The organism is Nonomuraea sp. NPDC049158 (genome assembly GCF_040648335.1).
Lineage (GTDB): Bacteria > Actinomycetota > Actinomycetes > Streptosporangiales > Streptosporangiaceae > Nonomuraea.
On record NZ_JBEZDM010000037.1, the window covers coordinates 1 to 54,689 of the forward strand.

Consider the following 54,689-nt stretch of genomic DNA (forward strand, 5'->3'; position numbering starts at 1 on the left):
ACCGCGTGGCTGAGCGATCGGATTGCCGAGCCCCGGTGCAGCAATGCACCGGGGCTACCCGGCGAGCAGAGGGCCTAGAGGCTGACCCGGCCTCGCCGAGCCGTGCCATCACACCCCGTCCACAGCGCTGCCGCCGCCGCTGAGCACCAGCCGCTTGCCCACATCCAGCCGCACCTCCCCGTACGGCAGCACGTGCTGCCAGAACAACGGGGTCAACCCCCGTCGATCGGCTGGCGCGAGCAGATCCAACCACTCCTGATCAGCGAAAACGTCTTGCAGCATGAGGGTGTTCCCACTTGATCGGCCGGGTCATCGCCGGCGTCAGCCGCGGGTACAGCTCGCTCTCGCCGCTCTCGCCGCTCTCGACGCGGTACAGCTTGACCTTGTTGATCTGCTTGATGCGTGGCAGCAGGTCGAAGCCCAGCAGCCGGGTCACGCCGAACCCGATCTCCGTCTGGCCATGGGAGTCCACATAGTTGCCCTCGACCTTCATCGTGGTGCCATGCCGGACCGCGCCCTCGATCATCGCGTGCACCTCCGAGGCCGAGGCGCGCAAGGTCTGGGAGTGCACCACCATGGACCCGCGCTCGATGTGCCAGTAGATGAGGATGCCGCGGCCGCCGTAGCGCGAGTGCCACTCGGTGAAAATGTTCTGGTCGTAGGCGCGCACGTGCGTGGAGTCGGAGGCGACGGTGGTCGTCCCCTCGCCCCACAGCTCCACCTCCCGGGCGCTGAAGGTGGCGTCAGCGATGGCGATCGCGATATCGGTGGCGATCTGCGGGGTCAGATAGCGGCGCCGCACGTAGCGGATGTCGTCCTCGCTGTGAGCGTGGCCACCGGAGGCGACCGCCCGGATCCCGGTGTTGGTGCCGTACCCGAAGATCGCCAGCATCAGCCGTTCCGCCAGAACCTCAGGCTTGAGGCTGGAACCGCCCGCCACCGAGGTGACGGCCTTCAGGCAGCCGGTGCGCAGCACCGCCTCCTTGAGCATGTCGATCAGCGGAACCGACCCCCACCGCCGGCTCACCTCCTTCTTGATCTTGCGCAGGTTCCGCGGCTCCTCCGCCGGGCCGATCTTCGTCAGCTTGATCGCCCCGGACTTACGCTCGGAAATAGCCACCCAGTCCAGCTTCGGCAGCGCGGTGTCAAGCGCCTCCAGCTCGGCGCGCATCTCGGCCTTCAACTCGGCGATGAACTCCCGGGGGTCCAGCGGTTTGCGCAGCTCGGCGTAGTTCTCCACGCGACGGGCGGCGAAATCCTTGGGCAGGTCCTCCTCCGGGTCGCGGAAGGAGTGGGCGCCGACCACCCAGATCTCTTTGCACCGCAGCGCGTCGCGCAGCGCCTGGAAGGTGACGATCTCATACACCATCCGCACCACCCGCCGACGCCCGCGCCTGTCCTTCCTGAACACCAGGTCCTCCCACTCGCCGGCGGTGCCGCGGTGCTCGGGCGCCACCTCGCCGCGCGGGTAGTAGGTGGTGTTACCGGCCTTGGCGTAGCGGCGGATCAGCTCCAGCGCCTCGATCACCGGCTGGAAGGCGGTGTTGTTGCTCCTGAACTCCAGGGTGTCCAGCAGCGCGATCAGGCCACGCCGGTAGTGGTTGGTGTAGGAGGCGCGCAACGTGGTCTGCACCGTGGTCTGGTAGGCCGGGCCCTTGGTCTTGAACTCATGCACCAGCTCCCGCAGCGTCTGCTCGCCGCCGCTGACGGCCGGGAAGATGACCGCGCGAACCGGATCGTCAGGCTGGCCGAGCGCGGCGTCGGCGACCTTGAACAGGATGTTCTCCTTCCCGGTCACCCGCTTGAACGCGTTGATCAGCTCCTTGGTCACCTTGCTGTCGGCCCGCGCCTTGATCCGATGCACGGTGGCGATCAGCAGTTCCACCAGCGTGTCGGTGATTTCCCGCTCCCGCTCGTGGATCAGCGCCGCCAGCAGCAAGACGGTCAGCTCGCGCCGGTGCGTGCGCATGTGCGAGGACGCCTCCACCGCCGCCCGGGCACGCCAGGACGCCATCACCTTCGGCGCCACATCGGCGAACAACCCGGGCGGCAGCACGATCGCGCGCACCGCCGCCAGTTTGCGGATCTCGGTCATCATCGACTCCAGGCTCACGTTGCCCGGCGCGGACTTGATGAACGCCAGCACATCGAAGTCGTCGTCCTCGGGCGTCTCGCCTGTGGGCTCCTGGTCAGCGCCGGCCGCTTCGGTCACCGCGCGGCTGACATCGTCCAGGCCGACCAGCGCGCCGATGCGCTGCGTGCTCTCGGGACTCAGCCGGGAGGTGATCCGCATCGACCAGGTCACTTCGGCGTTGTGCAGGGCCGAAGCCACGATCCGGGAGATCCGACCCGGCGTCGGCGGTTCGATCCGCTCCTCGCGTAGATGCTTGAGCAGTTCCTCCCGGACCCGCTCGGGCCGCCGCTCGGCGTGCGCAACGTGCTCGGCCAGCCACACCGCCAGCTTCGTCGCATCCGCCGTGGTGCAGGTACGAAAGCCCAGATGCGTACGAATCTGGCTGCGGTGGTACTCAATCGTGGAGCCGGACCACTCATAGAAGCCGAACTCCGACGCAGGCACCTGGACCTGCTTGGCCACGTGCTCGACCACGTCGTCCGGCAGCTCCGAGCGACCACGCGGGAACCGGCCATGCTGCGTATAGAACTTCAGCAAGATCGCGAAGCCAAGTCGAGTAGCGTCGCGCTTTCCGGCGATGAGGCTGCGCTCTTCGTCCAGGATCGTCCAGTACTCGACCAGCTCGTCGATGTGTATCGGGGGGTGTTCCATGGCCGCCAGCATTGACCAGGCACGTCACAACAAGATCAACGCCGTTTGGGGCTCACGACAAGCTTCTTACCGGCACCCCGGGTTGGGTGCCAGGGGCTGGCGGTCGACGGAATCGGCCGCGTGCCGTCGGGGTACGGGAAACCCCTGGTCGGCCAGACTGCGTGCCAGCGACCGGTACACGTCGTCCAGTGTGAGCACGCTCGGCGCGACCGGGTCGCCTCGGGTCAGCAGTTCGATCAGCGCGCCGCTGAAGGCCGTGTATCGCTGTCCCGGCGGGGCCCACGCCCGCTAGCAACGCTCGCGCCCCCGCCGTGCCGAGCATCAGACGGGCCGCTTCACCGGAGGTCATCGAGGCTCCCTGTCCGACCCCGTCAGTCGTGCGCGGTGCGGCGTTCGCCAGGGCTTATGGCGGCGTTCTGGAGCGGGAGGCCGCACGTCATCGGAGCTCCGGCTCGTCGGCGGCCGGCTCAGGGCTGGTTTCCGACCCCTGGCCCATGCCCGTCACGGTCGGCCGCTGGGCATCGGCGTCGTCGAGAAGCTTGGTCAGGTGCGTGGTCAACGCCTGGGTGCCGGACATGTCGAGGGATTTGACGCCCTTAGCGCTGACCTCGACCGCGGTCGAGCCCCGAGTGATCTTCACGGTGACCTCGCTCTTGCGGCTGCTCAGCCAGGCGATCACCACGCTGGTCACGGTGGCGAGCGCTCCGCCCGCTCCGAAAACGACGCTCAGCGCCTCCGGTTCGACACCGAGCGCCCCTTCGGGCGGCGGGCCGTGCACCAACCGCACCCGCCCTCGCAGGGGTGTCTCGGCGGCCAGCCGGCCACGCAGGTCGCGTAACTGATCGGCCGGAGCGTCGACGCTGAGAATCAGTTCATCGTCCATCTAAAAACCCACCCCAAGGAATTCGTGCCGCTGATTCGCCGATCCCGTCTCCCTGCGCGATGCCTGATCAGCCCGCTGTCACCTTGCCATATCAACCTCATATCGGTGGGCTTAAACAGCCGAATATAATGGATTGTCCGATTCTCGACGCTAGAGGAGATGAATATTCCGGCCATCAATCTGCTTGATTTTGGACCTTATATTTTTCCTTTTCGGCCAGTGTCGGCGCCCGTTCATGGCGGCGTCGGGCGCATCCGCCGCGGGGCGCGCCATCAGGCAGACGTGAGACGCGAAACGAGCCGAAGATCGACTGCAATTCGTTGCCCGATTTCCTCCTTCATCCAGAACGGTGACGCCGTCGGAGTTGCGGAGGTTGACATGCCGTGAACATTCGCTGGTTGATTGAGGGAGGCCGAGCCTGGCATGCCGGCTGCGGCAATGGTGAGAGCGTCCAAGGCCGCGTGGTTCGGCAGTTGAACGGGAGCGTGATGGAGTTGGGCAAGTCATCGCGGCGGATGCGAGAAACGGTGTAATCGATCGTCAGGTCGTGGCCCTCATTAGGTGCGTGCGCTGCAGTCGTGCGACAGCATTGTGCTCGGCTGCTGGACCTCCTCGAGCGTGGGGGCGACGGTGCCTGCCGCGGGGATGGTGGAGGTCGTCTGGATGCCCTGCTCGACCATCGCCGCACGCGCACGGTGAGCTTCAGCCATCGACCAAAGTCGGAGCCGGTCACGACTTTGGCTCACTGCGGTCCGCACATCGGTGGCGCAAGTCTGGTGCCATGAACGAGCGAAAGGCGCCGTTGGCGCAAGGCGCGTACGCCGGCTCCACGGCCGACGAACTGGCCGGGCGAAGCCGGGGTGATCGAATCGCGGCGGGAGCGGACCAGCGCGTGCTGTTCCCCCGCCGTGGTCAGGTGGTGCTCCACGCCGACCGCCTGGTGATCAGCGGCTGGGACGGCAAGACCGATCTCATCCTCCGCCCCAGTGAGGTGACCTCGGTGAGGAACGAGTACACCGACCTGTATGGACGTTTCGTGGGTGGGCTGCTGAACTCCGGCAAGCCCTTGATCCTCGGCACCGCCGCACATGGCGAGATCTATCTCATGGTCGGCCACCGGCGCTTCCTGGAGACCACCGACAACCGCACCTGGGCCCGGCTGCTGAAGGGCTGGGTCGCCTCATGAGGCGGCTGTCGGCAGGGCTCCCGGTGCGGGTGATGGCGGCGTCGGCGGCACTTCCGTTGATCATGTCAATGTGCGGGGCCGCGGACGCTAGGGACCCGGTGGCGCAGACCGACCTGGGGCCGGTGCGCGGCGTCGCCGAGCAGGGCGTACAGGTCTATCAGGGCATTCCGTACGCCCAGCCGCCGACGGGGGCACGGCGCTGGACCCTCCCGGTACGCCCCCGTCCCTGGACCGAGGTGCGCGACGCGCGCCGCCCCGGGCCGGCGTGCGCCCAACTCGACGAGCAGGGCGCAGTCGCGGCACGCTCATCGGAGGACTGCCTCTACCTGAACGTCACCACCCCCAGTGGCAAGCTCGCCGGACGGCGGCCGGTTCTGGTCTACCTGCACGGCGGCGCGTTCAGCTCCGGCGCCGGCAGCGACTTCGACGCCCGCCGCCTGTCCACCAACGGCGACGCGGTCGTGGTGACCGTCAACTCCAGGCTCGGCGTGTTCGGCTTCTACGGTCACCCCAAGTTGCCCGGCTCGGGCTCCTACGGCCTGGCCGACCAGCAGGCCGCGCTGCGCTGGGTGCGAGCCAACGCCGCCGCGTTCGGCGGAGACCCGCGCACGGTCACGCTGATGGGCCAATCCTCCGGCGGGGCGAGCGTCTGCGCCCAGCTCACCTCCCCCCAGGCGGCGGGCCTGTTCCACCGCGCCATCATCCAGAGCGGCTCCTGCCTGCAACGCTGGCCCAAGAACGTCATGGCGCCCGGCCTGGAGGCCATCTCCTACTGGGCCTCACGCGCGGACACCGAGGCCCGCGGCACCAAGGCCGCCAGGGAACTGGGCTGCGCGGGAGCGCGAGCGACCACCTGCCTGCGCAGCCTGGACACCGGGAAGCTCCTCGCCCTCAACGGCCGCTTCACCCAGCCCGCCTACGGCACCCCGGTGCTGCCCGCCGACCCGGCCGCCGCACTGCGCCGGGGCGACTTCCGCAGCGTGCCCGTGATGCAGGGCAACACCCGCCACGAGCACCGCCTGTTCACCCGGCTCTTCGAACTGGAACAACCGATCGACGACGCCCGCTACCGGGCGCTGCTCACCACCACCTTCGGCGCCCGCCAGGCCCGGCGTGTGTACGCCGAATACCCGCCCCGCGCCTACACCCGCGACTCCACCGGCCCCGATGGAGCCGGCTCCGCGGCTGCGCTCGCCTGGGCGGCCGTCGGCACGGACGCCGGCTGGGTGTGCCCCACCCTCACCGCGAGCAAGCTGCTGGCCCGGCATGTGCCCGTCTACGGCTTCGAGTTCGCCGACCCTGACGTACCGGACATCCTTGGCCTGTTCCCCAAGGGCTACCCGACCGGCGCCTACCACGGCTCGGAGCTCCCCATGCTCTTCGACATCGAGAGCACGTCCATCACCCTCAGCCCGGCGCAGCGGCACCTGTCGGCGCAGATGATCCGCTACTGGAGCACGTTCGCCGCCACGGGCGACCCCAACCATGCCGGCCTGCCCCGGTGGCAGGCGTACCCGTCCACCCAGGTTCTCGACTCCGCGCCCCGAGGCATCTCGCCCGTGGAGGCGAGCACCACCCATCACTGCCGGTTCTGGGCCTCCGCGCCCAGGCTGGGCGGAGGAGCCGACTAGGTGATGACGCGGGGCCGGTAGCTCGCGCCCGGTGTTCGACGCGCTGGGCCACGGCCGAGAGTGGTCTGTGCGGGCCGGACTGGTGGGTGACGGGGAGGACCTCCATCGCGTAGTGGCGGGCGCGAACAACACCGCCGAGCCGACCGGCGAGTGTCCCAGCACGCTCTGCAGGTACGGGGTCACCGGCAGGCCGGTGCCGGCCCGCGCTCACCCTCACCTGTCTGGACGACCAGCGGGCAGCGGCGATGAGGCGCTCGCCATGGCGGCCCGCACCCACCCGGACGTCGTGCTGATGGACCTTCAACTCGGCGACGGAATGGACGGCGTGACGGCCACGAGGAAGCTGACCGCTGGTGAGGGGCCGCGCGTCCTGGTACTGACCATGTTGGACACGGACGCCGACATCACGCGCGCGATCGGGCGGGCCCTGTTCATCAGCGAAGCGACGGTGAAGACCCATCTCGGGAGGATTTCCAGCAAGTTGGGGCGGAGGCCAGGGCGGGCGCAGTGGCGGTGGCCAAGGAGCGACGGCTGCTGCCCTGACGCGGGCAACATGGGCGGCCGTGGCCCCCGCCGCTCGAGGGCTGACCACCATCGAGGAGACGCTGCTCACCCTGTCTGATGACATTCTGATCTGTTGGTCGTAGGCGGGTACGGAGAGGATTGGGCATGACGATCCAATGCGTCACCATCACCTCCGCCGCGACCGTTTCCGCCAAGCCGTTCAGCTTCGGCGATCTGGCCGCTGCGCGTGACAAGGGTGAACGCGCGCCCCCCATGCGCGCCGGACACGCCAACTCGGCCACCGGATCCACGCATACCAGGCTGATGTACGTCAGTGACGGTTCCGTAGCGGCTCAGTGCTCAGCACGGATGTCCAGATGCGTGCCGCCCGCCAAACTGGCGGTACACCGTTGAGCGAGGAGGCCGCGATGCACAACCGCGACCGCGTTCCCGGATGCGACAGAGAGAGGGCGTTATTTATGGCACAGGTGATCTGCGACATGTCCATGTCGCTGGACGGGTACGTCACCGGCCCGAACGACAGCCGTGAGAACCCGTTCGGCGACGGTGCCTGGATGCTGCACAAGTGGATGTCCGCCCAGGCGACCGACGAGGATCGGGCCATCCTGGAGCGGGTGATCGATGACTCGGGTGCGGTGGTGATGGGCCGCAAGTCGTTTGAGAAGAACGAAGGAGAGGGCGGCTGGGGCGAGGGCGGTCCGGTCGGCGATGTCCCGTGCTTTGTGGTCACTCACCACAAGCCGACCAGGTCGTACCCGCCTGTGTTCACCTTCGTCACCGACGGAGTGGCCAGCGCGATCGAGCAGGCCAGGAAGGCGGCGGGGGACAAGGTCGTCGGGCTGCACGGCGCGACCGTCATGCAGCAGGCGCTCCCGCTCGGCCTGGTCGACGAGATCCGCGTACACGTGATCCCGGTCCTGGTCGGCGGCGGCACGCCGTTGTTCGGCATGCTCGACTCTTCGATCACCCTCGAACGCACCCAGGTGATGGCGACCCCGGCGGCGACCCACCTGTCCTACCGCGTCGTCCGCTGACCGCGAGGGACGAGGGTGTAGCTGAAGGAGACCACCAGGTCGATCGCGAGCACGATGCCCCAGGGGACCATGACAGACCAAACGGGCATCGTGCGGTGCGGAATCACCACGTAGAACTCGCCCAGGCGGCACCTTTCCCAGCTGACCACACCCACGATGAACACGATGAACTGCGGGCACAGCCAAGACGTCGTCTACCACACCCTCGCTTCGCGACCCGTCGCCCACGTGCGGCACACCATCGTGGCGGCTCAGCTCCAGCAAACCTTGAGGGACGACGTGACCGCGCTGCGGTGCCACCTGCGTGAGCACGACGTGCGCCCGGACGGGCCACCGTACGTGCGTTACCACTCCTTCGACGAGGTCGAAACCGCTATCAAGATCCAACCCTCCCACGGTGCAGGCGTGCGAGGCCGCTGGCGGGCGCTTGCCCTGCGCCGGCAAAGGAAGGAAACCGCATGGCGAAGTCCGTGCAGCACATGTCGATGTCCCTCGAGTATCCGCCCGGGCAGGCCGGGCCGCATGATAGGGAGAACTACGCCATGATCACCGTCGATAGCGCCCTCGCCGCCGGCGTCTGGGTCGGCGACCCCGTTCATTCCGACATCTCGTTCAAGGTCCGCCACATGGGCGTCGGCAAGGTCAGAGGGGAGTTCGCGCTCGCCTCGGCGGCGCTGAGCGTCGGCGAGGGCGGCGGCCGGGTGACCGCCCTCATCGACGCCGCCTCGGTGCACACCGGCAACGAACAGCGCGACCAGCACATCCGGTCGGCCGATTTCCTGGACGTGGAGACGTACCCGCAGATCGCGTTCACCTCGACCGAGGTCCGTGGCTTCGACGGCGAGACGTTCATCCTGGTCGGCGAGTTGACCCTGCACGGTGTCACCAGGACCGTCGAGCTGGAAGCCGAGTTCCTCGGCGTCGTCGACGACCCGTCCGGCGCGGAGCGCACCGGGTTCTCGGCCACCACCACCATCAGCCGCGCCGCGTTCGGCGTCGACATCCAGCTCGGCTTCGGCGCCGGCAACATCGTGGTCGCCGACACCATCGAGATCGCCATCGAGATCGAGTTCACGAGCACTGAATCGGGCCCGCGATGACTCTCGTTGCACCCCGTTGGATGTACGGAAAGGACCTGGAAACGTGAGTAAGGCCGTGCTGTTCATGTCGATGTCGGTGGACGGGTTCATCGCCGGGCCGAACGTGGCGCCGGGCAACGGGCTCGGTGACAAAGGGCATCGGCTGCATGAGTGGGTTCTGCCGGATGCCGATGCCGATCACAGGAGGGACCTCGACCACCTGGTGGGCGCGAGTCGTGAGGTCATGGACGAGGTCATGGCCAGTGGGGCGGTCGTTGTCGGGCGGCGGACGTTCGAGCTTGCCGGCGGCTGGGGTGGTGACCATCACGATGGTGTGCCGATCTTCGTCCTGAGCCGCCGTCGGCCCGATCCTGAGCTGCGATGGCCCAGGGTCACCTATGTGAGCGACGTAGCGGCCGCGACGACCATGGCCAAGGAGGTGGCCGGCGACAAGGACGTGCTGGTCCACGGGGCTCGCACCGCTCGGCTGGCACTTGCCGCCGGTGTCCTGGACGAGGTGCAGATTCACCTGGTCCCGGTCCTGATCGGGCAGGGTGAACCGCTTTTTGCGGATATGCCGCCTGACCACATTGAGCTTGAACTGCTGCGTGCCGCGGACGGGCCGGGTGTGACGCACCTGCGCTACCGCGTGAGAATGGAGGGTTGAGGCGATGGCGCTCATCCGGCTGTATATGACCGTGTCTCTGGACGGTTACGTCGCAGGGCCGCAGGACAGCCCGGACAACCCGCTGGGAATCGGCGGGTTCCGGCTTTTCAACTGGCTCGACCGGCGCAACGCTCCGGGACCCAGCGGGCAGGTGTACGCCGAGGCGCTGGCCACCCGCGCCCTCATCGCCGGCCGCCGCACCTACGAGCACGCCGACCGCTGGCAGGGCGACCATCACGACGGCGTCCCCATCTTCGTCCTGACCCACGACGTCCCGGACGAGCCGCCGCCGGGCAGCGTCCGCTATGTCACCGACGTCCGCGAGTGCGCCGCGCAGGCCCGCGCGGCGGCCGGGGACGGTGAGGTGATGGTGCATGGTGCCGGGGCGGCGCAGGCGCTGCTGCGGGCAGGGCAGCTCGACGAGCTCGAACTACACGTCGTACCGGTCCTGCTCGGGCAGGGACGAAGGCTGTTCGACGACCTGCCGGCCGAGCACATCGAACTCGACCCGGTCCGCCGGTTGACCACGTCGCAGGTCGAGGAACCCACCCAGCACGTCACGCACCTGCGCTACCGCATCCGCCGCCCGTGACCCGCGAAGTCCCTCCCGATCAGAGCCCGGCCGCCGACCGGTGCATCTCGGCACGGATTGTAGGCAGAATGTCGGCGCCAGTGGCCGGGTTCATGTAGCGGACGGCGGCGTGGCCGGGCTCGATGGTGCCACCGAAGCCCTCGGACTCGAGGGAGAGCTGGTCGGTCAGGGCGCGGTCGGTGAACTCCCATTTGTAGGAAAGCAGCGGGGTCCCCGGGACGAATTCGCCGATGGACAGCGGACGCAGCCCCGGGGTGGGCCCACAGCCGCTCGGAACGGGAGCGCTCGGGCGTGATTCGCCCGGCGACGCTCATCTGGTCGCGGCCGAACTCGAAGAACTGCGCTTCGGAGGCGTACAGGAACGGGATGTCGAGGCCGTCGATCCAGGTCATCGGCTTGTCGGTGGCGGTGCTCGGGGGCGTCCTCACCGGGCATCAGGTACTGGATCGCGACCCACAGCATGGGGGTCGCGAAGGGATGGCCGCCCAGGCCCGGATTCGCCGGCGCGATCGCCCGCCGTTCTCCGCCGCCGCCCACCTAGACGACCTGCTGGTGTTGCCGGCGCTTTACAGCGAGTATCTGGCCGACCCGGGCCGCGCCGGTTTGCAAGTCCAATAAATCTACTTTGTAAAGGCGCTGAGATGGGACAAAAATTCAAACACACAATCGAATAAATGCGTTCAGCCAAAGCCAGGGCGCACGGAGGGTCACGGGTGGAGCTGGTCGGACGGATGCGCCTCCACGGCGCGCAGCCAGCGGATGCGGGCGCGTTCCTCCAGGGCGCGGGGCGCGTTCTTGGGCAGGTCTTCGCGGGCGATGCCGGCCTTGCCCAGGCCGCTGCGGACGTGGAAGTCGTCCAGGGCGGTGAGGGCGGAGTTGACGTAGACGCGGCTTCGCCTGGCGGGGCCGGCGCGCAGTAGCCACATCCGGTAGTCGCGCACGGTCCAGTCGCGGGCCTGGCGGTCGGTCAGGGGATCGGTGGTGTAGGAGGTGGTGTGGTCGGCCAGCCAGGCCAGGTACATGCGCACGCGGGAGCGGTAGGTGCGCCGGGTTTCGGCCGACAGCGGCGCGTGCTCCAGCGCAGCGGCGTACTCGTCGAGGATGACGTCATACGCAGGCGGCAGCCTAGTCGGTCGGGCACCCGGACGGGGCTTCGTAATCTCGGAAGCCGATTCGGGCTTCTGGAGAGATCCGGGTTGCGTCATCTCGGAAGTCGCACCTGGGAGTGTACTTCCGAGATGACGTTAATCTCGGAAGTACGGTGCGTTCGTCCGGCGATTCATGCGATGGTCAGGCTCGCGGCCCGGGAACGATCATGCAGTGCGACGTCATGGGCTGTGGAAGGCGACCTCGGGGTTGCCCCGGTCGGGGGCATCGAGCAGGGGTTGTGCCCTGCCTTTGAGGTGCTGGTCGAAGAAGGCGGTGACGTAGGCGCGGGTGATCGCTATTCCGCGTTCGGCGGCGATGGTGCCGGGATCCGGCAGGCCGGCCTTGCTCGCCGCGATGGACAGGTCGGTGAAGCTGTCATGGTCGGCTTGGGCGACGGTGAGCCAGCGCTTCCAGCCGTTCAGGACCGGCCAGGTGGCGTCCCAGGTGTGGTCCTTGCCAGGGCTGTGATCGGACTGGCTACCGATGAGCAGAAAGGGGCGGTCGCCGAAACCGGTGGCGGGGAGGGTGGCGTTGATGGTGCCGTCGAGGTTGATGCCCGCCTTGACCCGGGGGTCGGTCAGCATGGTGGCGGAGGTGGCGTCGCCGCCGAGCGAGTGGCCGGCCATGCCGATGCGCTTGGCGTCGATCAGGCGGGCGTGTTTCCAGGCGGGGTGGCGGCCGGTCAGCTGGTCGAGGACGAAGGAGACGTCCTTGGCGCGGTTCTTGGTGATGGTGGCCTTGCCGCCCTCCGGGGGCCTGGGCTGGTCGCACAGGGGTGCGCAGGTGAGCAGGCCGGCGCCGGGGAAGGTGGTGCCGGAGGATTCGTAGGCGTGGTCGATCGACGCGACGACGTACCCGCGGCTGGCCAGGTCCTCAGCGAGAGCGGTGAGGCTGGCCCGGGGTAGGCCGAGGCCGGGCGAGAGCACCACCAGGGGATGGCGGCCCGGCTCGGGACGGGCGCCGGTGCGGGCGTAGGTGCGGGTGCCGCTGATGGCCTCCGCCGTCAGCCCGGTGCCGGGCACCTTGCGCTGGACCAAGGACGCGGCCTCTTGTTCGGTCATGTACGGGGCGGGATCGCCGGTGGCGGAGCGGGCGGGGTAGTACAGGGAGAGCATGAGCCTGCGAGGGCCGGATTGGGGGACCCAGGGGTCCTTGCGGCTGGTGTCGACCAGGGACAGGATGTCGCGGCCGACCGGGTCGGCCCCGGTGGGACGGGGCAGTTGCAGGTGGAGGTCGGTGGTGGCCGACGCGCTCGTGGTGGCGCAGGCCATGGGGGCGCAGGCCGTGGTCAGGGCGAGGCAGGCCGCCAGGGCGACGGCCGGCAGGCGTGGGGTCTTCATCGGCTTTCCTTCCGGCAGGTGCTCAGACGTCGCGGCGGCGCACGACGAGCAGGGTCAGGACGGCGGCGGCCAGCGGCCAGAGCGCGAAGACGGCCCAGGAGCCGGCCACCGTGGGCAGGGCTGGGTCGTCGCGGAGCTGAGGCAGGCCCAGGCAGGTACGCCAGACGTAGAAGGGGATCAGGGCGTACAGGTCGTTGAGCCACTGGTGGACGGTCGGCTGAAGAAATGTGGGCGCGATGACCAGCACGGCGCAGACCGCGACAACGGCGGCCGCGGTGTGCCGCAGCAGCGCGCCGATCCCCATCCCGACCAGCCCGGAGACCGGCGCGAGCAGGGCGTTGGCGGCCAGCACGCGCCAGACGGCGGGGTCGCCCAGTGAGACGGCGACGCCGCAGCCGGACAGGATGGCCTGGCTGACGCCGAAGGTGGCCGCCGAGATCAGCGCGCCGGTCGCGAGCATCACGGTGCCGACGACGGTCAGCTTGGCGGCCACGACGCGGTGACGGGCCGGGACAGCGGTCAGGGTGGGGCGGATGAGGCCGGTGGCGTACTCGCCCACGATGGTGAGCGCGCCCACGGTCCCCGCACCGATCATGAGCATGGTGGCGCTCAGGCCGCTGAACACCTCGTTCAGCGAGTTGAACCTAGCCCTCTCCATCGGAGTGAAGTCGGCCCAACCGTTGCGGGCGTCCAGGCTGTTCTGTACGGCGAACGCGATGATGGCCAGGATGCCGAGGCCGAACAGCCAGCGGGTGGAGCGCAGCGACCAGAGTTTGATCCACTCGGCCGCGAGCAGGTCGCGGAAGCGCGCGGCGGTCATCGCGGCTCACCCGCCGGTACGGCGCTGCGGTGCTCGGAGCGGTCGGCGGTCAGCTCCATGAAGGCCTGCTCCAGCGAGGCGGCGCGCGGGGCGAGCTCGTACAGCAGGACGCGCCGCTCGTAGGAGAGTTCGCCGATGCGGGCGGCGCTGAGCCCGGTGACGGTCAGGGCGTCGCCGTCGTCCTGCCGTACGTGGCCGCCCGCCAAGGTCAGGACGGCGGCGAGCTCGGCGGGGTCGGGGGTGCGGACGGTGACGGCCGCGCCGGTGCCGCGGGCGGCGAACTCGGCCACGCTCTCGTCGGCGATCAGTTCGCCGCGCCCGATGACGATGAGCCGGTCGGCGGTGTGCTCCATCTCGCTCATCAGGTGGCTGGAGACGAGCACGGTGCGTCCTTCGCCGGCCAGGCGCCGGAACAGGCCGCGTACCCAGCGCACCCCTTCGGGGTCCAGGCCGTTGACCGGTTCGTCGAACAGGAGCACCGGCGCGTCGCCCAACAGGGCGGCGGCGATGCCGAGCCGCTGCCGCATGCCCAGGGAGAAGCCTCCCACCCGGCGGCGGGTCACGCTCTCCAGCCCCACCTCCCGCAGCACCTCACTCACCCGGCGGCGCGGCAGGCCGTTGCTGCGGGCCAGCGCGGAAAGGTGGGCGGCGGCGCTGCGCCCGCCGTGCACGTCGCCGGCGTCCAGCAGCGCGCCGGCGTGCCGCAGTCCGGCGCGATGCGCCGTGAACGGGCGGCCGTTGATGGTGGCGCTGCCGCTGGTGGGCCGGTTCAGCCCGAGGATCATCCGCATAGTGGTGCTCTTGCCGGCGCCGTTCGGGCCGAGGAACCCGGTGACGCAGCCCGGCCGCACGGTGAAGGTCAGGCCGTTGACGGCCGCCACCCCGCCGTAGCGCTTGGTCAGTTGGTTGACTTCGATCACCCGCCCAACGGTGTCGCAGGCCCGGTGGGCGTCGCATCTGGCCGTGGGCCGGTTTCCGGGCGGGCGGGGGTGGCCTGCGGGCATAGGCCCGCAGGCCGATGCCCGCAGCGCAAGCCGGTGACTACGATCGACCGGGTGCGCGTTGAAATGCCCAGGCCACCCCTGACGCAGCGGTTGCCGCACGGGGTGCGGACGGCGCTGTCCTGGTGTGCCGTCGTGGCCTCCCTGCCGTTGCTGTACGCCGTGACGCTGGCCGATGACGAGAGTCTGCTGCCAGCGGGCGCGATGCACGCGGGCTTCGTCGCCGCGATGGCGTTTCCTCTGGTGTGGGCCCGGCGGCGGCCGGGCGCGGTGCTGGCGGTGCTGCTGGCCGAACTGCTGGTGGCCGTGGCGTTGACGCAGCCGGCGGAGCGGGTCTGGCCGCTGGTGCCGGTGGCCGATGTGCTGGTCTGTTCCATCACGGCCACCCGTGCACGCCGTGCCGGGCTGGTCGCGGCGGCTACCACGTTGATCGTTCAGGAGGTGGCCTGGCACGGGGCGCTGCTCATTCAAGGGTTGCGTGTCTTCGCCTCAGGCTTTCTCGCGCTGTCGGTCCTGCTGGGCCTGGGCGTGGTGGTGGCCTGGACGGCGGGCACGGCGCTTCGGCAACGACGCGAGTACGGCCGGGCGCTGCGTGCGCAGGCCGAGCTTGCGGCGGTCACGGCCGACAGGCTGCGCATCGCGCGCGAGCTGCATGACATGGTCGCGCACAGCATCGGCGTCATCGCCATCCAGGCCGGCGCGGGCGTGCGGGTGATCGACAGCCGACCGGAGCAGGCGCGTGACGCGCTCGCCGCGATCGAGGCCACCAGCCGGCAGACCCTGCGGGGGCTACGGCACATGCTCGGCGTGCTCCGCGAGCCCCCCGCCGCCTCGGATCCGGAACCGGTGCCCTTGGCGGGGCTGGCGGACCTCGACCGGCTCGCCGAGACGATCACGGCCGCCGGCGTCCGCGTGGAAGTGCGCCGCCAAGGGGAGCCACGCGGGCTGCCTCCCGTCCTGGACCGGTGCGCCTTTCGCATCGTCCAGGAGTCGCTGACCAACGTCGTCCGCCACGCCGACGCCCGCCACTGCCAGGTCGTCCTCGGCTACGCGCCCGACAAACTATGCGTTGACGTCACTGACGACGGGCGCGGCACCGCTACCACTGCGGCCTCGCCCGGCAGCGGGTATGGGATCGCCGGCATGCGTGAGAGAGTCGCTCTGCTGGATGGCCGCCTCAGCGCCGGGCCACGCCCGGAGGGCGGCTTCCGCGTCACCGCCACCCTCCCGCTACCAGATGCCGCCTCAGCGCAGGGGCGTGCCCAGACCGCTCACGTGGAGGCAGGTTGACCATCCGCGTCGTGCTCGCCGACGACCAGCCGCTGATCCGCGCTGGTCTGCGCATGGTCATCGACGGCACTGCCGACGTCGTCGTCGCCGGGGAGGCCGGGACGGGAGCCCAAGCCGTCCAGCTCACCCGGCAGCTACGTCCCGACGTGGTCGTGATGGACATTCGCATGCCCGGCATGGACGGCATCGAGGCCACCCAGACCATCACCGCCGAATCCCCGGACACCCGCGTGATCATGCTCACCACGTTCGACGACGATGGCAACGTCTACGCCTCGCTGCGGGCCGGGGCGAGCGGGTTCCTGGTTAAGGACATGGCGCTGGAGGACATTCTGTCCGCCGTCCACGTGGTCGCCGCCGGCGACGCCCTGATCGCGCCCAGCGTCACCCGGCGCCTCATCGCCGGGTTCGCCGAACGCCCTCAACCCCGCCTGCGGCCGCGTGAGCTCACCGGCGTCACAGCGCGGGAACGTGAGGTGCTGACCCTGGTCGGGCGCGGCCTGTCCAACGCCGAGATCGCCGCCCATCTGCATATCAGCCCCGGCACCGCCAAAGCCCACGTCGCCAGCCTGTTCGCCAAACTCGGCGCCCGCGACCGCGTCCAGCTCGTCATCGCCGCCTACGACGCCGGCCTGGTGTCCCCGCTTCAGGACGATCAATAACGACAAGCGCCAGCCCAGCCCGTCAACCACCGTCTGACGACGTGGCGGCTACCCGGCAACGGCGCCTCTCAGGCGGCATCGGTCTCCTCTCCAAGCTCGAGGTCGACATCCATGTCCTCCAGCGGTGCGTTCAGGTCGTAGTCTTCCTAGTAGGGGGACATGGTGACACATCCACGTGCTTGCGCACCGTCGCTGAGGACACCTCGCCGGTCGTCTCATCGCCGACGTCTTCCTCGGCGGTGTACTCATCGCCGATGAGCTCGCTGGTGCGGGTGGCATTGGCGCGCACGAACTCCTGCGCCTCCAGCAGCCTGCGGTCCGCGCTGGCCGGCTCCAGCACCAGCACGTCGGCCAGGCGCAGCAGCAGCCCCCGGTGTGAGGGGTAGAAGCGGTCCAGCAGCGGCAGGTAGTTGTCGCCGTGGAAGGCGGTCAGCGCCTCGTGCTCGGCCACCAGGTCAGCCAGGCCGCCGTTGGTCTCGATCGTGTCCAGCACCGCCCGGCCGGTCTGATGCCGACACCGCACCGCCGTCCACGGGTTCGGCGCGTTCCGGGCCGCCAGGTCGACCTCCTTGGCCGCGCTCAGCAAGTCGCCGAGCACCGCCAGCATCCGCTCGTTGCGCTGACGCTGCTCGGCGCGGATGGTCTCCACGGGCCCAGACGACCTCGTTCTCCCGCTCGTATTCGAGGAACTCCACTCACGCTGCAGCGGCGGCGATATCCAGACTTTTCATCCGCGCCCTGTTGGTCATCATCTTGGCGAGCAGCCGGCCGGCGATCGGCAGCCGGGCGAGGCGGATCATCACGGACCGAAGCAGCAACTCGGCGCGGTTGCCTGGGGTGAAGAAACCGCGCATGCTCACACCGCTGCCGAGGTGGTGGTCGATGAACGGGCGCAGGTGGTCCTCCCAGTCCTGCAGCGCTCGTGGCACGTCGTGCGGGTGGCGTTCCAGCATGGTGCCGAGCAGGTCCGCCCCGGCCAGGCCGGTGGATGCCCCCATGCCGGAGTAAACGGTCAGGCACCACGCGGCGTCGCCGACGAGCACGACTCGGCCGCGGTGCCAGTGGTCGAGGTGCACCTGCTCGGCGGAGTCGAACAGGTGGTCCGGGGCCTTCTCGAACTGGTCGAGCAGCCAACCGAGCGTGGAGCCGGTGGGCTCGGGGCCGTAGGCGGCGCGCAGCGAGTCGATGGCCGGCCGGGTGAACTCGGCGTTCACGTCGTCGGTGCGGTAGGAGAACAGTACCGACGGCGGACGGTCGGCGAACGAGAACACCCACACCGATCGGCCCGCCTCGGCCATGATCAGCCCGTCCTGTAGGCGGTAGCCGGGTACCGGCTCGGGCAGGCCGTACACGGCGATCATGTAGTTCAGCCGACGGATCGGGCTCTGCTCGGACTCGAACGCAAGCCGGCGCACCGTCGAGCGCAGTCCGTCTGCCCCGACCACCAGGTCGAACCGTTCGACGGTCGTCGTCTCCGTCGTCAGGTCGCGGATCTCGACGTCCACCCCGTCGAGGTACTGGTCCAGCGCGATCGGCACGGTCGAGTACCGGATCTCGACCTCGTCGGGCAGGGCGGTGAAGGCCGCGTCTTCGATGTCGCCCCGCATCACCATTCGAGACCCGCCGAACACATCGGCGTAGCCCACACCGCGGCGGCGCCGGCCCGTGCGGTCGACCTCGTAGCTCACGCCTTCCGGAGCGAAGCGATTCGGCACCGCATCGGCGATGCCCAGCCGTTCGGCGGCGGCGAGCCCGGTCCCGAACAGGGCGATGAAGTATCCGCCGCGGCGCCGCTCGGGGGCCTTCTCCAGCACCACCACGTCCCAGCCCGCGCGATGCAGTCGCAGCGCGGAGGCGGTCCCGCTGATCCCGAGGCCGACCACCAGGGCCCGCTGTCGCGATGTCGTGTTCTTGTCCATGGGATTGCGCTCCGACATTGTCGTGTCCTCCATCTGGTTGGGGTGGGTCGGCCCTTCAGGAAGCCGAGGATGTGGAGTCGTCGAGGCGGGCGAGGAAGCCGAGGAGTGTGGCGTTGACCTCGGCGGGACGCTCCTGCTGCTTGCTTGCTGGCATGGCTGAAAACCGTCTGGAAACTGATCGGTTTCCACCTGGGAAACAGATCGGTTCCTCACCAACGAAGGTGAGGCGAGCGGGTGACGGGCTGAGATCTCAGGGCTTCAAGATCATCCTGTGGCCCCCTTTTGCGGTCAGCAGTTGCCGGCCAAAGGGACAAGCTTGCGGAGACGCCACACGTCCGGGCTTACTACCGCGTACGCCGCCGCGGCGCCGAAGTCGTGACCGATGAGATCCGCCTGCTGAGGACTCCGGTGTGACGTCATGTTCTGCTCCGGAGCGCTCAGCGGCTCGGGGCACCCACCAGTTCGCGCAGGCGAGTATTGTTCTGCAGCGCCCATCGCATGGTCCGCGGTGGGCGTCCGAGCAGGGTTTCCAGTTGGTCGGAGAGGACGTCGTACCGCCCGCTGGCGATCAGCCTGGTCTGGATCTTCAGGTGCGTTGCCACGTGCCGGGCCGCAGCCGGATCGCCCAGGGTCTCCTGCAGGACGGTCTCGTCAAGGAAGGCCTCGTTCCAGGTCTCCACTTCCTCAGGGATGTAGACGACCTGGCGTCCCAGCACGGCTGCGTAGTCCTCAGCGAACCCGTACATGTCCTTCAGCTCCGGGCCGGTGAGCGCGTAGGACTTCGAGATGTGCGGTGCGGGGTCGGCCAGGATCTTCACGCACACCTCGGCCACGTCGTGCACGGCGATGGGCGCGAGCCGCTGGTTGCCGAAGGGCAGGCGCAGTTCGCCGTTGCTCAGCGGGCCCAGGAGCATCCAGGTCAGATGGGGGTTCTCGGCGAACAGGGTCGCACGCACGTTGACGGTGGGGATGGCGGACCAGTCCAGCACCCGCTCGCAGACCCAGTGCGCCCGCTGCTGCGGTGACCAGTCCGTGACCAGTCCGCCGAGCCAGGAACGCCGCTCTTCCTCCGGTGTGGTCATCTTCTCGAGCGTCATGTACGACTGCTCGTAGTTGGACATGTGCACGAAGGCCTCGATGTCGCCCTGGGCTCGCGCCGCCGCGACCATCAAGGTGAGGGCATCGGCGTAGTACGGCTGCGGGGTCATGCTGAAGTAGATGCGCCTGACACCCTTCAGCGCGGCGGCCACGTCCGCGAGTTTGAGCAGGTCGCCGACGAAGACCTCGGCCCCGGCCTCGCGCAGCGACTGCGCGCGTTCGTCGTCCCGTCGCACGAACGCGCGCACCGGGTGGCCCTGTTCGAGCAGCATGTCGACCATCACCCTGCTCACGCCACCGACTTGGCCGCCGGCGCCGGTGATCAGAATGGGATTGCGCTCCGACATCGTCGTGTCCTTCATCGGGTTGGGGTGGGTCGGCCGTTCATGCTGTGGCCGCTTTCAGGCTCACCTCGGCGATCCCCTGCAGGGCCGCGTCGGTGTCCGCGATGGCCAGCACCTTGTTGATTTCGGCGCCGGCCAGTGCGCCGGCCGCTGCGGAGGCTCCGACCTGGGCGACCGGATCGGTGGCGTTGCCGGCCACCCACACACCCGGCACCTCGGTGAAGCCGGCCGCGCCGGAGGCGAAACCGCGGGCCATGTTCGGCAGGTCCTGCACCGGCAGGCCCAGACCTTCCAGGCCCTGGGTGCGGGCCTGCATCCGCGGGCCGACCGCGAGGACGCGGCGGGCCACGACCTGACCATCGGCCAGGCGCACCCCGGCGAGGGCACCGCCGGTGTCGTTGACGACCTCGGTGACCGGGGTGTCGATGACGCGGATGCCACGGGCGGCGAAACGGGCGCGGCTGTCTTCGTCCAGGTCGGTGCCGTGGGTGAAGTAGGTCAGGTCCTCGGTCAGCTGACGGAACAGCAATGCGTGGCCGATGGAGGCCGGGCCGGTGGCGAGGACACCGATGGGTTCATCGCGCACCTCCCAGCCGTGGCAGAACGGGCAGTGCACCACGCTGTGCCCCCAGTGCTCGGCGAGCCCGGGCACCTGTGGCAGTACATCCGTGAGGCCGGTGGCCACCAGGATGCGGCGAGCGGTGACGCTGCGGCCGTCGGCCAGGGTGACGGTGAACCGCAGGTCCCCGTCCGCCGACGGAGCGGCAGGCTCGGCCGAGACCACCTCGCCCTGGACGACGCGTCCGCCGTACTGGCGCACCTGCTCGCGGCCCCGTCGAAGGATTTCCGACGGCGGAGTGCCGTCGAAGACGATGAAGCCGTGCACGGCCTCCGCGGGCGCGTTGCGCGGGGAGCCACTGTCGATCACGACGACCGAGCGGCGGGAGCGGGCGAGGATCAGCGCACCGTTCAGCCCCGCGGCGCCCCCGCCGATCACCACCACGTCGACGGTCCCCTCGGCCAGCGCATCGCTCGCGGAGTCCTCGCCGAAGAGCGGCTGGGTCACCTGTGTCATGAGTTCAACCTCCAAGCCGCCTTCGCGGCATCACGGTCCCGCAAGCCCGGACCAAGCCGGTCCGGCGAGCCCAGGACGGTTGTGTACTGAACTGTCAGAAACCTATGCTGTTCTGTACTGACTTGTCAAAGTACGGCAGGTCGGCCATACGATCAGACTGGTCAGGTCCACGAAGGACGCTCGCTGTGGTGGTTGGGCACGGCGGCGATGGCCGTGGCGAGAGTTGAGCCCAGGGAAACGGAAGTCGGGGCCGACGCCGGCAAAACGAGCGGAGAAGAATCGTGACCGGAGTGATTCGCCTGCCAGACAAGGGAGAAGCATGAGCATCATCCCCGTGCCGGACGAGCTGACCCATTACTCGTCCCGTCGGCTGGGCGAGGTCGATGAGGTGGCCTGGCCGGTGTTGAGCCAACACGCCCTGGACCTGTTGCGGTCATCCGGTGAGGAACTGCACCCCGCGCCCGGCGAGTTGCTGTGGGACGCCGGTGATCCCACCGACTTGCACCTCGTGCTGACCGGTGGCGTGCTCCTCGTGGACCGCCGGGAGGACCGGGTCGTCTTCGTGATCGAGGCCGGTGACTTCGTCGGCGAGCTGGGCATGCTGATGGGACAACGCGCCGTCTTCCAGGGCGTGGCCATGGAAGACACCGCGATCCTGCGGGTTCGGGTGGAGGAACTGCGCCGGCTGGTGGAGATCTCGGGGGAGCTGAGCGATGTCCTGCTGTCCGCTTTGGACGCCCGGCGGCGCTTCCTGAGCAGGAAGGGCGAGGGTGGTCTGGTACTGGCCGGAGACGACGACCGCGACCTGCACCGCCTCCAGGACTTCGCTGAACGCAACCAGATTCCCTACCGGACGGTGCTGCGCTCGAACCCGTCGGCGTGGTCGGAGCTGGCGCAGACCTGTGCCTTGCCCGAGACCCGTACGGCCGTTGTCACGGCACAGCGCCGCGTCATGACGGCGCCTACCACGCGTGACCTGGCAACCGCGCTGGGAATCGACCTGTGGGGCATCGCCGACGATTCCCGGTGTGACCTGCTGGTGGTGGGCGCCGGACCGGCGGGGCTGGCCGCTGCTGTGTACGGGGCGTCTGAAGGACTGGACGTGGTCGTCGTCGAGGACGTCGCCATCGGCGGCCAGGCCGGCAGCTCGTCACGGATCGAGAACTACCTCGGCTTCTACCGCGGCGTGTCCGGGGTTGAACTGGCACGGGCGGCGATGCTGCAGGCGGTCAAGTTCGGGACCAGGCTTCTATCACCCCGCTCAGTCACTGGGCTGTCGGAGGTGCCCGGCGGGTTTCGGGTGCGGCTCGACGACGAGCACGACGTCCTCGCCTCAGCGGTGATCATCGCCAGCGGCGTGCGCTACCGGCGCCTGGACCTGCCTGGCCTGGCCGACCTGGAGGGCCGTGGCGTCTACTACGCCGCAAGCCAACTGGAGGCCAACCAGGTCTCCGGGCGGAACGCCGTCGTGGTCGGGGGCGCCAACTCCGCCGGCCAGGCGGCCCTGTTTCTCGCGCGGAACGCCGGCCACGTCCACGTCCTGATCCGCCGCGATGACCTGCGCGACACCATGTCGAACTACCTGGCGCAGCGCCTGACCCACCACGAGCGGATCACCGTGCACCCTCGCTGCGAACTGTCCGCCGTCCATGGCAGCAGCCGGCTCAGCGGGCTGACCTGGCACGACCGCGCCCGCGACCGGGACGTACGACTCGACGCGGCCGCACTGTTCCTGATGATCGGCGCGGACCCCTGCACACCCTGGCTGCACGACATCGGCGTCGACCTCGACGCCAAGGGCTTCGTGCTCACCCACGACACCTTCGCCACCTCGATACCCGGGCTGTTCGCCGTCGGTGACGTGCGCGCAGACTCCGTCAAGCGGGTGGCATCGGCCGTCGGCGAGGGATCCGTGGTCATCTCCGCAGTCCACGCCTACCTCGCCAGCAGAAGGACGTTCTGACCCGAGCCTTACGGCGAGCCATGGTTGAACAGCTCCGGATGCCGGGTCAGCTCGACCCCGGTCCGGCGGATGTGACCGGAGCGCAATCGCGCTCGGCGTCCACCGAGCCCCAGCGCCGGATCGCATCCAGGAGCAGTCGATGCTCCTCGCGGGGCCTTGCCGGTTTGATGCCGCATTCTTTCTGAGTTGGAAGGGAAGCATGTCATGCCGAAGAAGTTGGATCCCGAGCTGGGGGCACGAGCCGTCCGGCTGATGCTGTAGCACCGTGCCGAGTACCCGACCACATACCGTGGCGGTGCTGGCGGTGTCCAAGCAGGTCGCGGTAGGCAGAAGTCGTTGTGGCGCTGGGTCGCCCAGGCCGAGGTTGACGGCGGCGAGGCGCCCGGTGTCACGATCGAGGAGAACGAGGAGAACCGTCGGCTGCGTGAGGACGCGATTCTGAAGGCGGCCACAACTTTCTTCGGGGAGCTCGACCTCTGCAACGGCGATGGTCGCCGTCATCGACGAGCAGCGTTTACCTGACGGTTCTGGCCGACCGGGTCGAAGGTTGCATCGCTGGTCATCGGGCGGAGATCCGCTCCATCGCGCCGTCGGCGACAACGCCATGTCAGAGTCCGCCGCGCGCCGCCGATCCCGGTGGTCTCGCCGCAGGGGTCGAGTGATCCGCTACTGGGCCCATGCCGCGATCCGTTCCGCGATCGCCTCGGGGGCCTCGATGTGCAGGAAGTGACCGACGTCGGGGACGACCTCCAGCGCGTGCGGGGCGGCGAACCGATGTCGGTCGTCGACCTGCGGGGGGAGGATGCAGCCGTCGTCGGCACCGTGGAGCTGCAGCAGGGGCACCGTGATCGGCTGAGACAGGCGGCGCGTCGCCCCAAGCATGCCGGGTCGCAGCATCGCCCGGTAGTACTTGATGGGCGCGGGCATGCTCGCCCGCAGGTGCTCGTGTAGCTCCGCCTGGAGAGCTGGATCGAGCGAGAGGCTGGGCGACCACTGACGCCAGAGGCGGTCGATGAGGGCGAGATCGCGGGCGGCGACCATCAAGCCGCTTCCCGGCAGTTGAAAGAGCCCCATGTACCAGCTTCGGCGTAGCTGAGCGGGGCGCGGCCGGCTCAGGAACGTGAGTGGGTGGGGGAAGGCGAGCGTGACCGCGCGTTCGATCCGCTCCGGCGCGGTGACGCAGGTATGGTATGTGATCGCGGCGCCCCAGTCGTGGCCAATCAACTCCACGGCTCGCCCGGGAGACCAGCGGTCGATCAGCGCGAGCACGTCGCTGGTGAGGGCTGCGAGGTCGAACGGCCCCGCGGTCGGGGACGGCGCGTAACCGCGAAGCCAGGGTGCGACGACGTGACGTCCGCGGCGGCCGAGCTCGGCAAGGAAGGGCGTCGCGGTCGGCGGATGGTCCGGGAAGCCGTGCAAGACGAGCGTCGGTTGACCATCGGGATCACCACCCTGCAGCGCGTGAAAGGTGCCGTGTGGCAGGTCGAAGGTGACGCGTTCGAACTCCATGTGTGTCAGCCTTCTCCAAGAGCGGTCGGACGACAGATGCTGATGCTGGCTTCGGTGTCTCTGGTTTTGGACATGTGCGTCTGCTCAGGCGCCGGGTGTACTGCGGGGTCAGCCGGCCAGCCGGTTGAGCTTGCGGATTTGGTTGTCGAAGGCGCGCGAGGGCACGATCCGGCGCAGGAGGCTGACGCGTGCGGCCATCGAGCCGGCGGTGTACCGGAGCTTGGGCTTGGAATCGGTGGCGGCCGCGACGACCACCTTCGCGACAACGTCCGGGTCGTCGGCGGTGCGCAAGGCCGTGGCCAGCACGTCTCGGGCGATCTCCCGCTGTGCGGCGTAGACCGGCAGGGGCGAGTCGGGTGCCAGGCTGCTCGCCTCGAAACTCGTGCTTGTGTAGGCCGGCTCGATCAGCAGCATCCGGACGCCGTGCTCGCGAAGCTCGTGGTCGACGGACTCGGAGTAGCCCTCGACCGCATGTTTGGCGGCAGCGTAGACAGCCATGAAGGGCGCTGGGATCAGACCGAGTACCGAAGAGACGTTGACCACGCGGCCACTGCCCTGGGCGCGCATGCGGGGCAGCACCGCGTTTGTCATCCGCATCAGACCGAAGACGTTGATGTCGAAGACCTCCTTGGCCTGGTTGATCGAGCTCTCCTCGCCGGCGCCGACCGCGCCCACGCCCGCGTTGTTGACCAGGACGTCGATCCGACCGAACCGCTCGATCACCTCCTCGACCAGGGAGCGGACCGACTCGTCGCTGGCCACGTCGAGATCGAGGAACGTCACCCCGGCCAGCGGCCCGGCGTTCGCCGCGTTGCGGCTCGTGCCGACCACCGCGAAGCCGGCGTCCACGAGGGCGAGCGCCGCCGCCCGCCCGATCCCGGAGGAGGCGCCTGTCACAAGGGCCACTGGGGAAGCTGTCTGCATGGTGGTTCCTTCGGTTGCGGGCATGACTTCGTCGTGCCCAGTGCGGGGTCGCCAGGACGATTGTGTACTGAACTGTCAGAAACCTAGGCGGTTCTGTACTGAGTTGTCAAGTACGGCGGGTCGGCATTACCTTCGGTGTATGGCGAGACCACGAAGCTTCGACCGCGACCACGTCCTGCATGCCGCCGAGCGGCAGTTCCGCGCCTCGGGCTACAACGGCACGAGCGTCGACGACATCAGCTCTGCTACCGGCCTGGGCCGCGGCAGCCTCTACGCCGCGTTCGACGGCAAGCACGGCGTGCTGCTGGAGGCGATGACCGGCTACTTCGCCCGGCTGAGCCAGGGGCCGCGGAAGATGCTCGCCGGACCGGACGAGGGTGCCCTGGAACGACTGCACCAGTACTTGCTCCGCGCCGTCCATGGGGTGCCACTCGCCGCCGACGTACTCCCCGCCTCCGACCGGGCGGGGGCGGCCTGCTTCGCCGCCAAGATGGCCTTGGAGGTCGGCGCCTCCGACCCCGAGGTGAAACGCCTGGCCAAGGAGTGCTTCTCCGTGGTCCGGACGGCGGTGGCCGATTGTGTGCGAGCGGCGCAACGCAACGGTGACATCGACCCCGACGCGGATCCCGACGACCTCGCGTACCTTCTGCTGACCATCGTCCGCGGGACCGATGTAGTAGGCGCGTACGGCCACAGTCCCGCCCGCCTGACCTCGATCGCGGAGAGTGCGTTCGCCTTGCTGCCTCGCCCGCACCACACCTGAGAAGGACACGGCCGGCCTCGCTGCACAGGCATCCGATGCGGTCGGCCCGCTTCGACGCCGCGGAGGGCACGGCCCGTAGGTTTACGCGCCGCCGGGAGGTCGTCTGGGCGGTTGGCGAAGAACTGCGCCCGCATCCAGTCGAGTTGCTCCACCGCATGCGCGGTGTCGCCAGGCTTGAACCGCACGGTCAGTCGCCGAACGCCTCGCCGCCAGCAGACGGTGGTACTTCGGCCGCCGCTCCGCCAACTCGGACCGCGTTTGCAGGAAGGAGCAGAACCTGCTGGACATCGACATACAGGTCCACCGCGTCGACCAACTCGTCCGGGTAAGGCTCACTCATAGCCACGATCTTTATCCCCGCGCGACCAGGGCGGGGCCGACTTCGCGACGAGATCTACGCACGACCACGTGACCTGCGGATCGGCACCTTCGCCGAGTCGATCGCGATCGACGCCGACGACGTCGCGATCAAGCCCTCCTCGCTCTCCTTCGCCGAGGCCGCCGCCGTACCCCTGGTGGCGCTCGCCGCTCAGCAGAGCCTCGTCGACCTCGCCGACGTCCGCCCCCGGGCAGAAGATGCTGGTGCACGCCGGCGGCCTCGGCTCGACCGCCATCCAACTCGCCAAGCACCTCGGCGCGTACGTCGCCACCACCGCCCACACCCGCGACATCGACAAGGTCCGAGACCTCGGCGCCGACGAAGCCATCGACTACACCACGACCGACTTCGCCGACGTCCTCAACGGCTACGACGTCGTCCTCGACTCGCTTGGCCCGGCCAGCCTGGAGAAGTCGCTGACGGTCCTGAAGCCCGGCGGACTGGCCATTAGCGTGGTCGGCCCACCCGACCCGGCCTTCGCCGCGCAGCTCGGCCAGCCGCTCCTCAAGCCGGTCATGGCCGTGCTGAGCCGCAAGGTCCGCAGCCGGGCGAAGCGACTGGGCGTCCGGTACTCGTTCTTCTTCATGCGCGCCGACGGTGCCCAGCTCAAGGCCCTGGCAGCCCTGGATGACGCCGGCACGCTGCGCCCCGTGCTCGACCGCACCTTCGACTTCGACGAAACCCTCGACGCCCTCGCCTACGTCGAGCAGGGCAAGGCCAACGGCAAGATCGTGATCGCCCATTGACCAAGACGTCGGTGGACCCCCGTTGCCTTTTGACCGTCCCCAGCCGGGACGGCTCGGTGGGCACCAGGTTCCCGAACGTCGTTGCCCCGGTGCGGTGTAAGAACTCCTAACAGAATGATCTAGGAATAGCGCTGATCGTCTGGGGGTTGATCAGCGCGTGAGGAAGGGCGAGCAGCCACCGTGGATCGTGCCCGACGAGCTGTGGGCGCGGATCGAGCCGTTGTTGCCGGTCGTGCTACGCCGCGCCGATCACCCCGGCCGCAAGCGTCTGGACGACCGGAAGGTCCTGTCGGGCATCCTGTTCGTGCTCTACACCGGCATCACGTGGGAGTTCTTGCCCCAGGAGCTGGGCTTCGGCTCCGGCATGACCTGCTGGCGGCGCCTGCGCGACTGGCACCAGGCGGGAGTCTGGCAGCGTCTGCACGAGTCGTTGCTGGCCGAACTGCACGCGCCGGCGCGCTGGACTGGTCCAAGGCGGTGATCGACGGCTCGCACATACGCGCCCTCAAAGGCGGCCCAAAACTGGTCCGAGCCCGGTCGACCGTGCCCGAACAGGCTCGAAACACCATCTGATCGCCGAAGGGCACGGCATTCCGCTGGCGGTGTCGCTGACCGGCGGGAACCGTAACGACGTCACCCAGCTCATGCCTCTGATCGAGGCCATCTCGCCGGTACGCGGCCGGCGAGGACGACCACGCCGGCGGCCGGATGCGATCTACGCCGACCGCGGCTATGACCACGACAAGTACCGCAAGCAGGTCCGAGCTGCCGGGATCACTCCGGTCATCGCCCGGCGTGGCATCAAGCACGGCTCGGGACTGGGCGTGCATCGGTGGGTGGTCGAGCAAAGCTTCGCGCTGTTGCACTGGTTTCGTCGGCTGCGCATCCGCTGGGAGATCCGCGACGACATCCACGAAGCCTTCCTCAGCCTGGCCTGCGGCATCATCTGCTGGCGCCGACTGGCCAAACTCTGACTCCGTCAGGAACCTTTCGAGTCTGCTGCGAGCCTGGTCAGACCACGATGGCCGGATAGGGACTCCTCATCGCGCCGAAGTATGCCTCGGGCGCTCCTTCGATGTGCTCGGGCAGTTCGTCCATGAAGGCGCGCAGGAGTGGGGTCGCGTTGTGCCGGTCGAGGTCCTCCTGCGAACGCCAGACCTCGTAGAGGAAGAATCGGCCGTCCTCCTGCTCGTGGAGGTGGTATTGAAGGTTGCCCTCGTGCCCTCGAGACGGCTCGACGAGGTCCATCAGGAGCTTCCTGAACTCGTCGGCGTGTCCGGGCTTGGGGGCCAGGAATCCGTAGAGCGAAACGGGCGCTGGTGCAGTCGAAGTCGTCGTCATGGGATCAACGTTAGGATGTGACATTGGTGTCAGATTCAAGCCGATGCCTTATGAGGTGGGTCACATGAAGATCGGGGAGCTGTCCCGCGAAACGGGCGTGGCCGTCCGTCTCCTCCGCTACTACGAGGCCCAGGGGCTGCTCACCTCCCACCGCAGCGAGGGCGGCCACCGCCATTACGGTCCCGAGGCCCCCGCCACCGTCGCGCGCATCCGCACCCTGCTCGCCGCCGGGCTCCCTACCAAGGTCATCCGCGAGCTCATGCCCTGCTTCGTCGGCGACGGCACCGAGCTCCAGGCCTGCGTTCTCGACCATCTCAGAACCCAGTACGTCGAGCTGGACTCCCGCATAGCCGACCTCACCCGAGCCCGCACCGCTCTGGGCGACATCCTCGAAGCCTCCGCCCGAGCACTCACCCACGTCTAAACCGCCGTCACGCGTCGGGAAGCCGTGACCGAGCCTGCGCCAAACACCGGTGATCAACCTACAGAACAGACGATCAATACCACCCCAAGATCATTCAGTTAGGAGTTCTAAGGCGCCGGCCCGCCGACCGACCCCGCGACCGGCTCGACGGTCGCCGCCGCCGTCGACCGTTTCCTGGAGTCCCACACCGCGGCCACCACCCGCACCGGCTACGCCGAGACCCTCGCCCGCCTGACCACCGTGGCCGGGCCGCAGCATCCGGTCGCCACACTCACGCCCGAGCAGTACGCCGCGGTGATGGACCAGTGGAAGAGTGCGGCCGCCGCCACCTGGAACCGGCACCTGTCCGCGCTGGTCTCCTTCACCACCTGGGCCCAGCGCCAGGAACTGCTGGTCACCAACCCGGCCCGGAGGCTGGAGCATCGCAAGCCCGCCCGCCGCGGTGATCGGGCCATCCCGGCCGCCCGGCTGGAGAAGCTGTTCACCGACCCCGCGCACGCGCTGCGGGAACGGGTGCTGTGGCGGCTCCTGTACGACACGGCCGCCCGGGCCGAGGAAATCCTCACCCTCAACATCGGGGACCTCGACCTGGAGTTCCGCCGCGCCCGCGTCGTCTCCAAGGGCGGCGCCCTCGAGTACGTGCACTGGGCCACTCCCACCGCCCGGATCCTGCCCCGCCTGCTGGCCGGGCGCACCGCCGGGCCGGTGTTCCTGGCCGACCGGCGCGCTCCCGTCTCCGGCCGCCGGGCGCCCGCAACCGGCGATGTCTGCCCCGTCACCGGCCGGGGCCGGCTGTCCTACCCGCGCGCCGAATACCTGTTCAAGACCGCCACAGCCCAGCTCGACCCGCACCGCCAGGGGTGGACTCTGCACCAGCTCCGTCACTCGGCACTGCAGCATCGGGGTATGACGAGCATCCGAACGAAAAGTCCCGTTAGCGGGTGGCCGCAGCTAACTATTTGATCTTCCGCTCGTCCTGCTTGCTGGGACTGCCCTACCTTCGGCGTCTATGCCGGTTGAGTTCTTGAGTGATGGTGAGGCGGCCGCGTACGGCCGCTTCTCGGGTGCTCCGTCGCAGGCGGAGCTGGAGCGGTTCTTCTACCTGGACGACGCGGATCGGACGCTGATCGCCGAGCGGCGTGGCGCGCACGCCCGCCTCGGCTTCGCCCTCCAGCTAACGACAGCCCGTTACGTCGGGCGCTTTCTGACCGGCCCGCTGGACGTGCCCGATGAGGTGTTGACGTATCTCGGCGAGCAACTCGGGATCGAGGATGTCTCGCAGATCAACCAGTACACAGAGCGGCGCAACACGCCGTTCGAGCACCAGGAAGTGATCCGCAAGGCATATGAGTTGAAGGAGTTCTCCCAGGCGGAGGTGGATTTCATCGTCTGGGCGGGCGCGCGGGCGTGGAACACCGGCGACGGCAAGAAGACGATCTTCTATGACGGTGTGACGTGGCTGCGCACCAACAAGGTGCTGCTCCCGAGTGTGACCACGCTGGCCCGGCTGGTCGCCCGGGTGCGGGATGAGGCCACCGACCGTCTTCATGACGCGCTGCGGGGGGTGCTGTCGCCGCGGCAGCGGGTGATCCTGGAGATGCTGCTGGAGGTGTCCGAAGGTCGGCGCGCTTCGGACCTGGAACGCTGGCGCAAAGGCCCGGCGGCGCCCTCGGGCAGGGAATCTGGAGAAGGCGCTGGAGCTCGCCGCGGATCGGAGTGGGGCTGGGGGCCATGCCGCTGCCGCCGGAGGTGCCGCACCGGCGGATGGTCGACCTGGCGCGGTACGGCATGCAGGCCACGGCGACCACGCTGCGCCGCCACGGACACTCCCGCCAGCTCGCCACGCTGCTGGCCACGGTGATCTATCTGGAGGGCAAGGCGGTCGACGACTGCCTGGAGATGCTGGATCTGCTGGTCACCACCGAACTGGTCGGCAAGGCCGAGACCGCGACCGATAAGGAGCGGGCACGCCAGCATCCGAAACTGGCCAAGCACTCGGCCACGCTCGCCGCGGCGGTGGAAACCCTGCTGGAGGTCACCGAGTACGGCGAGGAACACCGGCTGGATCAGGTGTGGGAGGCGATCGACGCGATCGTGCCCCGGCGGGAGTTGCGGGAGGCGGTTGCGGCGGTGACCGAGATGGTGCCGCCGCCCGACGTCGATGCCGACGGTGAGATGCGGGCGCTGCTGGCCACGCGGATCGCCACCGTGTCGGGGTTCCTCAAGATGCTGACCACGGTGATCGAATTCGGTGCCAACGCTGAGGGCGCGCGGGCTCTCGCAGCGATGAAGCAACTGCCCCGGCTGCTGGACGGACGCAAAAAGAAGGTCACCGAGGCCGACATCGACCCCGAGTTGGTGACCGGGTCCTGGAAGCGGCTGGTGTTCAAGAGCTTGCCGAATGGCAGCACCGTGGACAAGAACGCCTACACCATGTGCGTGCTCACCCAGTTCCACCGGCACCTCAAGCGGCGCGACGTCTATGCCGAAGCCTCGGCGCGCTGGCGGGATCCACGCTAGCAACTGCTGGACGGTGCGAAGTGGGAGGCGGCCAAGGGTCCTGCGCTGGTCGACCTCCAGCTTCCCGAGGATCCTGGGCGGTTGCTCGCCGAGCACGCGCTGGTGCTGCATCTGGCGCTCAACGATGTCGCGGGCCGGGCTGGGCAGGACGGTGTGGATGTGAGCGTGGACGGGGAGGGCCGGCTGCACGTGGCCAAGCTGGCCGCCCTTCCGGAGCCGCCGTCCCTGATCGACCTGCGCAAGCGAGTGCTCGCGATGCTGCCGCGGGTGGACCTGCCCGAGCTGCTGCTGGAGGTGATGGGCCGGGTTCCGCCGTTCGAGGCCGCGTTCACCTCGGTGGCCGGCGGGGTGAGCAAGCTCGCCGACTTCCACGTCTCGGTCGCGGCCTGCCTGACAGCCCAAGCGCTGAACATCGGGTACGCGCCGGTGGTGAAGGCCGGCACGCCCGCGTTGGAACGCGGCCGGTTATCGCACGTGGTGCAGAACTACCTGTCGGCGGAGACCTACACTCTGGCCAACGCTCCGCTCATTGATGAGCAGGGCAAGATCGGTTTCGCCCAGGCACTCGGCGGCGGGCTGGTCGCAGCGATCGACGGGATGCGGTTCGTGGTCCCGGTGCCCTCCATCTACACCCGCCCGAACAAGAAGTTCTTCGGCCGTTCGCGCGGTGTCACGTGGCTCAATATGATCAACGACCGTGGGGTGGGGCTCGGGGCGAAGGTCGTCACCGGGACCGTGCGCGACTCGCTCCACATGATCGACGTAGCGTTCCGGCGAGACGGCGGACCGCGCCCTGAGGTTCTTGTGACCGACACCGGATCTTACAGCGACGTCGTATTCGGCCTGGTCCACCTGCTGGGCATGCAGTACCGGCCCGCGCTGGCCGACATCCCCGACCAGAAGGGCTGGCGCATCCAGAACGCCGACTATGGCAGTCTATCCCGGTTCGCGCGCGGGAAGATCGACCTGGAAAAGATCAAGCGACACTGGAACGACATCCTGCGCGTCGTGGTGTCGATCTACACCGGTGAGATCCGCGCCTACGACGTGATGCGCATGATCCAGCGGGACGGCAACCCGACCCCGCTCGGGGAGGCGATCGCCCACTACGGGCGAATCTTCAAGACCCTCCATATCCTCACCTACGCCGTCGAGGAGCCCTACCGGCGCGACATCAAGGGCGTACGCAACCTGCAAGAATCCCGCCATGCACTGGCAGGGCTATCCGCTGGCCGAGGAAGACGTCGCGCGGCTGTCACCCTTCGTCCGCCAGCACATCAACGTGATCGGCACCTACTCCTTCGCCCAGCCCAACCTTGGTCCCGCCGGCGTCCGGCAGTTCCGCAATCCCGATGAGCCGGATTGGGAGGAGGACCTCCTGTAGGCCTGCGGCGTCCGTCTCCTGTCGGTGTCATACCCCGGCTGTACTGTGTGCGCCATGTCAGAGCGTGAGAGGTCCGTGGTGTCAGCGCCGTTCGGCGACGCGAAGGGGTGGGGCCTGCAATGGGCTTGGCGACCGACCGGGGAAGTAGCGTCCATGCCGCCCCTTGGACAGCTGCCGCCTAATGGAAGCTCGGTATTCGCGGTTGCCACCGCAGCCCTCGACGGTCGGCCCGTTGTCGTCTCCGCCTCCAGCGACGGCTTGTTACGGTTGTGGGACCTCGCCACCAAGCAGCAGATCGGCATCCCGCTCACCGGGCATACGGGCGCGGTGTACGGACTTGCCACCGCAACGCTCGACGGTCGGCCGGTCGCCGTCTCCGCCAGCAACGACAAGTCGGCACGGGTGTGGGACCTCACCACCGGCCGGCAGATCGGCAGCCCGTTCACGGCGCACGCGGCGATCGTACGGGGGGTCACGACGACCACGCTCCACGGTCGGCCGGCGGCGGTCACCGGCGGCTTCGACGGGACGGTACGGGTGTGGGACCTGGCCACCGGCGAACAACTTGGTGAACCGTTCACCGGTCACGCGCACATGGCGACGGATGTGGCCACGGCCGAGCTCGACGGCAGGACGGTGGTGGTGTCGAACGGCTCCCTCGGGGAGATGCGGGTATCGGATCTGGCCACCGGTGAACAGCTCGGTGAACCGTTCACCACTCATGAGGACAGCGTGTCAACACTGGCCACGACCACGCTCCACGGCCGACCGGTGGCTGTCACCGGAGGCCACTACGACGGCACGGTGCGAGTGTGGGACCTGGCCACCCGCCAGTTGATCGGAAAACCGTGGGTGGGCCACGAGCGGGGGGTGGACGGTCTCGCTTTCACCACGTTCCGTGGCCGGCCGGTGGCGGTCACCGCGGGCGCCGACCGCACCGTGCGGCTCTGGAACTTCACCACCGGGGAGCAGCTGCACGTCTTCACCGGGCACGCCGACTTCGTGTGGTCAGTCGACCTGACCGTGCTCGACGGCCGGCCGGTCGCCGTCACGGGCAGCAGTGACGGCACCGTGCGGGTATGGGACCTGCAGTTTGGACTGGAGGCTGCGGAGTCCGCCGTCGGCCACCGCCGGCAGGTGCGGGCGGTGACCACCGCCGTGGTCGACGGACAGCCCGTGGTGGTCACCGGCAGCGACGACCACAGCGTCCGCCTGTGGGACCTGACCTCGGGCCAGCCGTTCGGGCAGCCGCTCATGGGGCACAACGGACCGGTGCGGGCGCTTGCCACCACCGTCGTCGACGACCGCACCGTCGCCGTCACCGGCAGCGACGACTGCACCGTCCGGATCTGGGACCTGGCCGCCAGCAAGCAACTCGGCGCTCCGCTGACCGGCCACACCGCCGCCGTCCGCTCGGTCGCCACCACGTCGGCCCACGGGCAGCCCCTGGCCGTGACCGCCGGCACCGACAAGACCGTGCGGGTGTGGAACGTCGCCACCGGCGAGCAGATCGGCGCGCCCGGCGTCAGCCACCGCCGCTGGGTCCGCGCCGTCGACACCGCGGTGATCGACGGCACACCCGTCTCCGTGGCCGGTTCCTTCCACGGCGCCCTCCGGATCCGGGAGCTGGCCACCAATCGGCAGACCAGCATTCCTTCCCCTCGGCGCCACGACCCGCCCGTGCGGCAACTCGCCACCACCGTGGTCGGCGGTCAGCCGGTCGCCCTCACCACGAGCGAGAACTGGAACTGGGAAAAGGACGTGCCGGTGAGGCTGTGGGAGGTGACCACCGGCCGCCACCTCGGTGAACTGCCTGCCGTCAACGTACAGGTACTCACGGCGGCATCCGTGTACGGCCACCCCGTTGCCGTCACCGCCAGCGGTCCTACGGTCGAGGTGTGGGACCTTACCACCCGCCGGCAGATCGGTCCCCGCCTTCACCTCCCCGACGCTGTGACAGCCGTTGCCGTGGACGAGGCCGGGCACATCGTCGTCGGCTTCCGAAGCGGCCTCGCCGTGTTCGGGGTCGAGTAGGAGCCGCGCAGAGAATGCAGTTTGGTGTCACATGATGTGATGCCCCGTGGTGCCGATCGAATGACGGGTGAGGGGTGGAATCGATCGATCGCGCCCCCATGGACGGATCCAATCAAACCGCCGTCCGCCACCTGCGGAAATGGCACGTCGATCCAATAAAATCCGGTCCAGGCTTCCGCCTCCCTTTTTCGCCCCTTTTAGAGTGGTCGCAGACACCCACCGGCCACCACCCGGCCGACCTTCGGGAAGGGGACACGATGGCCCTGTTCAAGCAGACCGACTGGAACGGCACGGATATCCCCTACACCGTGGCGGACATCACCCGGTACGAAGCGCAGGTTGCACACGTCCGCGGGGAGATCGGCGAGATCCGCACCGCCGTGTCCTTCCTCGACCGCGAGGCCCTGCTGCTCGACCGCGCCAACGAGGCGGACGGTGCGGTCGAGCCGGCTTGGCAGGCCGACACCCAGGAGCGGCGTGACTACGTTCCCACCAGTGCGCGCAGCGCCCTGCTCATCGCCCGTGCCTTCACCAGCAGCCACCCCCGGGATGCCGGGCGTGGCTGACCGGGTCTATCTGCGGCACTCCACCGACAAGCAGACCGACGCCCGCCAGCGGCACGCCCTCGCCGCCCTGCTCGCCGCAGGCGCCCCCGTCTACGAAGACCCCGCCACCTCCAGCCGCCAACTCTCCCTCGACCGCGCGGGCTTCACCACGCTGCTGCACGAGGCCGCCGTCGGCGACACCATCCGCATCGCCGACGCCGCCCGCCTGTTCCGCTCCGTCGCCGACATCCTCGCCCTGCGCCCGGTGCTCATCCGCCGCGGCCTCCACCTGCGCGTCGAATCCGGACTGCTGTCCGGCATCGACCTGGCCAGCGACGACCCCGGCACCAAGATGATGGTCTCCGTCCTGGCCGCCGTGCTGGAGTTCCAGCGCGACATGATCGGCGAGAACACTCGCGAGGGCGTCGCCGCCGCCAAGGCCGCTGGCAAGACCCTCGGCCGCCCCGCCGCCCTCGACCAGGGCAGGGCGGCCACCGTCGTAGAGGAATACCGTCAGGGTGCCGCCGTCAAGGCCCTGGCCCGGCGGCACCAGGTCGCCCCCAAGACCATCCGCCGTGTCCTGGACGCCGCCGGCGCCCGCGACCTGCCCGACCAGCTCGACGCGCCGTCGGCTGACACCGGTGAGCGGCGCAGCGCGCCCGCACCGGACCCGGATGTGACCCTTGATCTGCCCGGGCTGCTCGCCGATCACCTGCGCACCACCAATGACGAAGCCATCCGCCAGGCCCTCGCCTCCGGGCAGACCATCCGCCGCGGCCACGGCTACTCGGTGCGCATCGTGGCCCCGCTTGCGCTCCACTGCGCCGCGCTGGAGCAGAGCGCTGCCCTCGCCGATGGCGGCCCGGCCGAGCGCAAGGCGCGCCGGGTGTACGCCGCCCGCGTCACCGCTGAAGCCGACCCCATCCAACGCCGACGTCCTCGCTGAAGTTAGGGATCGTCGCTCCATGATCCGCACCGTAAGCGAATCGAGACCTTAGCCGCAGAGACCGGGCTATCCGCAGGTCAGACGCTATTTCGTTGAAAATTTCTTCATTGCTACCGGGACCCCTTGATTTCCCAGGGTTCAGGCGAACTGAAGGGTCTTCAGGATGAACTCATGGGTCTTCAGCTTTCATAGGGCGTTTGGACCCTTGGGTTCGTCTCGACTGGCGGGGTCTTGTTCCTCGATCATGGTCGCGAGGAGGGCTCGGGCGTTCTCGGCGTAGTGGATGGCGGTTTTGGGGTCCAGGCCGAAGACGGCGGCGAGGTGGAGAGGGTCGGGGCCATGTGTGAGGGCTTCTTGGAGTTGCCGGTCGACGCGCAGGCGTTCGAGGGTTGCGGCCTGGCCACGTAGTCGTGTCTTGGCGAAGTAGATGGTGCTGACCGGAGCCGTTCCGTGGGCACTCATCTGGTTGATGAGTAGGTGCGGGTTGGTGGTGTCGGGCCAGCGGGTGCGGCGGAACTCCAGCCATTCGAGCAGGATCTGGTGGGTGAAGTCATCGATCGGCCGGGGGCGTCCGGCGATGGTGAGCCGTCGGTTGCCCAGGTCGGCGTCCTCCAGCAGGAGGGCGCGGATAGCGCCGGGGCGGGCGGCGTGGACGGCGGCGAGCATGAGGGCGAGCCGGGCCGCCGGGGTGGTGGCTGCTTGGACGGCCTGGTCGACGTCGTCGGGGGCGAGTGGTTGCGCGAGCTGGTAGGGCTGCTGGCCGACCTTGATGCCGCGGGTGGGGTTGCGGAAGATCTTTCCGGTCTTCCCGCAGAAGGCGAACAGCGAACGCAGGCAGATCAGCAGCTGGATCCGGTGGGAGCCGGTCAGGTCATCGAGGGCGGCCAGGACGTCCTCGCGGGTGACCTCGCGCAGGTGGTCATAGCGCTGTGACCAGGCCAGGAGGGTGGGCTGGACGTTGTTCATGTGTGACCAGACGGTGCCCAGGTCGCGTGCCTTGGTGCGAGCTCCTCCCTGGTGCAGGGTCCGCAGCCAGTGCTCGGTCTCGGCGCGGATGCCGTCGGCCAGGCCGTCGAGCTTGCGCTCCAGCCAGGCTTCGAGGGAGGGAGGCCGGTCATCGATGAGCACGCCCATCTCGGCCAGGACCTCGGCCACTCGCTCGACGCTGATGTCCAGGGCCCGGACGGCGGGAAACAGCTCGGAGTAGCGGATGACGTCGCCGGCAGCGTGCCGGGACAGCACGACGGCTAAGGCCCTCCGGACGTTATCGTGCATGCCCCTGCGCCGGCCGTGGGTCTCGCCGAGCTGGTGGGCGACATAGATCGCCCACCTCAGCCAGGGGTTACCGGGGTCGGTGCCGGTGGCGGCGTCGAAGCGGGTGAAGTCGCGGCGCGCATCGAGCAGCCGGAGCTGGATCCAGCGGATCGGTGGGTGCCGGGCAGCTTCAGAGGGCGGCTTGCGAGGCGCGCCGCGCCGATCGTGGGTGCGGGGCGGGGCCGTCGAGGCGCCTCGGCTGTTGAGCATGCCGGCGAAGAACAGCTGATGGAAGGCACCGATCTGGTCCAGGAAGTGGGAGGCGATGGCCCTTCCGCCTGCTGGGCCGGTCGCGTGAGCCTCGGCCCGGGCTTGGTTCCAGCACAAGCGGCAGTGACGGTTGCGCAGCAGGGCCGACCGGCCGCACCCGGCGCAGGGTTGCTCGTCACCGCGGTGCTTGTCGCGCCATAAGGTGCAGGCGGCGCAGCGTCGCCCGTTCAAGATGCCCCAGGCCATGCAGTCGATGCAGCTGGCCGGGCTGCGTTCGGCGGAGTAGGGCATCTCACGCAGGCGGCAGCGAGCGGCCGTCACGCTGGCGTGGTGTCACCATCGGCGCGTTCGAGGCCGCGGCCGACGCCGGGACTGTCTGCTGGTCGTCGGCCTTGCGCACCTTGTCCGGCTCAGGGATCAGGAGTTCTTCGACGCCGCAGTTCAGCACCGCGCAGATGACGTTGAGGTCGTCGAGCTTGATGCTGGCCGGCTCGCCCGACCACAGGCCGGACATCTTCCCGGCGCTGATCGTCAGGCCATGCTCGGCGAGCATCCGCTGCAGCTGGCTGGCCTTCCAGATGCCGCGGTTGGCCGCCGCCAGCCGCAAATTCCACTTCATCGCCGTAGTCCTTCCAGCCGGGTGGCCGCGCGCTGCTGGCCCGCTGCCCAGGCGTCCTCGATGTGAGTGCCGGTGACGTGCACGTACTTCATCGTGGTGGCGATCCAGGCATGGCCGAGCAACTGCTGGATGGCGATCAGGTCCATGCCGTGCTGATAGAGCTGAGAGGCGCAGAAGTGCCGCAGCACGTGCGGGGTCAGGACATCGGCCCATTCCGGCAGATGGGAGGCGGCGGCCCTGGCCAGAGCCGCCCGGAGCGTCTCATCGCCGACCCGGGCTCCTGCAGGTTCAGCGCGCCGCCCACCTTCGCGACGGAGCACCTCCCTGGCGGCGCGGCGCAACGATCTGGCCAGGTTCAAGACGGCGCTGATCGCCCGGCGCCGCGCCATCGAGGAGGCGATCAACACCGACTTCGGACACCGCTCACGACACGAGACCGCGATCATCGAGATCGTGGGCGTCGTGCAAGGCATCGCATACCTGCAGCGCAACCTCCGCCGGTTCATGCGCCCGACCCGCCGCCACATCGACCTGCTACTGCGTTTCGGCAGCAACCACATCGAATACCAGCCGCTCGGCGTGGTCGGGGTCATCTCGCCGTGGAACTGCCCCATCAACCTGTCGCTGATGCCCGTGGTCACCGCGACCGCCGCCGGTAGCCGCGTCATGCTCAAACCGTCGAAGCTGACCCCGGCGACGAACGCGGTGCTCGTGTCGATGCTCGCCGAACTGTTCCCGCCGGAGCAGGTCACCATGGTCAACGGCGACGGTTCCGCGTTCTCCTCCTTGCCGTTCGACCATCTCGTCTTCACTCGGCGGCAAGTCCCCGACCATCGTGGCCAAGGGGCACGTAACAGATCAGGCCGTCGCCGACATCGCCTGTCCTACCCGCGCGCCGAGTACCTGTTCAAGACCGCCTCCGCCGAGTTCGACCCGCACGGCGACGGCTGGACGCCTGCATCAGTTGCTCCACTCGGCGCTGACCTACCTGGCTGCCGCCGGCCGCACCGCCCCCGAGCTGCAGGCCGAGTTCCGCCACCAGCGCCTGGCCGGCCTCGGCCGCTACGTACGCCTGGGCGAGGAGACCTCCGCGCGCATCACCGTGCCGCTCTGCCTACGTCGGCCGCGCCGGGTGGTATTCCGGTTGTCCGGCCGGTCGGTACACGTGCACGCCGACGCCCCTTGCGTCGATGTGGGAGCTGATGACCTCGAGCGCGGCGTCGGGCCCATCGTCTGGAAACAGCCGCATGCCCTGTCCGAGAAGCACGGGAACGACCAGCAGCGTCAGTTCGTCGACGAGGCCGGCGGCGAGCAATGAGCGGATCAGGGTCGCGCTCCCGTGTACCTGGATCTCGCCCGATGACGATTCCTTCAGTTCCCTGATCCCCGCGGTCGCATCCCCGGGCAGCAACGTGACAGGTCCCCACGACGGCTGCGCGAGACTGTTCGATGCGACGTACTTCTGCGTCCCGTTGAGCGCGACCCCGATGGGGTGCGCCTGCATCTCCGGCCGGGTGCCCCAGGTCTCGGCGAACATCTCGTAGGTGCGCCGCCCGAACAGGAACGCATCCGCCCGCTGATAGGTCCCGCTGATCATCTCGCCGGTGTCATCGGCGAATGCCCCAAGCGCCCAGCCGTCCCGCGTGAACCCGCTCGCCAATTCCTCGGGAGTCGCGTGACCGTTGCCCTGCATCACACCGTCCACGGTGATCTGCGTCATCGTCGTCAGCCTCATGTCTCCATCGTGGCGCGCACCGGCGTCCGGCGGCAACCATGCGTGCCGAAACGGCAACAGCGCGCGCCGCAGGCTGACCGGCCTCCTCTGGATGGCGCAGAGAGGGTTGATCCTGTCCGTCCGGAACACCATGCTGTTCCGGCAGCATCGTGAGGCGGAAGAGCAAGAGGTCGAGCATGGGGGACGAGCTGTCCGCGGTCGGTCCTCGGTTGCGTGCGATCCGGGAGTCGCGGCGCATGACCATCAGGTCGGTGTCGGATGCCACGGGCATCTCGACAAGCACGCTCTCCCGACTCGAGTCGGGGGACAGGCGCGCCAAGCTTGAGTTGCTGATGCCGCTGGCGAGGCTCTACCGGCTGCCGCTCGACGACCTCGTCGGCGCACCTGCCCTCGGAGATCCCCGGATCCACCCCCGTCCGCGGGTCCGGGACGGCGTCATCACGATGCCGCTTTCCAGCGGTTCCGGGGCGTGGGAGGCCTTCAAGCAGGTGCATCCGCCAGCGCCGGACAAGCCGATCAGGCAATGGGTCCACCCGGGATGGGACTGGATCTACGTGATCGCCGGACGGATGCGGCTCCTCATCGGCGAGGACGAGCTGATCGTCGCCGCCGGAGACGCCGTCGAGTTCGACACGCGCGTGCCGCACGGCTTCGGCAACCCTGGGCCCGAGGTCCTCGAAGTGCTGTGCATGTTCAACCCCGACGGAGCGAAGCTGCACAGCCGGGCAGTCGAGATGGGAGAGAGACCCGACGATGCCGGCTGAATGTCGGGCCGTGCAGGTGGGGCGGTCGCAGAAGTGCCGCGTCGGGTCCAACTTGGTCTGCCCCCTTGATCCGCTGATGTCCGGTTTTCCGGGCTGTTGAGCGCCACTTCGACGGCCTGCCGGAAACCTGCTAATCCCGACACCCGACGAAGGGGCGGGGAGGGCAAGGACGCGCGCCTGTGGTGCCGATGTCCCGGCGGTGTTGGCGGGCGCGGTTTCGCGTGTTCGACGCTCTGCGATCAGTACGGAGTCGAACAGGCCGGAAACAATGTGTCGAGGTCGTCTCGGCGCAGCCGTACCAGTCGGAGTCGGCCCTGCACAGTCGTCCACGTCACGCCGGCCTCGCGCAGCACCCGGTAGTGGTGCGACAGCGTTGTCTGGTGCACGTCGATCTCCCCGCCGATCGCGTCGCAGGCGTCCTGGCCCATCTGGTCGAGCCGCCGCACGATTTCCAGCCGCACTGGATCAGCCAGTGCGCACAGCCCCTCGACCAGCCGGATGGCCTCGGTCGCCGGCTGTGACCGAACGGGTCGCCCGTTGACGGGGGGCCAGACCAAGTACGAGAGAAAGGGTGCCGCGGGCGCGGGCGGATTCGTGGCCTTTCAGGGTGCGGTCGCGGATGTATTCGCGTTCCATCCCCGACAATGCGGCCGGGACGGTGAACACGACGCCGGAGGGGTCGTGGGAGCCCTGCAGTTCGCCGGTGAGGAAGTGCAATCTTGGCTACTGTTCGTGTTCGCAGAAATGGTCGTTCATGAGAATGACCGTGTGTGACGCGCGGTCGGCGGCGGAGAGGTCCTCCATCATCTCTCCGCGGTGGTGAGGGTCCGCCCGCGATGGCGGCTGTGAAAATCGCTGTCCGGCAGTGATAGGGATTCAGGGTGACAATGACACTCGAGTTCCCCGTTCTGCTGCGACTGCTCGACGATCGGTCGACCGCCTTCCGCGCCGCGGTCGCCTCCGCGCCCAGCCTCGACGTACAGGTGCCGACCTGCCCCGAGTGGACGCTGTTCGATCTGGCGCAGCACATCGGCGAGGGACGCCGCGACTGGGCCGTCACCGTCGCCGCAGGGCCTGCTCCGGCCAAATCCGCAGCGGAGGGCGCCCCGGCCGCGCCTCGGGAGCGCGAGGCCCTGCTGGCCTGGTTGGCGGAGTCCACGGAGCAACTGCTGGACGCATTGCGGAAGGCCGGCCCGGATCGCGGTTGCTGGACGTGGTGGGAGACGTCGCAGTCGCCGCAGACCTCCAGTGCCGTAGCTCGGCACCAGCTCCAGCAGATGGCGGTGCACACCTACGACGCCCAGATCACCGTGGGTGCCCCGCAGCCGCTGCCGGCCGAGGTGGCACTCGACGGGGTCGACGAGTTCCTGTCCACCTGCGTCGCGACGACGAGTGCCTGGCCGCACAAGCCCGCTGTCGTCGACTTCCACGCCTCCGAGGGCCGCTCCTGGCGCCTCTCGCTCTCCGCCGACGGCGCACGGACCGCCCGTCTCCCCGGGCCCGGCACCATATCGGCCACCGCTGCCGACCAGGACCCGGACGCGGCCAACGCCTCCGCCTGGGGCACGGCCGACGAGCTGGTCCTCATCCTGCACGACCGTATCCCGGTCAACTCCCTGAAGCTCGACGGCGACCGACGTCTCTTCGACCAGCTCAGCGCCTGGGACCCGGATGAGTAGGACGTGACGATGCGCCCCCTCGTACGCCTCGAGGCATGTCTCCCGGCTACGGCGACAGCCGCGCCGTGGTGGCCTCGGGGCCGCTGGGGGAGCAGGCCGCCACGGCTGCCAAGCGGCTGACCAAGGGCGGCCGAGCGGGTTCAGGTTCTTGCGCTTGCCGGGCGATGTCCTCGTCCCGGATTTTGTGGCCCTCGGCGCGGAGTTGGGCGGCGTCGATGTAGCGGGTCGTCCAGAGCACGATGGCGTTGGGGACCAGGCCGAGCGCGCCGAGCTGGTCCTCCATCCCGTCGCGGTACGCCTGGTGGATGGTGCCGCGCTTGCCGTGGCACACGTCGCGGGCGAGCGTGTGGCGGGATTCCTGCACGGTGAGCTGGTGGTTCATCTGACGGCGGTAGGTGTCGTCGACCGGGTCGACCATCCGCATCAGGTGCTCGGTCTTGGCGATCCGCGTCCGGCTGCACGTGCTGGATCGCGGGCGGCTCGTCGTCTCCGGCTCGCCGAAGGAGGTGATCACTCCTGAACTGCTGGACGCGGTCTTCGGTGTCAAGGCCGCGATCGTCGCCCATCCGCTCACCGGCGGCGTACTGATCGCGGCCGACCATCTCGCTTGAGCGACCACCGGCTCTTTCGCGCCGTCAAGCCCGGCGGCGCTTCTGCGGCGCGGCCAACGGATCTTGACTATACTACGTTGAAAGAAGTATTGCCGCCATCCGCACTCAAGATCACCTCTTGGTGGAGGAAGTTCATGACCTCAGGCGGCATTCTCGCGTCCGCTCTTCTCGCCGCCGCGACGATCGTGGCACCAGTACCCTCGGAACGACCGGCGGCCGATGTCGTCACCCTGATCACGGGTGACCGCGTCACGCTCACAGGCGGGAACGTACGCGTGGAACCCGGTCCGGGCAGGCGGGCGGGATTCGTCCGGCAGGTGATCGGCGGCCACACGTACGTGATCCCGTTCGATGCCCGTCCCCTAGTGGAAGGACCTGACCGGCGGCGGCGCCCGTACGCTCACAGCGGGCACGTCGAAGCTGTGGCTGGATGGCCAGCGCTCCTGGAACCTGAACAAGAGCGTCCAGCAGATCGGCGCCACCGAAGCCTGGAAACAGGGCTTGACCGGCAAGGACGTCACGGTGGCCGTGCTCGACTCCGGCTACGACCCCGACCACCCCGATCTCATCGGCAAGGTCGGCGGCAGCCTCGGCGCTCGGGACTCCGCGATCCTGGCGGGCATGGAATGGGCCGCGACAGAAGTCAAGGCCAAGGTCGTCAACCTCAGTCTCGGCAACACCGACACCCCGGAGCTCGATCCCGTCGAGCAGGCGGTGAACACACTGTCGGAGCGGACCGGGACCTTGTTCGTCATCTCGGCGGGCAACAGCGGTAGCCGGGCCCCGGTCTCCAGCCCCGGCAGCGCCGACGCCGCCCTGACGGTCGGCGCAGTGGACGACCACGACCAGGTCGCCGGGTTCTCCAGCCGGGGCCCCCGCGAGGGCGACCACGCGATCAAGCCGGACCTGACGGCCCCGGGCGTGGACATCATGGCCGCGCAGGCGGGCGGCACGTACGTGGAGCACAGCGGCACCTCGATGGCCGCCCCGCACGTGGCCGGAGCCGCCGCGATCATGGCGCAGCAGCACCCCGAGTGGACCGGAGCCCGGCTCAAGGCCGCCCTGACCGGCAGCGCGGCGCCCACCACCCGGCGCCACCCCGTACGAGCAGGGCACGGGCCGGGTGGACCTGGTCCGAACCCTTGTCCAGCCGGTTCTCGCCGAGCCCGGCAACCTGTGGGCCGCCTTCCCCTGGGGCGGCCAGGACGCGCGCGTGCAGACCAAGACCCTCACCCACACCAACACCGGCGACACCGCCGTCACACTCGACCTCGCCACCCAGGGCAGCGAGTTCCCCGAGACGCTGGACGTGAGGCTCCCCGGCGCCGCGACCTACTACCGCACTCCGGGGCTCACCTGGGACAGCTCCTGGGAAACGGGCACCTCCTCGGTGCGTGACGCCGGCAGGACCATCAAGCGCGGCACCACGAAGGAGGTGTGGAACGCCGCCGTCACCGGCACCGCGACCCTCACCGGCGATGGCCGGACGATCGCCGAGACCACGCTGGCCGGCTGCCTGTTCGCGATCTGCGAGCTCACCGCCGACCTGCCCGGGCAGCGGGCGGACTACGTGCTCACCACGTCGATGCGCAGGCAGGTGCCGCACTCGGCGCTGTCCACGAGCGTGGAGACGTCCTGGACGTTCACCTCCGGGCGGACGTCCGAGGCCAAGCCGCTTCCGCTGCTGGCCGTCCGCTATGCCCCGGCGGGGCTCGACGCTTTCAGCCGTGCCCGTCCTGGCACGGTGACCAGGGTGCCCGTCCGGGTGGAACGCAACCCCGGCGCGCCGCAGGCTCGGGTGACCTCGTTCAGGCTGGAGGTGTCCTCCGACGATGGCGCGACCTGGCTCTCCGTGCCGAGCGTCCCGACCGGCTCCGGCTGGACGGCCGCCGTGCCCAACCCGCGCACGGCCGGGTTCGTCTCCCTGAGAGCCACGGCGACCGACACCTCGGGAACGACCGTCAAACAAACCGTCATCCGCGCCTACGCCGTCGGCTGACCTGGAGAAACAGAATCTCAGAAGCCGGGCGGCGGGGTCGCGCCCGCCCCTGGCTCGACGGGCAGGACGATCACGCCGTCACCTTTTCGCCGAGTTTGGTGGCCAGCGGCACGCCGAACGGCAGACATAGGAGGTGGGAGTTCTGGTTGGCGGCCATGGGGTTGATGATGGCCGGTGTGGGAGGGTCATTCCGAGGCGGGAGCTTTGCGCGTGTGGCTCATCGCAGGAAAGCGTGCTGCGCCGGCGGGCGATGAAGCCGGCCATGCGACGTCGTCGACCGCGAGCCACGGCGCGACCGCCAGGGCCGTGGGCGTGAGCCCGGCGAACGTCGCGATCTCGCGGTGAAGGTGGGACTGGTCGACGTAGCCGTTCTCGGCGGCTACGCGGGAGGCGGCGTGACCCGCCGCGAGAAGGTGGGCGGCGTGGTCGAAGCGCACCAGCCGGGCGGCGCGTTTGGGGGTGATGCCGAGCTGGGACCGGAAGCGGGACCACAGGCGCTTGCGGCTCCAGCCGACCTCGTCCGCCAGGCCGTCGACCCGCACCCGGCCCCGGCTGGACAGCGTCCGCCGCCAGGCGTGGGCGACGTGGGGGTCGACCGGCGGGTGGTCGCCCAGCCGCCGGCCCAGGATGTCCACCGCTGTCGTGAAGCGTTCGTCCCACGACGTGGCGGTGCGCAGCCTGTCCTCGGCCTGCCCGGCGTCGCGGCCCCAGACGTCCTCAAGGGCTGCCACCGTCCCGCTGAGCTCAGCCGATGCGCCGCCCAGCAACGTAGCCGCCGCGACCGGATCCAGCCGGATCTGGAGCAACTGTCCGGCTCCCCGGCCAGTTGCCCGGAGATCGCCGGGGAGTAGCCCGGCGACGACGCTGCCGCGCTCATGCCGGCCAGGGGTTTCGTAGACGACACCTTCTCCCGCGCCCAGATCGACGAGCAGGGTGACGGACGGGTAGGCGATCATGGAGATGTCCACCGAGGCCGGGGCGCGATGGCAGAACCCGGCCATGCTGACCCCCGGCAGCCGAACCGACGGGCGTGGGACCGCGATGTCCACCCACGCCTGGTCAGATGGCATTCCGGCAGGCAACACATGGCCAGTCTAGGCATCAGGGATCACGGGTCGTCGTCGGCCCCGCCGCCGTGAAGTCCAGCAGCAGTTTGCCGATCGTCTCGGGCGCTTCCAGCATGGGTAGGTGCCCGACGCCGGGTAGCAGTTCGACCCGCGCGCCCGGCACCGCGTCGTATCGATGCGCCGACGACGGCTCCCAACGGGGGTCGGCAGCACCGAAGATCACCCGCACGGGGACTCCGAGGGCGGCGAGCCGCTCGGGCACGCTCCGTTCGGTGATGTACGCGGTGTTCTGGCGCAGCACCGTCCTCATCACGCGGTAGGTGATGCCCCGTACATCGGCGACCACGTCGTCCGGGAGGTCCACGGGGCGAACGGCCGTCGCGCTGATCCCCTTGCGGATCATCGCATCCGAACGCCTCGGCCACATGAGCGGGCCCAGCGGCGGGGCCAGCAGCACCCGAAGGATGAACGGCTGCCGGAGGAGCGCGTCCGGACTCGGGCCAGTACTGATCAACGCGAGCGAACCCACGAGGTCAGGACGTTGCTCGGCCAGCGCGGTGGCGACGTAGCCGCCGCTGGAGTGCCCGGCCACGGCGACGTGACGAAGCCCGAGGTCGTCCAGCAGCGCCGCCACCTGACCCGCCTGCGCGGGCACGTCATACGACGGCGCGGGCGGGGACTGGCCGCAACCCGGGAGGTCGACCCGGATGACGTGATGGTGACCGGCCAGCGCCGGGACCACCGGACCCCAGAAACCGCCCGAGGCCCCCGACCCGTGGATGAGCAACAACGGTGGCGCCTGCCGCGGGCCGTCATGGACCACATGCATCCCATGCGAACGTTCAATGTCGTATTCACTCATGCGAAGACTATGCACGCGCGGCCCGCCGCCAGTCTTGGACAAATGTTCCCGCGCAGTCGAAGACCGGCGGCCATCACCATAACGGCCGTACCGAGGTTCCAAGGCCGGAACACGGGCCCGGCGGGCTCATTCCCGCGCGGCGGGAGCGATGGAGATGTTCCAGAAGCCGGCGTAGCGGCCGCCATGGTCGAGCAGTTCGTCGTGGCTGCCTTCCTCCACGATCCGGCCGCCGTCCAGAAAGACGATGCGGTCGGCGCGCCGGACGGTCCGCATCCTATGCGCCACCAGCACCACCGTCCGCCCCGCCATCAGGCGCTCGATGCCCTCGTGGACGGCCGCCTCGTTGACCGGGTCCAGCGCCGAGGTCACCTCGTCCAGCAGCACGATGGGCGCGTTCTTCAGCAGCGCCCGCGCGATCGAGACACGCTGGCGCTCACCACCTGACAGCAGCGCGCCGCCCTCGCCGACGTTCGCAGCCCATCCTCCGGGCAGCCGGTCGATCACCTCGTCCAACCGCGCCGCGGTCGCCGCCGCCCGCACCTCGGCCACGCCTGCGCCGGGACGGCCCAGGCGCACGTTCTCCTCGATCGTGCCGTCGAAGAGATAGACATCCTGGAAGACGATGGCGATCCGCGCCATCAACGCCTCGGTGCTGATCGCGCGCACGTCCACGCCGCCCACGCGCACCGCGCCGGCGTCCACGTCGTAGAAGCGCGCCAGCAGCTGCAGCAGAGTGCTCTTGCCGGCGCCGGACGGTCCGACGACCGCGAGCCGCTGTCCTTCAGGGATGGTGAGCGACACCTCGTCGAACACCGTGAGCGCGCCGTGCCGGAAGGCGACGGCGTCGAACTCCAGGCCGTGGTGCGCCGGCTGGATCGGCTCGCGGGGTTCCCGCAGCGGCTCGGTGCGCAGCACCGTCTCGAGTCTGGCCAGCTCCGAACGCGCGCCGCGCAGTTTGCCGCCCATGTCCGACAGCGACAGCAGCGGGTCGGCGCAGCGGGCGGCCAGCACCAGGATCGCCAGGATCTCCGCCGCGCCGATGTTCCCCCCGAGCGCGAGGTAGGCGCCCAGGACCAGCAGCCCGGTGAAGATCGCCTGCACGGTGACCGTCAGCCCCACGGCGCTGGGCAGCGTCGCCAGCACGGTACGGCGGGAGGCTCGCTGGACATTCCGAAGCGAGTCGTCGAGCAGCTGGAAGCGTTCGCCGGTCCGTCCGCCGGCCCGCAGCACCGGCTGGGCCTGGAGGAACTCGATCACACGCGCGCCGGCCTCCTGGTCGCGTTCGTGACGCTCAACGTCGGCGGCGGCCGTCGCGCGTGCCGTCCAGACCTGGATCGCCGCCACGACGGGTGCGGCGAGCAACGCGGCCAGCCCCATCCGCCAGTTGAAGGCGGTCATCACGGCCACGATGGTCAGGGACGTGACCAGGGCGGAGATGAACGGTGCCAGCAGATGCGCGGCCACGCCCATGGCTTGCAGGAGGCCACGGCCGGCCAGGGCGGACACCTCGCCGATGCGACCGGCGTTGAACCAGCCGAGGGGGAGGCGCGCCAGATGCTCGCCGAGCCGGCGATACATGCCGCGCAACATGGTGGTCCCGACCCGCATGCCGGACAAGTCGCTGATGTAGCGCAGCACGGCGTAGAGGGCGACCGCGGCCCCGAACGCGACCAGCCAGGGCACGGCATCCGCGGGTGTGCTGCCGAGCAGCGCCCGCAGCACCGGGACCAGCAGCGCGTAGGACAAACCTTCGACCACCGCGGTGATCGTCATCAGGATCACGGTGCGGCGCATCGCCCGGGCGTACTCGTCTCCGAGCACGCGCAGCAGCATTCGGATCATCGGGGCTCGTCTCCTCGCAGTACGCCACCGTGGGTTTTGATCTCGTCGGATTGGTGGGATCGCCAGAACGCGGCGAACCTGCCGCCTCGTGTCAGCAGGTCGGCGGGCCTGCCGCGTTCGACGATCGCTCCGTCCTCCAGCACCACGACGGTGTCAGCGTCGGCGACCGTCTCCAGCCGGTGGGCGATGACGACGATCGTGCGGTCGCCGCCCAGCATCGCCAGGGCCCGGCGTACCGCCTGCTCGGTCTGCGGGTCGGCGAAGGAGGTCGCTTCGTCCAGCACCAGCACGGGAGCGTCGGCAAGCAGCGCGCGGGCGATCGAGATCCGCTGCGCCTCGCCTCCGGACAGCTTGGCCTCTTCACCGAGCACCGTGTCGTATCCGTGCGGCAGCTGGAGGATGCGGTCGTGGATGCCGGCCAGCCGGGCGGCGCGGATTACGTCATCGCGGCCGGCCCGCGGCACCGCCAGCGCGATGTTGTCGGCGACCGAGACACGCAGCAGACGGACGTCCTGGAAGACGAAGGACACGTGCCGATGCAGCTCCCGGCCGCCGATCTCGCGCAGATCGACGCCGCCGAGGAGGACCGAGCCGTGGCTGGGGTCGAAGAACCGCGGCAGCAGCTGGACCAGCGTCGACTTCCCGCTTCCCGACGGTCCGACGACCGCGGTGACCGTCCCTGGCTCCAGCACCAGGTCGATGCCGCGCAGCACCTCGTGGCCGGCGTCGTAGGCGAAGCGGACGTCACGCAGCTCCACCCGGTGTCCGCGCGGCGGACGCGGGTGGGCGGGCTCGGGCAGTGGCCGGACCGCGAGCACGTCTTTGATCCGGCCGACCGCGCGGCCGGCGGCCTGCAGGTCGTCGAAGCCATGGCCGAGCGCCGCCACCGGAGCGGTCAGCCCCAGGCCCAGCAGCAGGAACGGCAGCAGGTCCGCCGGCGCCAGGCCGCCGGAGGTGATCAGAGCCGTGCCGCCGATCAGCACGACCAGCAGCACGAACGGCGGCGACAGCGCCAGCTGCATCCCGGCGGCGACCACCGACATGCCGCGCACCCAGCGGGAGAAGATGCTGACGAAGTCGTCGGCGGCCGTCAGGAACGTGCGGTGGGCACGCTCGCCTCCGCCGAACGCCTTGACCACCGAGATGCCCTGCACGAACTCGACGACGGAACTCGCGATCCGTCCCATGGCCGCGTCGTAGGCCTCCTGCTCGCGTGTCCTGGCCGGCAGCATCAGCAGCGGGACCAGCGCTATCGCCAGTACCACCGGGATCAACGTGATCAGCGTGAGCCGCCAGTCGATGGTGAACAGGTAGATCAGCGACACCAGCGGCACCACGAACGCGGCGACGAGCTCGCCGGGGGCGTGAGCGATGAACGGATGCACGGCACTCACGTCCTCGCCCACCACCTTGGCCAGCTCACCGATGCGGCGCCGGGAGAACCAGCCGATCGGGACGCGTCCCAGCGACGCGGCCAACTGCCGGCGGAACGTCAGTTGCACACGGCTGTCGAGAACATGCCCGATCCCCGACGATGCGGCGGTGAACAGCAGCCGGACGAACAGGCCGGCCGCACCCGCGATCACCACAGTCCAGACGTGAGCGTGATCGATCGGGCCGGGCGACAGCAGGGCACGGCCCAGTTCGACGACCGCCAGCAACGGGGCCAGACCCGCGAGCGCGCCGATGGCCTGCACGATCACCACGGCCGCGAAGCTTCGCAGATGGGGACGCAACAGCCGGGTCATGCTCTGTCCCGCCGCGGAATCGGCATGCGATTGCTTGGTCGCCCGAGCGAGGTCGCTGGTGGTGGTCATCGTTCTCCGGTCTCGTCGATCTCGTCACGACCCGGCCCGTGGCCGAGCCGATGGTGGATGAGGGGCGGCGTATACGGGGTCGGCGTATGAGGGGGCCTTCACCACGCGGCTCGATGTCGTACTCATTCATGCGGAGACTGTGCACGGGCGGTCGACTATCAGTCTTGGACAAATGTTCCCTGCGGAGTCGAAGGCCGACGGTCCGCCACCATCGTCTGGATCGGGGTTGCCGTGCGTTAGCGGTCATCGGGAAACCCCGATTGGCGGCCATGACGATCCTGGCGGACGGCCATGGGTGCACGCAGACGGCCAGGAGAATCCCGGCGGGTGGACTCGTCTTCTGAAGGGCCGACCTGCGTACCGGATTGGGTGGGACACGGCCACCTATAGCCAGATCGGCGCCTCGCTCGCTGGCCACCAGGGCCGCGTGTTCGGGGTGAGCCGAACGATCTTCTATCGACGGCATGCACGACTGGCGGGAGACCACCTTTGACCAGGGGGGAGTGGTCACCGTATGCGCCAGCGCACCGTATGAGCTTGACTAGATGCTTGCGTCCAAGCGGTCTTGCCGGTGTTCAGTGGTCGTAGCGGGTCAGTGACCGCTTGGTCGGCCGACGAATGAGGAACCGAAGATCTTCAGGCGTTCCAAGGCACCAAACTTGGCCCTGTCGGGATTAGAAGATTTCACGACACCCTCTGATGGGCCCCGCAAGCCCTCTCAAAAACCGGACATCGAGCGACGAACCGTGACGTCGGACGGCTGGTTCCGCACCCCGAGTTGACGACAGCCGATTTTCCAACAGGAAAATCGGGCTCCACCTCTTCCCGAGGCGAGCCCGGTGCAGATCGTCTGCTCCCGCGTCTCCACCGCGACCCAGTCCCTGCTGCGGCAGCGCCACATCCTCACCGAGGCCGGCCTTCTCGTGCGCACCGAAGGCGTCGCGGAGAGGTTCCGGCCTGCCGACGGCGTCCTCCTCTTCGAGGACCCCGCCACCACCTCCAAGATCCCCGCCCTCGACCGGCCCGCGTTCTGCAAGATCACCGCCAAGGCGCACCTTCGGCGACTCCCTGACGGTCTCGGAGCTGTTCCGGCTCTGCCGCGACCTGCTCGACATCCACGCCGTCCGCAACTGGTGCCAAGCCCGCGGCCTCACCCTGCGCGTCCTGTCCGGACCGCTAAGGATCAGGCGACCAGGTCGAGGTCAAGACGGCGGCCCATGTCGATGTCGATCGTGCCGTACAGGTTGGCGTTGGACCAGAACAGCGGCGAGAGTCCTCGCTTGTCGGCGTCGGCCAGCTTCTTCTGCCAGGCGGTCCTTGAGGACGGACTGAACCAGCGCGGGTCCCGCATCTTCAGGGTGGCGTTGACCAGGGTGGCGATCGCCGCGCGCAGGTTGTCACGGTTGACGAACAGGTGCCGGGTAGCACGCAGATGCGCTGGGCATCCGCGAGGTGACTTACCAACCCGGCACCCAGCCGCTCGCGGTCCGCGACGTGAGGCTCGCATGACGCCGGCTGTGAGGACCGTCGTCCGGTACGGGTTGGCCGTGGCGACTGCGGCGAGCGGCCACATCCACGCGGATCTGTACGTGCACGGGTACCGCGGCATACACGTCATCGGACCGATGTTCCTGCTCCAGGCCGCCGACTCGTTCGCCGTCGCACTTCTGTTGCTGGTCACGGGTACGGCGGTGTCGTTGCTGGGTGCGGCCGGGCTGGCCGGCGGCGCGTTGGTCGGCCTTCTCCTGTCCCGGACGGTCGGCGTCTTCGGTTTTGTCGCGCACGGCTGGCAACCCGCACCGCAAGCCGCGCTCACCATAGTGGCCGAGACGCTCGCCTTGCTGTTGTTGGCGTACCTCGTCGTTTTGCGCGGGCGCCGCACCCCGACGGAGGCAGCGACAGCGGCTCACCGCCCTACCGCACGGCGGTCGCGGCGTGAGTGAGGGCGTCGAGGAGTGCGGCGGTGGCGGGTGGATCGGGTGGTTCGCCGTAGGTGGCCGCGTAGATCCGGCGGGGTGGTGTCGGTAGCGGGGTGGCGGTGATCGCGGGGTGTTGATGGGCGCGCAGGGCCAGCCCGGGAATGGTGGTGACGCCCATCCCCGCGGCGACAAGGCTTTGTATGACGACCATGTCGTCGGTGGTGTAGGCCAGGCGCGGGGAGAAACCGGCGCGTTCGCACATCTCGACGAGGTGGCGGCGGCAGCGTTCGCAGCCGGCGATCCAGGGCTTGCTCGCGTGGTCGGCGAGGAGGGTTCCGCCGCCGGTGGTGAGCAGGTAGAGCGGGTCGTCGAGCAGGTGGGTCAGGCGGACGGAGCCGTCCTCGGGGACGGTGTCGTCGTACCGGAAGATGACGGCGACGTCGACCTGGCCGGCCCGGAGCAACTCCAGCGCGTCCTCTGGGTGGCTGTCGGTCAGGCCCAGCTCCAGGCCGGGATGCTGCCCGGCAAGGACGGTCGCCGCCTGCGGGACCAGTGAGCTCATGACGGAGTTGAAGCCGGCCAGCCTGACCCGGCCGGCGTTCAACCCGACCAGCGCGGCCAGTTCCGCGGTCGCCGAGTCGACCCGGCCGATGATCTCGGCCGCCCGCTCGGCCAGCAGGCGGCCGGCCGCGGTGAGCCGGATCCCGCGGCCCACCCGCTGGATCAGGTGGGCACCGACCTGCGCCTCCAGCCTGGACAGCTGGTGGCTGATCGACGGCTGGGTGTACCGCAGCTCCTTCGCGGCCGCGGTCACCGAGCCGTGCCGCCGCACGGCGTCGATGACGCGAAGCTGTACCAGGGTCACCATGCATAAATTTTAGGCATGCGTCCAGGCGAGAATTGGCATTAGACGTATCAATCGTCACCCGGCATCGTCGTTACCGAGCGAAGGAGACAACGATGATGACGTTCGCGATCGAGACCCTGATGCGTACGGTGCACCAGGGGTGAAAAACTACCAGTTGGGCGAGCGCCGCACGTACGTCGTCGTCGGCGCGACGGGCAAGACAGGGCGTGAGGTGGAGCGACACCTCACCAGCCATGGCCACGACGTACGGGCCGTTGCCCGCAGCCGCGGGGTCGGCGTGGATGACGCCGTGGCGCTTGAGCGTGCCTTCGAGCACGCCGACGGGGCGTTCGTGCTCGTTCCTTTCGACCTTGCCGGTGCGGACCTGCATGCTCGCGAAGATGCGATCGCGGAACGGCTCGAACGCGCCATCCGCCGCAGCGGCGTGCGCCGCGTGGTGCTGCTGAGCGGGCTGAGCGCGCACCTGCGCCGCGGCACATCCCTCGGCGCGGCGCTCATGGAGGAGCGGCTGCGCGGCTGTTCGGTTCCCGAGCCGATTGTTCTGCGCGCGGGCTGGTTCATGGAGAACTTCACCGACGGGCTCGGTTTCAGGGCGCAGGCAGAGAACACCCGTGTGTTCCGCACCCCCTTCACAGCCCATCGGCCGATGCCGACGGTGGCCGCGCGCGACGTCGGGCAGCGGGCCGCCGAACTGCTGACGCAGCTCCATCCGCGACTCGGCGTCCACGAGCTCCACGGCCACGCCGACCTCACTATGACGGAGGCGACGGCGATCCTGGCGGAGGCCGCCGGACTCCCCGACGTGGGGTACGAGCAACTCAGCTA

The 54,689-nt window shown here is 69.1% G+C and carries 57 protein-coding genes and 4 pseudogenes (1 of these 61 running past the window's edge); 31 read left to right on the forward strand and 30 right to left on the reverse strand.

Annotation, left to right across the window (positions count from 1 at the left end):
- Positions 1-259 precede the first annotated feature (259 nt).
- The 3 genes from AB0B61_RS46545 to AB0B61_RS46555 all read right to left on the reverse strand — a co-directional run bounded on the left by AB0B61_RS46545 (position 260) and on the right by AB0B61_RS46555 (position 4,378).
- Positions 260-2,785, reverse strand: coding sequence for a Tn3 family transposase (locus AB0B61_RS46545; protein ID WP_358447024.1), 2,526 nt, complete (start codon positions 2,783-2,785; stop codon positions 260-262).
- Positions 2,786-3,221: 436 nt separating this feature from the next.
- On the reverse strand, positions 3,222-3,668 hold the full coding sequence (locus AB0B61_RS46550) for a hypothetical protein (protein WP_358447027.1): 447 nt from the start codon (positions 3,666-3,668) through the stop codon (positions 3,222-3,224).
- A 557-nt stretch (positions 3,669-4,225) separates the two neighbouring features.
- On the reverse strand, positions 4,226-4,378 hold the full coding sequence (locus AB0B61_RS46555) for a hypothetical protein (RefSeq protein WP_358447029.1): 153 nt from the start codon (positions 4,376-4,378) through the stop codon (positions 4,226-4,228).
- Positions 4,379-4,449: 71 nt separating this feature from the next.
- On the opposite strand from AB0B61_RS46555, the gene AB0B61_RS46560 reads away from it, so the two are divergent.
- The 5 genes from AB0B61_RS46560 to AB0B61_RS46580 all read left to right on the forward strand — a co-directional run bounded on the left by AB0B61_RS46560 (position 4,450) and on the right by AB0B61_RS46580 (position 8,044).
- Positions 4,450-4,854, forward strand: a complete 405-nt coding sequence (locus AB0B61_RS46560) for a hypothetical protein (protein WP_358447032.1) — start codon at positions 4,450-4,452, stop codon at positions 4,852-4,854.
- 98 nt (positions 4,855-4,952) lie between these two features.
- Positions 4,953-6,485, forward strand: coding sequence for a carboxylesterase family protein (locus AB0B61_RS46565; protein WP_358447034.1), 1,533 nt, complete (start codon positions 4,953-4,955; stop codon positions 6,483-6,485).
- A gap of 31 nt (positions 6,486-6,516) precedes the next feature.
- Positions 6,517-7,107 (forward strand): response regulator, encoded by a 591-nt coding sequence (locus AB0B61_RS46570; RefSeq protein ID WP_358447036.1) that lies wholly within the window; start codon positions 6,517-6,519, stop codon positions 7,105-7,107.
- A gap of 47 nt (positions 7,108-7,154) precedes the next feature.
- On the forward strand, positions 7,155-7,403 hold the full coding sequence (locus AB0B61_RS46575) for a hypothetical protein (protein ID WP_358447038.1): 249 nt from the start codon (positions 7,155-7,157) through the stop codon (positions 7,401-7,403).
- Positions 7,404-7,468: 65 nt separating this feature from the next.
- Complete coding sequence (locus AB0B61_RS46580; protein ID WP_358447040.1) at positions 7,469-8,044, forward strand: dihydrofolate reductase family protein; 576 nt, start codon at positions 7,469-7,471, stop codon at positions 8,042-8,044.
- On the opposite strand, the gene AB0B61_RS46585 is transcribed toward AB0B61_RS46580, so the two are convergent.
- The gene (locus AB0B61_RS46585) at positions 8,026-8,199 is read right to left on the reverse strand and encodes a hypothetical protein (protein WP_358447042.1); all 174 of its coding nucleotides are present in this window, start codon (positions 8,197-8,199) and stop codon (positions 8,026-8,028) included. The genes AB0B61_RS46580 and AB0B61_RS46585 overlap by 19 nt on opposite strands.
- 303 nt (positions 8,200-8,502) lie before the next feature.
- Between AB0B61_RS46585 and AB0B61_RS46590 the strand changes: the two genes are divergently transcribed.
- From AB0B61_RS46590 to AB0B61_RS46600, 3 genes are read left to right on the forward strand one after another with little or no spacing between them, the layout of a single operon-like run.
- The gene (locus AB0B61_RS46590; protein WP_358447045.1) at positions 8,503-9,144 is read left to right on the forward strand and encodes a YceI family protein; all 642 of its coding nucleotides are present in this window, start codon (positions 8,503-8,505) and stop codon (positions 9,142-9,144) included.
- A gap of 43 nt (positions 9,145-9,187) precedes the next feature.
- Positions 9,188-9,790 carry a dihydrofolate reductase family protein gene (locus tag AB0B61_RS46595; RefSeq protein ID WP_358447048.1) on the forward strand — a complete coding sequence of 201 codons (603 nt, stop codon included), beginning with the start codon at positions 9,188-9,190 and terminating at the stop codon, positions 9,788-9,790.
- Between the two features lie 25 nt (positions 9,791-9,815).
- Complete coding sequence (locus tag AB0B61_RS46600) at positions 9,816-10,382, forward strand: dihydrofolate reductase family protein (RefSeq protein WP_358447051.1); 567 nt, start codon at positions 9,816-9,818, stop codon at positions 10,380-10,382.
- A 25-nt stretch (positions 10,383-10,407) separates the two neighbouring features.
- Here AB0B61_RS46600 and AB0B61_RS46605 read toward each other — a convergent pair.
- The 5 genes and pseudogenes from AB0B61_RS46605 to AB0B61_RS46625 form a co-directional block, all read right to left on the reverse strand.
- Positions 10,408-10,931 (reverse strand): annotated as a pseudogene (locus tag AB0B61_RS46605) (cupin); the annotation flags it as partial.
- A gap of 158 nt (positions 10,932-11,089) precedes the next feature.
- Positions 11,090-11,587, reverse strand: a complete 498-nt coding sequence (locus AB0B61_RS46610) for a hypothetical protein (protein WP_358447054.1) — start codon at positions 11,585-11,587, stop codon at positions 11,090-11,092.
- A 123-nt stretch (positions 11,588-11,710) separates the two neighbouring features.
- Positions 11,711-12,871, reverse strand: coding sequence for an alpha/beta hydrolase (locus tag AB0B61_RS46615; protein ID WP_358447057.1), 1,161 nt, complete (start codon positions 12,869-12,871; stop codon positions 11,711-11,713).
- A 22-nt stretch (positions 12,872-12,893) separates the two neighbouring features.
- Positions 12,894-13,691 carry a hypothetical protein gene (locus AB0B61_RS46620; RefSeq protein ID WP_358447060.1) on the reverse strand — a complete coding sequence of 266 codons (798 nt, stop codon included), beginning with the start codon at positions 13,689-13,691 and terminating at the stop codon, positions 12,894-12,896.
- Positions 13,688-14,611, reverse strand: coding sequence for an ATP-binding cassette domain-containing protein (locus tag AB0B61_RS46625; protein ID WP_358447062.1), 924 nt, complete (start codon positions 14,609-14,611; stop codon positions 13,688-13,690). Before AB0B61_RS46625 ends, AB0B61_RS46620 begins: the two co-directional genes overlap by 4 nt.
- A 135-nt stretch (positions 14,612-14,746) precedes the next feature.
- On the opposite strand from AB0B61_RS46625, the gene AB0B61_RS46630 reads away from it, so the two are divergent.
- Positions 14,747-15,982, forward strand: a complete 1,236-nt coding sequence (locus AB0B61_RS46630) for a sensor histidine kinase (protein ID WP_358447065.1) — start codon at positions 14,747-14,749, stop codon at positions 15,980-15,982.
- Positions 15,979-16,644 carry a response regulator transcription factor gene (locus AB0B61_RS46635; protein ID WP_358447067.1) on the forward strand — a complete coding sequence of 222 codons (666 nt, stop codon included), beginning with the start codon at positions 15,979-15,981 and terminating at the stop codon, positions 16,642-16,644. Before AB0B61_RS46630 ends, AB0B61_RS46635 begins: the two co-directional genes overlap by 4 nt.
- A 130-nt stretch (positions 16,645-16,774) precedes the next feature.
- On the opposite strand, the gene AB0B61_RS46640 is transcribed toward AB0B61_RS46635, so the two are convergent.
- The 4 genes from AB0B61_RS46640 to AB0B61_RS46655 form a co-directional block, all read right to left on the reverse strand.
- Entirely contained in the window at positions 16,775-17,293 is a 519-nt protein-coding gene (locus AB0B61_RS46640) for a hypothetical protein (RefSeq protein ID WP_358447070.1), read from the reverse strand.
- A gap of 46 nt (positions 17,294-17,339) precedes the next feature.
- Positions 17,340-18,596, reverse strand: coding sequence for an FAD-dependent monooxygenase (locus AB0B61_RS46645; RefSeq protein WP_358447073.1), 1,257 nt, complete (start codon positions 18,594-18,596; stop codon positions 17,340-17,342).
- 404 nt (positions 18,597-19,000) lie between these two features.
- Positions 19,001-20,023, reverse strand: a complete 1,023-nt coding sequence (locus tag AB0B61_RS46650; protein ID WP_358447076.1) for an NAD(P)H-binding protein — start codon at positions 20,021-20,023, stop codon at positions 19,001-19,003.
- Positions 20,024-20,045: 22 nt separating this feature from the next.
- Positions 20,046-21,080: an NAD(P)/FAD-dependent oxidoreductase gene (locus AB0B61_RS46655; protein WP_358447079.1), complete on the reverse strand. Its 1,035-nt coding sequence runs from the start codon at positions 21,078-21,080 to the stop codon at positions 20,046-20,048.
- A gap of 319 nt (positions 21,081-21,399) precedes the next feature.
- Here AB0B61_RS46655 and AB0B61_RS46660 point away from each other — a divergent pair, with 319 nt between their 5' ends.
- Positions 21,400-23,043 (forward strand): FAD-dependent oxidoreductase, encoded by a 1,644-nt coding sequence (locus AB0B61_RS46660; protein ID WP_358447081.1) that lies wholly within the window; start codon positions 21,400-21,402, stop codon positions 23,041-23,043.
- A gap of 336 nt (positions 23,044-23,379) precedes the next feature.
- The gene (locus tag AB0B61_RS46665; RefSeq protein ID WP_358447084.1) at positions 23,380-23,565 is read left to right on the forward strand and encodes a hypothetical protein; all 186 of its coding nucleotides are present in this window, start codon (positions 23,380-23,382) and stop codon (positions 23,563-23,565) included.
- Between the two features lie 144 nt (positions 23,566-23,709).
- On the opposite strand, the gene AB0B61_RS46670 is transcribed toward AB0B61_RS46665, so the two are convergent.
- Together AB0B61_RS46670 and AB0B61_RS46675 are read right to left on the reverse strand one after the other, a co-directional pair.
- Positions 23,710-24,552, reverse strand: a complete 843-nt coding sequence (locus AB0B61_RS46670; protein ID WP_358447087.1) for an alpha/beta fold hydrolase — start codon at positions 24,550-24,552, stop codon at positions 23,710-23,712.
- Between the two features lie 108 nt (positions 24,553-24,660).
- A complete protein-coding gene (locus AB0B61_RS46675) occupies positions 24,661-25,476 on the reverse strand; it encodes an oxidoreductase (RefSeq protein WP_358447090.1) in 816 nt (271 codons plus the stop codon).
- A gap of 139 nt (positions 25,477-25,615) precedes the next feature.
- On the opposite strand from AB0B61_RS46675, the gene AB0B61_RS46680 reads away from it, so the two are divergent.
- Positions 25,616-26,239: a TetR/AcrR family transcriptional regulator gene (locus tag AB0B61_RS46680; RefSeq protein WP_358447092.1), complete on the forward strand. Its 624-nt coding sequence runs from the start codon at positions 25,616-25,618 to the stop codon at positions 26,237-26,239.
- 187 nt (positions 26,240-26,426) lie between these two features.
- On the opposite strand, the gene AB0B61_RS46685 is transcribed toward AB0B61_RS46680, so the two are convergent.
- Entirely contained in the window at positions 26,427-26,579 is a 153-nt protein-coding gene (locus tag AB0B61_RS46685) for a hypothetical protein (RefSeq protein WP_357618242.1), read from the reverse strand.
- Entirely contained in the window at positions 26,572-26,853 is a 282-nt protein-coding gene (locus tag AB0B61_RS46690; protein WP_358447095.1) for a hypothetical protein, read from the reverse strand. The genes AB0B61_RS46685 and AB0B61_RS46690 overlap by 8 nt, the downstream gene beginning before the upstream one ends.
- On the opposite strand from AB0B61_RS46690, the gene AB0B61_RS46695 reads away from it, so the two are divergent.
- Both AB0B61_RS46695 and AB0B61_RS46700 read left to right on the forward strand, forming a co-directional pair.
- Positions 26,822-27,364 (forward strand): zinc-binding dehydrogenase, encoded by a 543-nt coding sequence (locus tag AB0B61_RS46695; protein ID WP_358447098.1) that lies wholly within the window; start codon positions 26,822-26,824, stop codon positions 27,362-27,364. The two genes, AB0B61_RS46690 and AB0B61_RS46695, sit on opposite strands and share 32 nt — an antisense overlap.
- A 184-nt stretch (positions 27,365-27,548) precedes the next feature.
- Positions 27,549-28,338 (forward strand): annotated as a pseudogene (locus AB0B61_RS46700) (IS5 family transposase).
- Positions 28,339-28,375: 37 nt separating this feature from the next.
- Here the strand turns inward: AB0B61_RS46700 and AB0B61_RS46705 are convergent.
- Positions 28,376-28,705 carry a putative quinol monooxygenase gene (locus AB0B61_RS46705; RefSeq protein WP_358447100.1) on the reverse strand — a complete coding sequence of 110 codons (330 nt, stop codon included), beginning with the start codon at positions 28,703-28,705 and terminating at the stop codon, positions 28,376-28,378.
- 64 nt (positions 28,706-28,769) lie between these two features.
- Here AB0B61_RS46705 and AB0B61_RS46710 point away from each other — a divergent pair, with 64 nt between their 5' ends.
- The 8 genes from AB0B61_RS46710 to AB0B61_RS46745 all read left to right on the forward strand — a co-directional run bounded on the left by AB0B61_RS46710 (position 28,770) and on the right by AB0B61_RS46745 (position 36,558).
- Entirely contained in the window at positions 28,770-29,129 is a 360-nt protein-coding gene (locus AB0B61_RS46710; RefSeq protein WP_358447103.1) for a MerR family transcriptional regulator, read from the forward strand.
- A 174-nt stretch (positions 29,130-29,303) separates the two neighbouring features.
- Positions 29,304-30,092: a tyrosine-type recombinase/integrase gene (locus AB0B61_RS46715; protein WP_358447244.1), complete on the forward strand. Its 789-nt coding sequence runs from the start codon at positions 29,304-29,306 to the stop codon at positions 30,090-30,092.
- A gap of 46 nt (positions 30,093-30,138) precedes the next feature.
- Positions 30,139-30,990, forward strand: coding sequence for a DUF4158 domain-containing protein (locus AB0B61_RS46720; RefSeq protein WP_358447106.1), 852 nt, complete (start codon positions 30,139-30,141; stop codon positions 30,988-30,990).
- Complete coding sequence (locus tag AB0B61_RS46725; RefSeq protein WP_358447109.1) at positions 30,894-31,649, forward strand: hypothetical protein; 756 nt, start codon at positions 30,894-30,896, stop codon at positions 31,647-31,649. Before AB0B61_RS46720 ends, AB0B61_RS46725 begins: the two co-directional genes overlap by 97 nt.
- Positions 31,650-31,838: 189 nt before the next feature.
- A complete protein-coding gene (locus AB0B61_RS46730; RefSeq protein ID WP_358447112.1) occupies positions 31,839-33,005 on the forward strand; it encodes a Tn3 family transposase in 1,167 nt (388 codons plus the stop codon).
- Between the two features lie 295 nt (positions 33,006-33,300).
- On the forward strand, positions 33,301-35,067 hold the full coding sequence (locus tag AB0B61_RS46735) for a WD40 repeat domain-containing protein (RefSeq protein ID WP_358447114.1): 1,767 nt from the start codon (positions 33,301-33,303) through the stop codon (positions 35,065-35,067).
- 257 nt (positions 35,068-35,324) lie between these two features.
- On the forward strand, positions 35,325-35,633 hold the full coding sequence (locus tag AB0B61_RS46740) for a hypothetical protein (protein WP_358447117.1): 309 nt from the start codon (positions 35,325-35,327) through the stop codon (positions 35,631-35,633).
- Positions 35,626-36,558 carry a recombinase family protein gene (locus AB0B61_RS46745; protein ID WP_358447119.1) on the forward strand — a complete coding sequence of 311 codons (933 nt, stop codon included), beginning with the start codon at positions 35,626-35,628 and terminating at the stop codon, positions 36,556-36,558. The genes AB0B61_RS46740 and AB0B61_RS46745 overlap by 8 nt, the downstream gene beginning before the upstream one ends.
- 186 nt (positions 36,559-36,744) lie before the next feature.
- On the opposite strand, the gene AB0B61_RS46750 is transcribed toward AB0B61_RS46745, so the two are convergent.
- Genes AB0B61_RS46750 through AB0B61_RS46760 form a run of 3 tightly spaced genes read right to left on the reverse strand, consistent with a single transcriptional unit; the run spans position 36,745 to position 39,174 of the window.
- Positions 36,745-38,403 (reverse strand): hypothetical protein, encoded by a 1,659-nt coding sequence (locus AB0B61_RS46750; RefSeq protein ID WP_358447122.1) that lies wholly within the window; start codon positions 38,401-38,403, stop codon positions 36,745-36,747.
- Positions 38,375-38,701, reverse strand: coding sequence for a helix-turn-helix transcriptional regulator (locus tag AB0B61_RS46755; protein WP_358447125.1), 327 nt, complete (start codon positions 38,699-38,701; stop codon positions 38,375-38,377). Before AB0B61_RS46755 ends, AB0B61_RS46750 begins: the two co-directional genes overlap by 29 nt.
- A complete protein-coding gene (locus AB0B61_RS46760; protein ID WP_358447246.1) occupies positions 38,698-39,174 on the reverse strand; it encodes a tyrosine-type recombinase/integrase in 477 nt (158 codons plus the stop codon). The genes AB0B61_RS46755 and AB0B61_RS46760 overlap by 4 nt, the downstream gene beginning before the upstream one ends.
- Between AB0B61_RS46760 and AB0B61_RS46765 the strand changes: the two genes are divergently transcribed.
- Positions 39,068-39,904 (forward strand): aldehyde dehydrogenase family protein, encoded by an 837-nt coding sequence (locus AB0B61_RS46765; RefSeq protein ID WP_358447248.1) that lies wholly within the window; start codon positions 39,068-39,070, stop codon positions 39,902-39,904. The two genes, AB0B61_RS46760 and AB0B61_RS46765, sit on opposite strands and share 107 nt — an antisense overlap.
- Here the strand turns inward: AB0B61_RS46765 and AB0B61_RS46770 are convergent.
- Positions 39,816-40,436, reverse strand: a complete 621-nt coding sequence (locus AB0B61_RS46770; protein WP_358447128.1) for a dihydrofolate reductase family protein — start codon at positions 40,434-40,436, stop codon at positions 39,816-39,818. The genes AB0B61_RS46765 and AB0B61_RS46770 overlap by 89 nt on opposite strands.
- Before the next feature lie 176 nt (positions 40,437-40,612).
- Here AB0B61_RS46770 and AB0B61_RS46775 point away from each other — a divergent pair, with 176 nt between their 5' ends.
- Positions 40,613-41,200: a helix-turn-helix domain-containing protein gene (locus AB0B61_RS46775; RefSeq protein ID WP_358447130.1), complete on the forward strand. Its 588-nt coding sequence runs from the start codon at positions 40,613-40,615 to the stop codon at positions 41,198-41,200.
- Positions 41,201-41,439: 239 nt separating this feature from the next.
- Here AB0B61_RS46775 and AB0B61_RS46780 read toward each other — a convergent pair whose 3' ends face one another.
- Positions 41,440-41,661: a hypothetical protein gene (locus AB0B61_RS46780; RefSeq protein ID WP_358447133.1), complete on the reverse strand. Its 222-nt coding sequence runs from the start codon at positions 41,659-41,661 to the stop codon at positions 41,440-41,442.
- A 426-nt stretch (positions 41,662-42,087) separates the two neighbouring features.
- Between AB0B61_RS46780 and AB0B61_RS46785 the strand changes: the two genes are divergently transcribed.
- Positions 42,088-42,879 carry a maleylpyruvate isomerase family mycothiol-dependent enzyme gene (locus AB0B61_RS46785; RefSeq protein ID WP_358447250.1) on the forward strand — a complete coding sequence of 264 codons (792 nt, stop codon included), beginning with the start codon at positions 42,088-42,090 and terminating at the stop codon, positions 42,877-42,879.
- A gap of 157 nt (positions 42,880-43,036) precedes the next feature.
- Here AB0B61_RS46785 and AB0B61_RS46790 read toward each other — a convergent pair.
- Positions 43,037-43,393: pseudogene (locus tag AB0B61_RS46790) on the reverse strand (Tn3 family transposase); the annotation flags it as partial.
- Between AB0B61_RS46790 and AB0B61_RS46795 the strand changes: the two are divergent.
- The 3 genes and pseudogenes from AB0B61_RS46795 to AB0B61_RS46805 all read left to right on the forward strand — a co-directional run bounded on the left by AB0B61_RS46795 (position 43,317) and on the right by AB0B61_RS46805 (position 45,489).
- Positions 43,317-43,490 (forward strand): hypothetical protein, encoded by a 174-nt coding sequence (locus tag AB0B61_RS46795; RefSeq protein ID WP_358447254.1) that lies wholly within the window; start codon positions 43,317-43,319, stop codon positions 43,488-43,490. The pseudogene AB0B61_RS46790 and the gene AB0B61_RS46795 sit on opposite strands and share 77 nt — an antisense overlap.
- Positions 43,491-44,111: 621 nt before the next feature.
- A pseudogene (locus tag AB0B61_RS46800) lies at positions 44,112-44,510 on the forward strand (S8 family serine peptidase); the annotation flags it as partial.
- Between the two features lie 103 nt (positions 44,511-44,613).
- On the forward strand, positions 44,614-45,489 hold the full coding sequence (locus tag AB0B61_RS46805) for a hypothetical protein (protein WP_358447255.1): 876 nt from the start codon (positions 44,614-44,616) through the stop codon (positions 45,487-45,489).
- 185 nt (positions 45,490-45,674) lie between these two features.
- Here AB0B61_RS46805 and AB0B61_RS46810 read toward each other — a convergent pair whose 3' ends face one another.
- The 5 genes from AB0B61_RS46810 to AB0B61_RS46830 all read right to left on the reverse strand — a co-directional run bounded on the left by AB0B61_RS46810 (position 45,675) and on the right by AB0B61_RS46830 (position 52,428).
- Positions 45,675-46,559, reverse strand: a complete 885-nt coding sequence (locus tag AB0B61_RS46810) for a helix-turn-helix domain-containing protein (protein WP_358447136.1) — start codon at positions 46,557-46,559, stop codon at positions 45,675-45,677.
- Positions 46,560-46,590: 31 nt separating this feature from the next.
- Positions 46,591-47,418, reverse strand: coding sequence for an alpha/beta hydrolase (locus AB0B61_RS46815; RefSeq protein ID WP_358447138.1), 828 nt, complete (start codon positions 47,416-47,418; stop codon positions 46,591-46,593).
- Between the two features lie 126 nt (positions 47,419-47,544).
- Complete coding sequence (locus AB0B61_RS46820) at positions 47,545-49,260, reverse strand: ABC transporter ATP-binding protein (protein WP_358447141.1); 1,716 nt, start codon at positions 49,258-49,260, stop codon at positions 47,545-47,547.
- Positions 49,257-51,077: an ABC transporter ATP-binding protein gene (locus AB0B61_RS46825; RefSeq protein ID WP_358447143.1), complete on the reverse strand. Its 1,821-nt coding sequence runs from the start codon at positions 51,075-51,077 to the stop codon at positions 49,257-49,259. Before AB0B61_RS46825 ends, AB0B61_RS46820 begins: the two co-directional genes overlap by 4 nt.
- 1,183 nt (positions 51,078-52,260) lie before the next feature.
- Positions 52,261-52,428, reverse strand: coding sequence for a hypothetical protein (locus tag AB0B61_RS46830; protein ID WP_358447145.1), 168 nt, complete (start codon positions 52,426-52,428; stop codon positions 52,261-52,263).
- A gap of 166 nt (positions 52,429-52,594) precedes the next feature.
- Between AB0B61_RS46830 and AB0B61_RS46835 the strand changes: the two genes are divergently transcribed.
- Positions 52,595-53,020 (forward strand): hypothetical protein, encoded by a 426-nt coding sequence (locus tag AB0B61_RS46835; RefSeq protein WP_358447148.1) that lies wholly within the window; start codon positions 52,595-52,597, stop codon positions 53,018-53,020.
- On the opposite strand, the gene AB0B61_RS46840 is transcribed toward AB0B61_RS46835, so the two are convergent.
- Complete coding sequence (locus tag AB0B61_RS46840) at positions 52,992-53,864, reverse strand: LysR family transcriptional regulator (RefSeq protein WP_358447151.1); 873 nt, start codon at positions 53,862-53,864, stop codon at positions 52,992-52,994. The genes AB0B61_RS46835 and AB0B61_RS46840 overlap by 29 nt on opposite strands.
- 139 nt (positions 53,865-54,003) lie before the next feature.
- Here AB0B61_RS46840 and AB0B61_RS46845 point away from each other — a divergent pair, with 139 nt between their 5' ends.
- A protein-coding gene (locus AB0B61_RS46845; RefSeq protein ID WP_358447154.1) for an NmrA family NAD(P)-binding protein crosses the window boundary here: on the forward strand, positions 54,004-54,689 show its 5' portion. It continues 187 nt past the right edge of the window; the window shows 686 of its 873 coding nt (coding positions 1-686); its start codon is at positions 54,004-54,006; its stop codon lies off the right edge, out of view.

What these genes read in the sequence shown, in the direction of transcription:
- AB0B61_RS46770 (WP_358447128.1), bottom strand. Translation starts at nt 40,436, where the DNA reads ATGAGGCTGACGACGATGACGCAGATCACCGTGGACGGTGTGATGCAG.
- AB0B61_RS46610 (WP_358447054.1), bottom strand. Translation starts at nt 11,587, where the DNA reads ATGACGCAACCCGGATCTCTCCAGAAGCCCGAATCGGCTTCCGAGATT.
- AB0B61_RS46740 (WP_358447117.1), top strand. Translation starts at nt 35,325, where the DNA reads ATGGCCCTGTTCAAGCAGACCGACTGGAACGGCACGGATATCCCCTAC.
- AB0B61_RS46575 (WP_358447038.1), top strand. Translation starts at nt 7,155, where the DNA reads ATGACGATCCAATGCGTCACCATCACCTCCGCCGCGACCGTTTCCGCC.
- AB0B61_RS46600 (WP_358447051.1), top strand. Translation starts at nt 9,816, where the DNA reads ATGACCGTGTCTCTGGACGGTTACGTCGCAGGGCCGCAGGACAGCCCG.
- AB0B61_RS46825 (WP_358447143.1), bottom strand. Translation starts at nt 51,077, where the DNA reads ATGACCACCACCAGCGACCTCGCTCGGGCGACCAAGCAATCGCATGCC.
- AB0B61_RS46830 (WP_358447145.1), bottom strand. Translation starts at nt 52,428, where the DNA reads ATGCGGGACCCGCGCTGGTTCAGTCCGTCCTCAAGGACCGCCTGGCAG.
- AB0B61_RS46785 (WP_358447250.1), top strand. Translation starts at nt 42,088, where the DNA reads ATGACACTCGAGTTCCCCGTTCTGCTGCGACTGCTCGACGATCGGTCG.
- AB0B61_RS46760 (WP_358447246.1), bottom strand. Translation starts at nt 39,174, where the DNA reads ATGCCTTGCACGACGCCCACGATCTCGATGATCGCGGTCTCGTGTCGT.
- AB0B61_RS46615 (WP_358447057.1), bottom strand. Translation starts at nt 12,871, where the DNA reads ATGAAGACCCCACGCCTGCCGGCCGTCGCCCTGGCGGCCTGCCTCGCC.
- AB0B61_RS46590 (WP_358447045.1), top strand. Translation starts at nt 8,503, where the DNA reads ATGGCGAAGTCCGTGCAGCACATGTCGATGTCCCTCGAGTATCCGCCC.
- AB0B61_RS46755 (WP_358447125.1), bottom strand. Translation starts at nt 38,701, where the DNA reads ATGAAGTGGAATTTGCGGCTGGCGGCGGCCAACCGCGGCATCTGGAAG.
- AB0B61_RS46815 (WP_358447138.1), bottom strand. Translation starts at nt 47,418, where the DNA reads ATGAGTGAATACGACATTGAACGTTCGCATGGGATGCATGTGGTCCAT.
- AB0B61_RS46660 (WP_358447081.1), top strand. Translation starts at nt 21,400, where the DNA reads ATGAGCATCATCCCCGTGCCGGACGAGCTGACCCATTACTCGTCCCGT.
- AB0B61_RS46620 (WP_358447060.1), bottom strand. Translation starts at nt 13,691, where the DNA reads ATGACCGCCGCGCGCTTCCGCGACCTGCTCGCGGCCGAGTGGATCAAA.
- AB0B61_RS46680 (WP_358447092.1), top strand. Translation starts at nt 25,616, where the DNA reads ATGGCGAGACCACGAAGCTTCGACCGCGACCACGTCCTGCATGCCGCC.
- AB0B61_RS46670 (WP_358447087.1), bottom strand. Translation starts at nt 24,552, where the DNA reads ATGGAGTTCGAACGCGTCACCTTCGACCTGCCACACGGCACCTTTCAC.
- AB0B61_RS46705 (WP_358447100.1), bottom strand. Translation starts at nt 28,705, where the DNA reads ATGACGACGACTTCGACTGCACCAGCGCCCGTTTCGCTCTACGGATTC.
- AB0B61_RS46645 (WP_358447073.1), bottom strand. Translation starts at nt 18,596, where the DNA reads ATGGAGGACACGACAATGTCGGAGCGCAATCCCATGGACAAGAACACG.
- AB0B61_RS46685 (WP_357618242.1), bottom strand. Translation starts at nt 26,579, where the DNA reads ATGAGTGAGCCTTACCCGGACGAGTTGGTCGACGCGGTGGACCTGTAT.
- AB0B61_RS46710 (WP_358447103.1), top strand. Translation starts at nt 28,770, where the DNA reads ATGAAGATCGGGGAGCTGTCCCGCGAAACGGGCGTGGCCGTCCGTCTC.
- AB0B61_RS46550 (WP_358447027.1), bottom strand. Translation starts at nt 3,668, where the DNA reads ATGGACGATGAACTGATTCTCAGCGTCGACGCTCCGGCCGATCAGTTA.
- AB0B61_RS46655 (WP_358447079.1), bottom strand. Translation starts at nt 21,080, where the DNA reads ATGACACAGGTGACCCAGCCGCTCTTCGGCGAGGACTCCGCGAGCGAT.
- AB0B61_RS46820 (WP_358447141.1), bottom strand. Translation starts at nt 49,260, where the DNA reads ATGATCCGAATGCTGCTGCGCGTGCTCGGAGACGAGTACGCCCGGGCG.
- AB0B61_RS46725 (WP_358447109.1), top strand. Translation starts at nt 30,894, where the DNA reads ATGGTCGACCTGGCGCGGTACGGCATGCAGGCCACGGCGACCACGCTG.
- AB0B61_RS46840 (WP_358447151.1), bottom strand. Translation starts at nt 53,864, where the DNA reads ATGGTGACCCTGGTACAGCTTCGCGTCATCGACGCCGTGCGGCGGCAC.
- AB0B61_RS46545 (WP_358447024.1), bottom strand. Translation starts at nt 2,785, where the DNA reads ATGGAACACCCCCCGATACACATCGACGAGCTGGTCGAGTACTGGACG.
- AB0B61_RS46810 (WP_358447136.1), bottom strand. Translation starts at nt 46,559, where the DNA reads ATGCCATCTGACCAGGCGTGGGTGGACATCGCGGTCCCACGCCCGTCG.
- AB0B61_RS46650 (WP_358447076.1), bottom strand. Translation starts at nt 20,023, where the DNA reads ATGAAGGACACGACGATGTCGGAGCGCAATCCCATTCTGATCACCGGC.
- AB0B61_RS46720 (WP_358447106.1), top strand. Translation starts at nt 30,139, where the DNA reads ATGCCGGTTGAGTTCTTGAGTGATGGTGAGGCGGCCGCGTACGGCCGC.
- AB0B61_RS46580 (WP_358447040.1), top strand. Translation starts at nt 7,469, where the DNA reads ATGGCACAGGTGATCTGCGACATGTCCATGTCGCTGGACGGGTACGTC.
- AB0B61_RS46555 (WP_358447029.1), bottom strand. Translation starts at nt 4,378, where the DNA reads ATGGCTGAAGCTCACCGTGCGCGTGCGGCGATGGTCGAGCAGGGCATC.
- AB0B61_RS46675 (WP_358447090.1), bottom strand. Translation starts at nt 25,476, where the DNA reads ATGCAGACAGCTTCCCCAGTGGCCCTTGTGACAGGCGCCTCCTCCGGG.
- AB0B61_RS46560 (WP_358447032.1), top strand. Translation starts at nt 4,450, where the DNA reads ATGAACGAGCGAAAGGCGCCGTTGGCGCAAGGCGCGTACGCCGGCTCC.
- AB0B61_RS46775 (WP_358447130.1), top strand. Translation starts at nt 40,613, where the DNA reads ATGGGGGACGAGCTGTCCGCGGTCGGTCCTCGGTTGCGTGCGATCCGG.
- AB0B61_RS46690 (WP_358447095.1), bottom strand. Translation starts at nt 26,853, where the DNA reads ATGGCGGTCGAGCCGAGGCCGCCGGCGTGCACCAGCATCTTCTGCCCG.